Origin of the sequence: Corynebacterium sp. LK26 (genome assembly GCF_014335085.1) — a bacterium.
GTDB classification, from domain to species: Bacteria; Actinomycetota; Actinomycetes; order Mycobacteriales; family Mycobacteriaceae; genus Corynebacterium; species Corynebacterium jeikeium_D.
The window spans coordinates 172,861-230,531 of record NZ_PDHB01000011.1 but is presented as its reverse complement, the minus strand read 5'-3'; the positions used below and the strand labels follow the sequence as shown (position 1 = coordinate 230,531).

General features: G+C 59.7%; 49 protein-coding genes and 1 riboswitch (2 of these 50 only partly in view). Of the genes, 24 read left to right on the top strand and 25 right to left on the bottom strand.

Annotation, left to right across the window (positions count from 1 at the left end; genetic code table 11):
• Positions 1-2,008, bottom strand: the 5' portion of a protein-coding gene (gene metE / locus CRD13_RS07615) for a 5-methyltetrahydropteroyltriglutamate--homocysteine S-methyltransferase (protein WP_187401492.1). Its footprint begins 302 nt before the window's first position; the window shows 2,008 of its 2,310 coding nt (coding positions 1-2,008); its start codon is at positions 2,006-2,008; its stop codon lies beyond the left edge, outside the window.
• A 38-nt stretch (positions 2,009-2,046) separates the two neighbouring features.
• Positions 2,047-2,229, bottom strand: a riboswitch (cobalamin riboswitch).
• Positions 2,230-2,438: 209 nt separating this feature from the next.
• Between metE and CRD13_RS07610 the strand changes: the two genes are divergently transcribed.
• Positions 2,439-3,560, top strand: a complete 1,122-nt coding sequence (locus tag CRD13_RS07610; protein ID WP_187401491.1) for a Dyp-type peroxidase — start codon at positions 2,439-2,441, stop codon at positions 3,558-3,560.
• A gap of 285 nt (positions 3,561-3,845) precedes the next feature.
• On the opposite strand, the gene ppk2 is transcribed toward CRD13_RS07610, so the two are convergent.
• Positions 3,846-4,745: a polyphosphate kinase 2 gene (gene ppk2, locus CRD13_RS07605; RefSeq protein WP_005510168.1), complete on the bottom strand. Its 900-nt coding sequence runs from the start codon at positions 4,743-4,745 to the stop codon at positions 3,846-3,848.
• A gap of 154 nt (positions 4,746-4,899) precedes the next feature.
• Here ppk2 and CRD13_RS07600 point away from each other — a divergent pair, with 154 nt between their 5' ends.
• On the top strand, positions 4,900-5,376 hold the full coding sequence (locus tag CRD13_RS07600; RefSeq protein ID WP_049190643.1) for a DIP1984 family protein: 477 nt from the start codon (positions 4,900-4,902) through the stop codon (positions 5,374-5,376).
• A gap of 344 nt (positions 5,377-5,720) precedes the next feature.
• On the opposite strand, the gene groL is transcribed toward CRD13_RS07600, so the two are convergent.
• Positions 5,721-7,346, bottom strand: a complete 1,626-nt coding sequence (gene groL / locus CRD13_RS07595) for a chaperonin GroEL (RefSeq protein WP_038626677.1) — start codon at positions 7,344-7,346, stop codon at positions 5,721-5,723.
• A gap of 378 nt (positions 7,347-7,724) precedes the next feature.
• Here groL and CRD13_RS07590 point away from each other — a divergent pair, with 378 nt between their 5' ends.
• Together CRD13_RS07590 and CRD13_RS07585 are read left to right on the top strand one after the other, a co-directional pair.
• Positions 7,725-9,110, top strand: a complete 1,386-nt coding sequence (locus CRD13_RS07590) for a dipeptidase (RefSeq protein WP_187401490.1) — start codon at positions 7,725-7,727, stop codon at positions 9,108-9,110.
• Between the two features lie 239 nt (positions 9,111-9,349).
• Positions 9,350-9,904 (top strand): hypothetical protein, encoded by a 555-nt coding sequence (locus CRD13_RS07585; RefSeq protein ID WP_048731724.1) that lies wholly within the window; start codon positions 9,350-9,352, stop codon positions 9,902-9,904.
• An 84-nt stretch (positions 9,905-9,988) separates the two neighbouring features.
• On the opposite strand, the gene CRD13_RS07580 is transcribed toward CRD13_RS07585, so the two are convergent.
• Positions 9,989-11,755: a metal ABC transporter solute-binding protein, Zn/Mn family gene (locus CRD13_RS07580; protein WP_222865187.1), complete on the bottom strand. Its 1,767-nt coding sequence runs from the start codon at positions 11,753-11,755 to the stop codon at positions 9,989-9,991.
• Positions 11,752-12,561: a metal ABC transporter ATP-binding protein gene (locus CRD13_RS07575; protein ID WP_035006260.1), complete on the bottom strand. Its 810-nt coding sequence runs from the start codon at positions 12,559-12,561 to the stop codon at positions 11,752-11,754. The genes CRD13_RS07580 and CRD13_RS07575 overlap by 4 nt, the downstream gene beginning before the upstream one ends.
• A 285-nt stretch (positions 12,562-12,846) precedes the next feature.
• On the opposite strand from CRD13_RS07575, the gene CRD13_RS07570 reads away from it, so the two are divergent.
• From CRD13_RS07570 to CRD13_RS07545, 6 genes are read left to right on the top strand one after another with little or no spacing between them, the layout of a single operon-like run.
• A complete protein-coding gene (locus tag CRD13_RS07570; RefSeq protein WP_187401499.1) occupies positions 12,847-16,026 on the top strand; it encodes a Na+/H+ antiporter subunit A in 3,180 nt (1,059 codons plus the stop codon).
• Positions 16,023-16,538, top strand: a complete 516-nt coding sequence (locus CRD13_RS07565) for a Na(+)/H(+) antiporter subunit C (protein ID WP_126108204.1) — start codon at positions 16,023-16,025, stop codon at positions 16,536-16,538. Before CRD13_RS07570 ends, CRD13_RS07565 begins: the two co-directional genes overlap by 4 nt.
• Positions 16,528-18,234: a Na+/H+ antiporter subunit D gene (locus CRD13_RS07560; RefSeq protein ID WP_126108205.1), complete on the top strand. Its 1,707-nt coding sequence runs from the start codon at positions 16,528-16,530 to the stop codon at positions 18,232-18,234. Before CRD13_RS07565 ends, CRD13_RS07560 begins: the two co-directional genes overlap by 11 nt.
• Complete coding sequence (locus CRD13_RS07555; protein WP_069358943.1) at positions 18,231-18,836, top strand: Na+/H+ antiporter subunit E; 606 nt, start codon at positions 18,231-18,233, stop codon at positions 18,834-18,836. The genes CRD13_RS07560 and CRD13_RS07555 overlap by 4 nt, the downstream gene beginning before the upstream one ends.
• The gene (locus CRD13_RS07550) at positions 18,833-19,243 is read left to right on the top strand and encodes a monovalent cation/H+ antiporter complex subunit F (RefSeq protein WP_069358944.1); all 411 of its coding nucleotides are present in this window, start codon (positions 18,833-18,835) and stop codon (positions 19,241-19,243) included. Before CRD13_RS07555 ends, CRD13_RS07550 begins: the two co-directional genes overlap by 4 nt.
• Complete coding sequence (locus CRD13_RS07545; RefSeq protein ID WP_069358945.1) at positions 19,240-19,590, top strand: monovalent cation/H(+) antiporter subunit G; 351 nt, start codon at positions 19,240-19,242, stop codon at positions 19,588-19,590. Before CRD13_RS07550 ends, CRD13_RS07545 begins: the two co-directional genes overlap by 4 nt.
• 122 nt (positions 19,591-19,712) lie before the next feature.
• Here CRD13_RS07545 and CRD13_RS07540 read toward each other — a convergent pair whose 3' ends face one another.
• From CRD13_RS07540 to CRD13_RS07525, 4 genes are all read right to left on the bottom strand, one after another.
• A complete protein-coding gene (locus CRD13_RS07540; protein ID WP_069358946.1) occupies positions 19,713-20,936 on the bottom strand; it encodes a glutamate--cysteine ligase in 1,224 nt (407 codons plus the stop codon).
• A gap of 17 nt (positions 20,937-20,953) precedes the next feature.
• The gene (locus CRD13_RS07535; RefSeq protein WP_049169906.1) at positions 20,954-21,511 is read right to left on the bottom strand and encodes a hypothetical protein; all 558 of its coding nucleotides are present in this window, start codon (positions 21,509-21,511) and stop codon (positions 20,954-20,956) included.
• A 221-nt stretch (positions 21,512-21,732) separates the two neighbouring features.
• A complete protein-coding gene (locus CRD13_RS07530; RefSeq protein WP_222866685.1) occupies positions 21,733-22,656 on the bottom strand; it encodes a LytR C-terminal domain-containing protein in 924 nt (307 codons plus the stop codon).
• A gap of 42 nt (positions 22,657-22,698) precedes the next feature.
• A complete protein-coding gene (locus tag CRD13_RS07525) occupies positions 22,699-23,046 on the bottom strand; it encodes a DUF3263 domain-containing protein (protein ID WP_016421513.1) in 348 nt (115 codons plus the stop codon).
• Between the two features lie 201 nt (positions 23,047-23,247).
• Between CRD13_RS07525 and CRD13_RS07520 the strand changes: the two genes are divergently transcribed.
• Both CRD13_RS07520 and CRD13_RS07515 read left to right on the top strand, forming a co-directional pair.
• Positions 23,248-23,829, top strand: a complete 582-nt coding sequence (locus CRD13_RS07520) for a peptide deformylase (protein ID WP_016421514.1) — start codon at positions 23,248-23,250, stop codon at positions 23,827-23,829.
• Between the two features lie 3 nt (positions 23,830-23,832).
• Positions 23,833-24,951 (top strand): GNAT family N-acetyltransferase, encoded by a 1,119-nt coding sequence (locus tag CRD13_RS07515; RefSeq protein WP_187401489.1) that lies wholly within the window; start codon positions 23,833-23,835, stop codon positions 24,949-24,951.
• 49 nt (positions 24,952-25,000) lie between these two features.
• Here CRD13_RS07515 and CRD13_RS07510 read toward each other — a convergent pair whose 3' ends face one another.
• Positions 25,001-25,828 carry an RDD family protein gene (locus CRD13_RS07510; protein WP_222866684.1) on the bottom strand — a complete coding sequence of 276 codons (828 nt, stop codon included), beginning with the start codon at positions 25,826-25,828 and terminating at the stop codon, positions 25,001-25,003.
• Between the two features lie 121 nt (positions 25,829-25,949).
• Here CRD13_RS07510 and CRD13_RS07505 point away from each other — a divergent pair, with 121 nt between their 5' ends.
• The 3 genes from CRD13_RS07505 (at position 25,950) to CRD13_RS07495 (ending at position 27,914) form a co-directional block, all read left to right on the top strand.
• Entirely contained in the window at positions 25,950-26,747 is a 798-nt protein-coding gene (locus CRD13_RS07505) for an exodeoxyribonuclease III (RefSeq protein WP_038626705.1), read from the top strand.
• A gap of 243 nt (positions 26,748-26,990) precedes the next feature.
• On the top strand, positions 26,991-27,554 hold the full coding sequence (locus CRD13_RS07500; protein WP_016421518.1) for a MarR family winged helix-turn-helix transcriptional regulator: 564 nt from the start codon (positions 26,991-26,993) through the stop codon (positions 27,552-27,554).
• 42 nt (positions 27,555-27,596) lie between these two features.
• On the top strand, positions 27,597-27,914 hold the full coding sequence (locus CRD13_RS07495) for a hypothetical protein (protein WP_172620224.1): 318 nt from the start codon (positions 27,597-27,599) through the stop codon (positions 27,912-27,914).
• A 115-nt stretch (positions 27,915-28,029) separates the two neighbouring features.
• Here the strand turns inward: CRD13_RS07495 and CRD13_RS07490 are convergent, their stop codons facing one another.
• Complete coding sequence (locus CRD13_RS07490; RefSeq protein WP_076772345.1) at positions 28,030-28,533, bottom strand: NUDIX hydrolase; 504 nt, start codon at positions 28,531-28,533, stop codon at positions 28,030-28,032.
• A 135-nt stretch (positions 28,534-28,668) separates the two neighbouring features.
• Between CRD13_RS07490 and CRD13_RS07485 the strand changes: the two genes are divergently transcribed.
• The 4 genes from CRD13_RS07485 to CRD13_RS07470 all read left to right on the top strand — a co-directional run bounded on the left by CRD13_RS07485 (position 28,669) and on the right by CRD13_RS07470 (position 34,821).
• Complete coding sequence (locus CRD13_RS07485) at positions 28,669-30,327, top strand: hypothetical protein (RefSeq protein WP_187401487.1); 1,659 nt, start codon at positions 28,669-28,671, stop codon at positions 30,325-30,327.
• Entirely contained in the window at positions 30,324-31,403 is a 1,080-nt protein-coding gene (locus tag CRD13_RS07480; RefSeq protein WP_070438252.1) for a glutamate ABC transporter substrate-binding protein, read from the top strand. Before CRD13_RS07485 ends, CRD13_RS07480 begins: the two co-directional genes overlap by 4 nt.
• Positions 31,400-33,856: a serine/threonine protein kinase gene (locus CRD13_RS07475; RefSeq protein ID WP_187401486.1), complete on the top strand. Its 2,457-nt coding sequence runs from the start codon at positions 31,400-31,402 to the stop codon at positions 33,854-33,856. Before CRD13_RS07480 ends, CRD13_RS07475 begins: the two co-directional genes overlap by 4 nt.
• A gap of 113 nt (positions 33,857-33,969) precedes the next feature.
• The gene (locus tag CRD13_RS07470; RefSeq protein ID WP_016421524.1) at positions 33,970-34,821 is read left to right on the top strand and encodes a L,D-transpeptidase; all 852 of its coding nucleotides are present in this window, start codon (positions 33,970-33,972) and stop codon (positions 34,819-34,821) included.
• Between the two features lie 244 nt (positions 34,822-35,065).
• On the opposite strand, the gene CRD13_RS07465 is transcribed toward CRD13_RS07470, so the two are convergent.
• Both CRD13_RS07465 and pta read right to left on the bottom strand, forming a co-directional pair.
• A complete protein-coding gene (locus CRD13_RS07465) occupies positions 35,066-36,262 on the bottom strand; it encodes an acetate kinase (protein ID WP_069358955.1) in 1,197 nt (398 codons plus the stop codon).
• Between the two features lie 5 nt (positions 36,263-36,267).
• On the bottom strand, positions 36,268-37,593 hold the full coding sequence (gene pta / locus CRD13_RS07460; protein ID WP_272715183.1) for a phosphate acetyltransferase: 1,326 nt from the start codon (positions 37,591-37,593) through the stop codon (positions 36,268-36,270).
• 742 nt (positions 37,594-38,335) lie between these two features.
• Between pta and CRD13_RS07455 the strand changes: the two genes are divergently transcribed.
• Complete coding sequence (locus CRD13_RS07455) at positions 38,336-39,724, top strand: FAD-dependent oxidoreductase (protein ID WP_069358957.1); 1,389 nt, start codon at positions 38,336-38,338, stop codon at positions 39,722-39,724.
• 33 nt (positions 39,725-39,757) lie between these two features.
• Here CRD13_RS07455 and CRD13_RS07450 read toward each other — a convergent pair whose 3' ends face one another.
• The 6 genes from CRD13_RS07450 to CRD13_RS07425 form a co-directional block, all read right to left on the bottom strand.
• Positions 39,758-40,528 (bottom strand): sirohydrochlorin chelatase, encoded by a 771-nt coding sequence (locus tag CRD13_RS07450; RefSeq protein ID WP_069358958.1) that lies wholly within the window; start codon positions 40,526-40,528, stop codon positions 39,758-39,760.
• A 55-nt stretch (positions 40,529-40,583) separates the two neighbouring features.
• Positions 40,584-41,885 carry a sulfate adenylyltransferase subunit 1 gene (locus CRD13_RS07445; protein WP_049189478.1) on the bottom strand — a complete coding sequence of 434 codons (1,302 nt, stop codon included), beginning with the start codon at positions 41,883-41,885 and terminating at the stop codon, positions 40,584-40,586.
• Entirely contained in the window at positions 41,885-42,811 is a 927-nt protein-coding gene (cysD, locus tag CRD13_RS07440) for a sulfate adenylyltransferase subunit CysD (RefSeq protein ID WP_049189477.1), read from the bottom strand. Before cysD ends, CRD13_RS07445 begins: the two co-directional genes overlap by 1 nt.
• Before the next feature lie 116 nt (positions 42,812-42,927).
• Positions 42,928-43,692, bottom strand: a complete 765-nt coding sequence (locus CRD13_RS07435; RefSeq protein ID WP_070862788.1) for a phosphoadenylyl-sulfate reductase — start codon at positions 43,690-43,692, stop codon at positions 42,928-42,930.
• A 250-nt stretch (positions 43,693-43,942) separates the two neighbouring features.
• Positions 43,943-45,649, bottom strand: coding sequence for a nitrite/sulfite reductase (locus tag CRD13_RS07430; RefSeq protein WP_069358959.1), 1,707 nt, complete (start codon positions 45,647-45,649; stop codon positions 43,943-43,945).
• 143 nt (positions 45,650-45,792) lie between these two features.
• Positions 45,793-46,794 (bottom strand): sulfite exporter TauE/SafE family protein, encoded by a 1,002-nt coding sequence (locus CRD13_RS07425; protein ID WP_187401484.1) that lies wholly within the window; start codon positions 46,792-46,794, stop codon positions 45,793-45,795.
• A gap of 253 nt (positions 46,795-47,047) precedes the next feature.
• Between CRD13_RS07425 and CRD13_RS07420 the strand changes: the two genes are divergently transcribed.
• Together CRD13_RS07420 and CRD13_RS07415 are read left to right on the top strand one after the other, a co-directional pair.
• Positions 47,048-48,553: an FAD-dependent oxidoreductase gene (locus CRD13_RS07420; protein ID WP_069358961.1), complete on the top strand. Its 1,506-nt coding sequence runs from the start codon at positions 47,048-47,050 to the stop codon at positions 48,551-48,553.
• Positions 48,554-48,617: 64 nt separating this feature from the next.
• Positions 48,618-49,121, top strand: a complete 504-nt coding sequence (locus CRD13_RS07415; protein ID WP_048734520.1) for a phosphoribosyltransferase — start codon at positions 48,618-48,620, stop codon at positions 49,119-49,121.
• A gap of 93 nt (positions 49,122-49,214) precedes the next feature.
• Here the strand turns inward: CRD13_RS07415 and purT are convergent, their stop codons facing one another.
• The 6 genes from purT to CRD13_RS07385 form a co-directional block, all read right to left on the bottom strand.
• Positions 49,215-50,435 carry a formate-dependent phosphoribosylglycinamide formyltransferase gene (gene purT, locus CRD13_RS07410; protein WP_070439007.1) on the bottom strand — a complete coding sequence of 407 codons (1,221 nt, stop codon included), beginning with the start codon at positions 50,433-50,435 and terminating at the stop codon, positions 49,215-49,217.
• A gap of 116 nt (positions 50,436-50,551) precedes the next feature.
• Positions 50,552-51,583, bottom strand: a complete 1,032-nt coding sequence (locus CRD13_RS07405; RefSeq protein ID WP_070439045.1) for a nucleoside hydrolase — start codon at positions 51,581-51,583, stop codon at positions 50,552-50,554.
• A 96-nt stretch (positions 51,584-51,679) separates the two neighbouring features.
• Positions 51,680-52,936: a glycerophosphodiester phosphodiesterase family protein gene (locus CRD13_RS07400; RefSeq protein ID WP_187401483.1), complete on the bottom strand. Its 1,257-nt coding sequence runs from the start codon at positions 52,934-52,936 to the stop codon at positions 51,680-51,682.
• 193 nt (positions 52,937-53,129) lie between these two features.
• Positions 53,130-53,768 carry an LppP/LprE family lipoprotein gene (locus tag CRD13_RS07395; RefSeq protein ID WP_049193773.1) on the bottom strand — a complete coding sequence of 213 codons (639 nt, stop codon included), beginning with the start codon at positions 53,766-53,768 and terminating at the stop codon, positions 53,130-53,132.
• A 162-nt stretch (positions 53,769-53,930) separates the two neighbouring features.
• Positions 53,931-54,515 (bottom strand): LppP/LprE family lipoprotein, encoded by a 585-nt coding sequence (locus tag CRD13_RS07390; protein ID WP_069358963.1) that lies wholly within the window; start codon positions 54,513-54,515, stop codon positions 53,931-53,933.
• A gap of 272 nt (positions 54,516-54,787) precedes the next feature.
• Positions 54,788-56,077 (bottom strand): adenylosuccinate synthase, encoded by a 1,290-nt coding sequence (locus CRD13_RS07385; protein WP_016421542.1) that lies wholly within the window; start codon positions 56,075-56,077, stop codon positions 54,788-54,790.
• Between the two features lie 51 nt (positions 56,078-56,128).
• On the opposite strand from CRD13_RS07385, the gene CRD13_RS07380 reads away from it, so the two are divergent.
• Together CRD13_RS07380 and CRD13_RS07375 are read left to right on the top strand one after the other, a co-directional pair.
• Positions 56,129-57,073: a hypothetical protein gene (locus tag CRD13_RS07380; protein WP_224433541.1), complete on the top strand. Its 945-nt coding sequence runs from the start codon at positions 56,129-56,131 to the stop codon at positions 57,071-57,073.
• A 133-nt stretch (positions 57,074-57,206) separates the two neighbouring features.
• Positions 57,207-57,671, top strand: the 5' portion of a protein-coding gene (locus tag CRD13_RS07375) for a DUF1707 domain-containing protein (RefSeq protein ID WP_070549992.1). 228 nt of this gene lie beyond the right edge of the window; 465 of the gene's 693 nt are visible here — the first part of the coding sequence; its start codon is at positions 57,207-57,209; its stop codon lies beyond the right edge, outside the window.

Below are 57,671 nucleotides of genomic sequence, written 5' to 3'. Positions count from 1 at the left end.
GATCATCGACGGTGTCGATAAGCTCATTGAAGTCCGAGTAGCACATATGCGTGTGAATCTGAATGTCGTCAGCCACACCAGAGGTAGCCAGACGGAAGGAACCTACGGCCCACTTCAGGTAGGCGGGCTGGTCCGCTTCATTCAGGGGCAGCAACTCGCGAATGGCTGGCTCATCGACCTGCACGATTTGCGCTCCAGCGGCCACGAGATCTGCAATCTCATCGCGCAAAACCAGCGCAACGTTATCCGCAGTGTCACCGATGGGCTGGTCATCACGGACAAACGACCATGCCAACATGGTCACCGGCCCGGTGAGCATTCCCTTGACGGGAAGGTCAGTCATGTTTGCCGCTGCCTTGTACCACTGCACCGTCATTGGCTCTGGCCTGGTGATATCACCGTAGAGAATCGGCGGCCGCACGCAGCGGGAACCATAGCTTTGGACCCAGCCATTGGCGGTCGCGAGGTAGCCGTCCAGCTGCTCCGAGAAGTACTGCACCATGTCATTGCGCTCAGGTTCGCCGTGAACCAGCACATCGAGTCCCAATTCTTCCTGCTGCTCAATGGAGCATCGAATTTCAGCGAGCATTGCTGATTCGTAGTCGACTGGGGTGAGCTCTCCCGCGCGCAACTGCGCACGTGCACGACGAATGCTATTGGTCTGCGGGAAGGAACCGATTGTGGTGGTCGGCAGCGGAGGCAGGTTAAGGGCCTCAGCCTGAGCCGCCTGGCGAGCCGCAAACGGGGAACGGTTACGGTCGCTATCCTCGATTGCCGCCAAAGCTTCACGAACTTCAGGCTTAACAATCCGCTTCGACTCTGCCCTCGATGCCAGTGCTGCCCGGGACTCCCTCAACACCTTCAAATCCGCGGCATCGAGTTGGCGGTCATTCAACTTGGCATCAAGCGCCCTCGCCAAAAGGGTCACCTCGGCAATTTTCTCATCGCCGAAGGCCAGCCACTGCAGCACCTCGGCATCTTCTTCGCTCGGGTTTTCCGAGGTCAGGGAGTACGGGACATGTAGCAGCGAACAGCTAGTCGACACCGCGATGGGGCCTCGGGCTGCCAGCTTCTCCAGCGTCGCCAGAGCTGCATCCAAGTCGGTGCGCCACACATTACGCCCATCAACAATGCCCGCAACCAGCAGTTCCTTGCCGGTCCAATGCGGCAACTCAAAGCTACCTGCTACCAGGTCGCAACCAATGGCCTGCACGCCTGTGCCAGAAAGGGTTTCCAGCGCCTGATCACCATCACCAAAGTAGGTCTGCACCCACAACTTGGTATTCGCAGACTCCGCCACGCCGGCCAACTTCTCGTAGGCCTGGCGAGTCCTAGCAAGAGTCACTTCATCGAGGTCAGTGACCAATACTGGCTCATCGAGCTGAATCCACTCAAAGCCCTTATCCCCCAGTTGAGCGATGATTTCCGCGTACGCATCGGTCAACTTTTCCAAAAGGCCAAGTGGGTTCGAATCATCGTCGGTACGCGACAGGCTCAAGTAGGTCACAGGACCAATCAAATGAGGGCGCAGCATGGTGGTGGCGCCATTGTTCAAGCTGCAGGAATCGTCCAACCAGTCAGTGAGGTCAGAGGTAAATTCAGTATCGGCTGACAGCTCCGGAACAATGTAGTGGTAATTAGTGTCGAACCACTTGGTCATTGCGGATGCCGGTTGCGTCTTCGTACCGCGAGCGGCGGCGAAGTAGTGGTTGATCCATTCCGGTAGGTTGGAACCGTCCGTTTTCGGGACATTCTGGAAGCGGGCTGGAAGCACTCCGAGCAGCGCCGATGTATCCAGCATGGAGTCGTAGAACGAGCGCCCAATTGTCGGAACCGAGTCGATTCCTGCCTTCAGCGCTGCGCCAATGTAGCTATTGACAGTGTTGCGCGCCGTAGCGGCCAGCAGGCCGCCGGTCGCCGGGTCGCGCCAGTAGTTTTCCAGAGCTCTTTTGAGCTCACGATTACGCCCTATCCGCGGAATGCCCGCGAGGGTTGCGTGAATTGCCATGATCTCGTGATTTCCTCGTCAGTCGTGATCAGCATCGGATATGAAATTGCACAACCGGCAGGCATTCGGACTTGTCATCACTGCAAGATTGGTTATCAACGCGTCGGATAAACCAAAGCTCTGGCAGTGATGCTTACCGTTGCGGGACAGTTCCGGACTTGCACCGGGATTCCCCTGCATAACTCGAAGGTCTTATGCGCGCTAGGCTCAAAACACACCTTGCGCGGAAAACGTGCGATATGCAGCACTTTCCTTAATGAACACCTTCGAGGCGGCTGTGGATGTGAAGTATATCGCAATATACAAATATCTCATTCACTTAGCCCCCTCCCCGAGCCTTTGCTTTGATGCTCTCCTGCTGGGGCCAAAGTGATTAAGCTCGTAGTCATAAAAGCTATTTATCCCACCTCTTTTCAAGGAGTGACCTCGAGTGACACAGGCTTCCGAAATTACTCTGAGGGGCGCCAAGATTCCGTTCGATGGCCCGGTCCAGTCAGGCGTTGAACAGCCCGGTCAGGCACATCTTCGCCTTGTCGCATTCGATTTGAAGGACGGCATCGACGCAGCAGATTTGAAGGAACTGTTCTCCTCGCTTACCGACGTTGCCCGCCGCCTCACCCAAGGCCAGGACATCGAGGGGTATCTGGAACCGGAAATGGTTGCAGCCACTGCAAACCTGACTATCACAGCCGGTTTCGGTGAGCGCATCTTCGACGTCCTCGGCAAACCAGGGCGCAAGCCGGCTGGTCTGCACGATATCCCGTCATTCCAGCATGACATGCTCCGCCCTGAGTGGGGTCAGTCTGACTTCGCTCTGCAGTTGTGTGGTGATGACCTCGTCACCGTTTCGGCCGCGTCCCGTCTACTGGAAAAGAAGGCGGCTCCGTGGGCTCGCGTGAAGTGGTTCCAGAAGGGCTTTTCCTACGCCTGGGGTTCGCAGCCTCACGGCGCTACCCCACGCAACCCGCTGGGCCAGCTCGACGGCACCGTCAACCCGTCCACTCCGGAGGAATGGTCCGAACAGGTGTGGATTGACTCCAAGGACAAGGCGATTAACAACTCGTGCGTGATGGTTGTTCGCCGTATTGCGCTCGACTTGAACAATTGGGATGAGCTCAGCACCGACGATCGTTCCATCGTTATCGGTCGTGACTTCCACACCGGTGCTCCTCTTTCCGGCGGCAATGACGAGTTCGATGAAGAGGACATGGACGCCGTCGATGACCAGGGCGAGTACCTCATCCACCGCCAGTCTCACTTGGCGCTTTCCCGTGAGCAGGATGGTCAGCCTGACGACGCCCTGCGTCGCCGCGCCTATGCCTACGAAGACCAGCCCGGTGAGCCGGCCTTCCCGTTCGAAGGACCGAACGTTGGCCTGGTCTGGGTTGCATTCCAGAAGAACCCGGACAACCAATTCAGTGCAATCCAGGCCCGTTTGGATCGCGGCGATTTGCTCAATGAGTGGAACCGTCACATCGGCTCCGCTGTGTATTGGATCGCCCCTGGCACTACCCCTGATTCTTACTGGGGACAGGAGTTGATTGAGGGGTAGAGGCTGCAAGCTGGCGGCGAAAAACTGACTTGGCGGGCTAAGGCCTGACGGACTAAAATCTGACGGGCTGCAAATGTGAAACTGACCTAGTTTATGACACTTTCGGGCCAATTTTCTGGCCGTTTTTGACATAAACTCAGTCACTAACTTGCACTGGCCCGCCGTCGTCAGCCGTAAGGGCATCGCCCCGCCGCCGCCAGCCATAAGAAAACGCCCGCCGAGTGCCTGAGCACTCCTACGGGCGTTTCTTCTAGACAAGAACTTTGTCAGTCACGGACCACCGAGCTAGTCACCAATCTGGTCACGGCCACGCTTAACAATCTTCGGGTCCGGAGTACCAACCAGCTCGTGGTCCTTCTCCGTGTACTCAAACTTGCTCAGCACGTAACGCATCGCGTTGATGCGGGCACGCTTCTTGTCGTTGGACTTAATGGTAATCCACGGGGACTCATCGGTATCCGTATAGCGGAACTGCTCTTCCTTTGCGCGGGTGTAGTCACCCCAACGATCCAACGAAGCGAGGTCCATCGGAGAGAGCTTCCACTGACGTACCGGGTCAACCTGGCGAATTGCGAAGCGAGTGCGCTGCTCCTTCTGGGTCACAGAGAACCACAGCTTGGTCAGCGAAATACCGGAGCCCAGAATCATGTTCTCCAGCATCGGAACCTCACGCAGGAACTCTGCATGCTGAGACTCAGTACAGAAACCCATCACGCGCTCAACGCCCGAACGGTTGTACCAAGAACGGTCGAAGAAGACGATTTCGCCAGCGCACGGAAAATGCTCAATATAGCGCTGGAAGTACCACGAGGTGGACTCACGCGGCGACGGCTTTTCCAGAGCCACAGTTCGAGCACCACGCGGATTCAGGTGCTCGTTAAAGCGCTTAATGGTACCGCCCTTACCAGCGGCGTCACGGCCTTCGAAGAGGATGATGTGCTTCTGACCAGTTTCCTTGGTCCAGTTCTGCCACTTCAGAAGCTCAATCTGCAGCTTCCTCTTAATAGACTCGTATTCCTTGCGCGTCATGCGCTCCTCGTACGGGTAGCCATCGCGCCAGGTATCAACCCGCTCACCGTCTGGAGTGACCAGTACCGGATCGTCCTCATCAGAATCATCGACGACGTAACCTTCGGTCTTCGCCAAATCGACGATGTGGAATTCCTCTTCATTCTTGTCAGCCATACCCCTTATCCTACTGAATTTCTCTACCACACGTCCCCCATGCGGGTGCCCTTACCTGCAATTTCCCAGCAGTTAACGTTCCGTCTTACCGAAATTGAGGGGGTGGGACTGCACGCAGCGACCGTCGATAAGCACTGCGCGTACAATAAATGCCATGTTGTTATCCGAGGCTCTTGCCGCACGATCCGAAGTTTCCGACCGGCTGGCTGAGATTAATCGCCGTCTCGCGCTGGTGGCGCAGGTGCAGGAAGGCGATACGCCTGATGAAGATCCGCAAGCGCTTATTGCCGAAGCCGAGCGTCTGATGGCGCGCTTCGAATGGCTGGTGCGCTCGATTAACGCAACGAATTCCGCTACTGCCTTCGAGGACGGAACGCTTAGCGACGCACTTGCGAAGCGCGACCACCTGCTAACACGGCGGCGGTTCTACACCTCCGCAGCCGATCAGGGCTCGGGTCGGCGGGATCGATACTCAGCTTCGGAGATTCGCTATGTCGCCACTGTGGATATCCGGTCGCTGCGCCAGAAAGCCGACAAGGCGGCGAAGGAATACCGGGACTTGGATACCCGTATTCAGCAGGCGAACTGGTCAACCGAGCTTATCGAGGCCGCGAATAAGCCGGCCGAATAGCAAAGTGGCAGGGTTCGGTAGCGAAACCAGAAGAATTTCACATTTTGATAAGTCGGTAGTTGCATCCAGATTGTCGGCGAGCGCGACGGCCTGTCTCTGGCCTTAAAGGGACACCTAAAGATCTCACCTGTACTGAGGCAGCAGGATTAATAACAGACAGTCCTCGTCATTGCGTACATGGGTACAGATCATCGGTTATTTTTCACTACCAAGCGCTGAGGCGTCTGATGCAACGAGGGTGGGTTCGGGGACTTAAAACTTTCTCAAGTTACACAGCAAAAAGCGCCGCTGAGGATTTCCCTCAGCGGCGCTTTTTAGGCTAACTCAAGCAGTCGGGACCTCTTTTAGAAGCCCATGCCGCCCATCTCGTCGCCACCCGGCATTGCCGGCATAGCCGGTTCCGGCTTGTCAGCGACAACAGCCTCGGTGGTCAGGAACAGAGCCGCAATGGAAGCGGCATTCTGCAGTGCGGAGCGGGTAACCTTCACCGGGTCGTTGATGCCAGCTTCCATCAGGTCGATGTACTCGCCGGTAGCAGCGTTCAGGCCTTCACCCTGCGGCAGGGAAGCAACCTTCTCGGTAACGACGCCGGCCTCGAAACCAGCGTTCAGAGCAATCTGGCGCAGCGGAGCTGCGAGAGCCGCACGCACGATGCGGACACCGGTTGCCTCGTCGCCGGTCAGACCCAGCTCGTCGTCAAGCACGTGCGAGACCTGCAGCAGTGCGGAACCGCCACCTGCGACGATGCCCTCTTCCACAGCAGCCTTTGCGTTACGGACGGCATCCTCAATGCGGTGCTTGCGCTCCTTGAGCTCGACCTCAGTTGCGGCGCCAGCCTTGATAACTGCAACACCGCCGGCGAGCTTAGCCAGGCGCTCCTGCAGCTTCTCCTTGTCGTAGTCGGAGTCGGAGTTCTCGATCTCAGCGCGGATCTGGTTGACGCGGCCCTCGATAGCGGACTGCTCGCCAGCGCCCTCGACGATAGTGGTCTCGTCCTTGGTGACGACCACCTTGCGAGCGCGACCCAGCAGCGGCAGGTCAGCGGTCTCGAGCGACAGGCCGACCTCCTCGGAGATGACCTGGCCATCGGTCAGGATAGCCATGTCCTGCAGCATTGCCTTACGACGGTCGCCGAAGCCCGGAGCCTTGACAGCGACAGACTTGAAGGTACCGCGGATCTTGTTGACGACCAGGGTGGACAAAGCCTCGCCCTCGACGTCCTCAGCAATGATCAGCAGCGGCTTGCCGGACTGCATGACCTTCTCCAGCAGCGGCAGCAGGTCCTTGATGTTGGAAATCTTGCCGGAAACCAGGAGGATGTACGGATCCTCCAGAACGGCCTCCTGGCGCTCCATGTCAGTGGCGAAGTAACCGGAGATGTAGCCCTTGTCGAAGCGCATACCCTCGGTCAGCTCCAGGTCGAGACCAAAGGTGTTGGCCTCTTCCACGGTAATGACGCCTTCCTTGCCGACCTTGTCCATAGCGGTGGCAATCAGCTCACCGATAGCCGGGTCAGCAGCGGAGATACCAGCGGTAGCAGCAATCTGCTCCTTGGTCTCAATGTCCTTAGCGGACTCCAGGAGCTTCTCGGTAACAGCCGTGACAGCCTTCTCGATGCCGCGCTTGATGCCCATCGGGTTGGAGCCAGCAGCAACGTTGCGCAGACCCTCGGAAACCAGAGCCTGAGCCAGAACGGTAGCGGTAGTAGTACCGTCACCAGCGACATCGTCGGTCTTCTTGGCAACTTCCTTGACCAGCTCAGCGCCGATCTTCTCGTAAGGATCCTCAAGTTCGATTTCACGTGCAATGGAGACACCGTCGTTGGTGATCAGCGGTGCGCCCCACTTGCGCTCGAGGACTACGTTGCGACCCTTCGGGCCCAGCGTAACCTTGACAGCGTCTGCCAGGGTGTTCAGACCCGTTTCGAGACCGCGGCGGGCCTCCTCGTCAAATGCAATCATCTTAGCCATGAGGTTTGAAGAATCCTCCGTCTATTTATGTGGCACTTACATTGGAAGTTGACCCAGGCGCCCGCGACGGCATGTGATTCGAGGGAAGCGCCGCCCTCTCCATCACCGGAGTCAACACTGTACTTTTTAACGACTTTGCAACACTTGTTTCAGCCTGCGCTGCAGTATGTGCTGCAGTTTGCTGCAACTCGCATACAACGCACACATACACAAGGTGTGAAGTTGTTTTTATTAGCACTCAATTAGAGCAAGTGCTAATTCACTTTTTTAGCACTCAACCCCATCGAGTGCAAGGTTAAGCGCCGCAACTCCCAACGCCAATACCACTCCCGACGTCACTCCCAACGTCATCATGGTTGTGCGCCTACACTGTCGCACATGAGCATTATTAATAAGGAACTCACGGACGCCCTGCGAGACCACATCTCCAGCCAACGCGAGACCATCCGCACCCAGCTGACCGAGCTGGTGGCTTTCCCTTCCGTACACGGCACCGAAGAAACCAAACAGGCTTGCATTGACGCAGCTCAGGCGGTTACCAAGATGTACGCAGAGCTGGGCATCGAACTGAAGGCGCACCACACCGTCGACGGCTCGATTGCACTGTCGGGTTTCGTCCCCGCGTCGTCGGAAAGCGCGAAGACCGTACTGCTCTACTCCCATTACGACGTCCAGCCGGCGGGCGACGAGTCCGCTTGGACCGCAGATCCGTGGACACTCGACGAGCGCGACGGTCGCTGGTACGGCCGCGGTACTGCCGACTGCAAGGGCAACGTGGTCATGCACCTGGCTGCGCTGCGCGCGCTGCGCGACGACGCTCTTGCGGGCCACGTCGACATGCCAAACATCAAACTCATCGTGGAGGGCTCCGAGGAGCGCGGGTCGGCGGGCCTGAACAACCTCATCGCCACACAGCCAGAGCTTTTCGACGCCGACGTCATCCTCATTGCGGATGTCGGCAATGCCGAGGTTGGCCAGCCGACGCTCGTGACCACTCTGCGCGGCACCGCCGATGTGGAAGTACGCGTCGATGCGCTGGAGCAGCCGGTTCACTCGGGCATGTTCGGCGGCGCAGCCCCGGATGCGCTGGCGGCACTGATTCGCATGCTCGACAGCCTGCGCGATGAAAATGGCTTTACTTCTATTGATGGACTGGACTGCTCGCAGCGGTGGGAGGGCCTGGACTACTCGCCAGAGACTTTCCGCACTGACGCCGGCGTGCTCAATGGAGTGGGCCTGATTAGCAACGAGGACACTTCCGTCTCCGATCTGACCTGGGCGCGCCCGTCGGTGATTGTGACCGGCATCGACTGCCCACCGGCAACCAATGCTGTCAACGCGATTTCGTCGACCGCCATGGCGCACATTAACTTCCGCATCCCAGGCGGCGTTGATCCGGCTGAGGCGCAGGACGCGCTGGAAAATCACCTGCGCGCACATGCTCCGTGGGGCGTGAAGGTGACGGTCGAACGCGACGAGCTGGCTAACCCGTTCCGGGCCAACGTTGAGGGCAAGGTTGTGCAACTGGTCGCTGACAGCCTGTCGGCCGCCTATGGCAAGGAGACCGCAAGCATGGGCGAGGGCGCCTCAATTCCGCTGTGCGCCACCCTGCTGGACGCCGTACCAGGTGCTGACATCGCGCTTTACGGCGTGGAGGAGCCACAGGCTCGCATCCACTCGGCTGATGAATCGGTCGACCCGAACGAGATTCGCGACATCGCTATTGGCGAGGCGGTTTTCCTGGCCTCTGTCAACGGAATTTAACGGGGACAGCAAAGAATCCACCAAAGATATTGATTGAATGACTTGTGTCACATCTTTTACCTGTAGTAAGGTTCCACCCATGCAGCAGAACATTCTTATTCGAGTAGCGAAGGCTACGAACCCCGGTGGAGGCCGACAGGACTGACCCCTCCACACGGGGTCTCTGGCCGCAACTTCTCAAAGCACTTGGTTGGTCCGCCACTCACAGCAAAAGCAACTAAGCAAAGGACCAGAAAAGAATGTTTCCCACTCGCACCCAGAAGAACATGTCCACTTCGACGACGTTCACGGGCAAGCGCCCTTCGTTGGAGCACCAGGACGACGGCAATGTGCGAACTTATTCCGACGATCCATTTAGGGCTCGATTCGGACATCGCCTGCCTCGAGGCTTAAGGCAAGAAGCTCGTGGCATGAACTGGCAGAAGTTCAAGGACACCTACTCCCCCACGAGCGGCCCGGTTCAGATCAAGAATTTCGAGGCAACCCGCGGCACCCTGGGGCGCTGGAATTTCAACGCTGACTTAACACTGACCGACAAGGACGACCACACCCACACCTTCACCCAGGAGATTACCGCTATGGGGCCGGTGTCGGCTTGCACTAATCTGCTGGCTGATGCAGGTTACCGCGTGGAAATCGTGGAATTCCACCAGTTCGAAATCTTCGAAGCTACCGCTACCTTTGTCTATGCAGGTCACAACAATGACCATGTGTGGACCATGGGCTTCGGCCAGACTCCGGAGGCTTCCGTGCTCTCCGCTTTGGTCTGCGCTGCTAACCGCCTGCATGGGTAGGACGCGGATGCTGCTCGTTTAGTAAACGGGGGGGGGAATGCGACCGGGGAAGCCCAACGCATGTGGGCCTCGAGCATTCGCGTTTTAGCGCTTCAGCCCCGCGATCATGGTCTTCAAGTTGCTGCGCAGGAAATCCTCGTAGGTTCCCGCGACCGTGCCCGGCTTGCCGAGCTCATCGGAGTGCAGTGGCTCGTCGAAGATCGGAATCCCGGCCTCCTTCGAGACGGTCTTCATGGGGCGCGTATCCACGTTCGACTCCACGAACAGGTGCTTCGGGCGCTTGTCCTTCAGCTGGCGCACGAGGTGTCCGATCTGCGCGGGGGAGCCGTTTTCATCCGTGTCGATCTGCCAGATATACAGCTGCTCCATGCCGTAGGTGTCGACCATGTATTGGAAGGCATGTTCACTGGCCACGAGCACACGATCCTCCTTCGGCAGCGCACCGATCTGCTCGCGGTAGTCGGCGTCGATGCTCTCCAGCATGGCCTTGTACTCCGCCCCCTTCTCCTCGATGTGCTCGGCACGCTCGGGCAGGGCCTCGGCCAGCGCCGCGGTCACGTTCTCGGCCATCGCGATGCCGACGGTCGGGTCCAGGAAGGCGTGCGGGTTGATCTCCTGATTGCCCTTTTCGTCCTTGAGGTACTTCGGTTCCACGCCCTTGGTGGCCTCGACCATCTGGGAATCGTCCAGGCCCGCGGTGTTTTTCAGTTTCGCGAGCCAGCCGTGCTCACCGCCCTCGAGGTTCAGCCCGTTGTAGAACAGCAGGTCGGCGTCGCTCGTCGCATCCAGGTCCGCGGGCAGGGGGTCGTAGTCGTGCGGGTCCGTGCCGGTCGGCACGAGGTTATGGACGTCCACCGCCTCGCCGCCGATCTCCTCCACCAGGTCCGCCAGCAGCGTGAAGGTGGTGACGACGTTCAGCTGCTCACCGTCTGCCTTCTCCTCCGTCGAGAAGGTCACGGCCCCGAACACGAGGGCACCGCCCACCAGGAGGGCCAACAGCGCGGCCAGTGGCTTATTGCCCAGCGAGCGAGCAATCAGTCCCTTGCCTGGCGCGAAGAGGAAAGCCAGCAGGAACAGCGCGCTGGCGGTCAGCACGATCGTCACGCCGGAGGACACGTTGTAGCTATAGCTCAGGAACAGCCCCACTACGGAGCTGAGCGCCGAGATCGCCACTGAAAGCCCGATCATCACTCCCAGCCGGTTCGTCAGCAGGTACGCCGCCGACGCCGGAGTGATCAGCAGGGAGACCACCAGGATCACGCCCACCGTCTGCAGGGAAATGACCGTCACCAGCGTGAGCACCACCATCAGCCCGTAGTGGATTGCCCGCACGGGCACGCCAGCCGACTGCGCCATGACGGGGTCGAAGGTGCTGAGCTTGAGCTCCTTGTAAAAGACCAGCGTGAGAATCAGCACGGCAGCGGCAATACCGATCGAGAGGTTGCGGTCGGCGTCCTGAACGGTCAGGACGTTGCCGAAGAGGATCTCCGTCAGATCCGTCGCCGTCTGCGCTTTCGCCATGAGCAGCACGCCGATCGCGAAGAAGGTGGAAAAGACGATGCCGATCGCCGAATCGTTCTTCACAGTGGAGCGTTCGCTGATCAGCCCGATCGCCAGTGTGGCGAGTAGACCCGCGACCACCGCCCCGAGGAAGAGGTTCGTGCCGAGCAGGTAGGAGGCCGCGACCCCCGGTAGTACGGCGTGCGAGATGGCGTCGCCGATCAGGGCCATGCCGCGCAGCACGATGAAGCTGCCGACGATGCCGCAGGCCACGCCCACGATCACCGAGGTGATCAGCGCTTTTTGCAGGTAGCCGTGGCTGAGTAGTGAGTCGAGGAACTCCGCGATCATGCTGTCTCCTCCTGGAGGGCTGCCTGCCGTGGCGTGGGGTGGGCTGGTGCTGACGGCTCGCGGATGACGAGCGCGCCGAAGGCCTTCTGCAGCACGTCGGGGACGAAGACCTCCTCGGTGGGACCCGCCGCGACGAGCTCGCCGTTGAGGACGATGAGGTCGTTGTAGTAGCCGCGCACCGTGTTCATGTCGTGGTGCACGACGACGACGTGCTTGCCCGCGTCCGCCATCTGCCGCAGCAGGGTCACGATCGTCTTCTCGCTGGGGACGTCGATGCCGACGAAGGGCTCGTCCAGGAAGATGTACTCCGCGTCCTGGACGATGGCGCGGGCAAAGAGGACGCGCTGGAACTGTCCGCCCGAGAGTTCGCTGATGTGGCGGTGGCGAAAGTCCCACATGTCGACGTCCTTGAGAGCCTGGGTGGCTGCTTCGCGTTCGGCCTTGCCGGGGCGGTGGAAAAGACCCAGGCGCGGGTAAGTGCCCATCAGGACGGTGTCGAAGACGCTGGTGGGGAAGTTGCGGTCGAGGTCAGAGCGCTGCTCGATATAAGCGATTGCGCGGCGCTGCTCGGCGGGGGCCTTGCCGTCGAGGGTGACGGGGTAGCCGGCAGGGGCGCCGGTGGGGCCTGTGCCGTGGACGTTGTGTTTGTCCAGGATCTGGAGCATCGCCTTCATGAGGGTGGATTTGCCTGAGCCGTTGGGGCCGATGATGCCGTGCATGCCGGGGGAGTCGAGGGTGAAGCTGATGTTCCGAATCGCGGTGTTCGCGCCGTAGCTCACGCTCAAGTTCTGGACGCTAATACTCATGGCAGCCAAGAATAGTGGTCAGTTCAATGAATCACCAAGTTCAATGTATTGACCTTTGGGGTGGGGTGGTGTTGGGGGGGGGCAGTAATGGCACTGATTTGGGGCTTGAGCAGTCAGCCGCTCAAGCCCCAAAAAATGCCCAACTTCCGCCCCCCACAACTCACCCCCAAATTTTCACTTTCCCAGAAACAATTGACCGTTTTCACACACTCGGTTAACACCGCTTCAAATGCTTAAGTCCCTAAAACGGGGTTGCATGAACTGGCGTGTTCCAATCATTATGGAATAGTGACTTCTCTCCTGTGCATCCTGTTCGTTACGGCAGCGCTTGCACCATGGACGATTAAGTGGCTCGGAACCCGCGGGTTCCTCGTACTCAGCCTCCCGCTGGCAGGCGGTGCCATCTACACCGGCACCCATCTCGTTCGCTTAGCTCTAGACAATGGCAACGGGGAAACTTCCGCACTCACGCAACCCGCCGTCACGCATTTTTCGTGGATGCCCATTATCCACTTGGATGTAAACCTGCGATTAGGTCCTATTGAATCGCTCTTCGGCACGCTGGTTTTGACCATCGGCTTTCTCGTACTGGTGTACTGCTCCGGTTACTTCATCAACCCGCCACTCGGCAAACGTCGCCGCGTAGGTTCCTTCGCAGCCCAAATGATCGCCTTCGCTGCGGCGATGTACGGCCTGGTCATCAGCGACAGCATCATGCTGATGTTCGTCTTCTGGGAAATTACCTCGGTTCTGTCCTTCCTCCTGGTGGGCTACTACGCCGAGCGCGCCTCCTCCCGTCGCGCAGCAGGCCAGGCGCTCCTGGTCACGACGCTGGGTGGCCTCATCATGCTGGTCGGTATCGTTCTGATGGGAGTGACCACCGGTTTCTGGAACTTCTCCGAACTCACCGCGCCTGGCGCTCTGACAGCGGCACAGCTGGACTCCACGGCAGTATCCACGGCCGCAATCCTGCTGGTCGTTGGTGCGCTGTCGAAGTCCGCTATCGCGCCCTTCCACTTCTGGCTACCCGGTGCAATGGCCGCCCCTACCCCGGTTTCTTCCTTCCTGCATTCGGCAGCGATGGTCAAAGCCGGTGTGTTCCTGGTTGCCCGGCTCGCGCCGACCTTCAATGACACCAACGCGTGGCAGCCAATCATCATCCCGCTCGGCCTCTTGACCATGATCATGGCCGGCTGGATGGCCCTGCGCCAGAAGGATCTCAAGCTGATTATGGCGTATGGCACTGTCAGCCAGTTGGGATTCATCATCACAGTCGCGTCGATAGGCACGCGTGCGACGATGCTGGCAGCCCTGGCACTGACGCTCGGCCATGCCATGTTCAAGGCCGCGCTGTTTATGGTCGCGGGCACAATTGACAGGCTGACTGGTACGCGCGATATCCGTGAGCTCTCTGGGCTCGGTAGAAAGTCGCCGCAGTTGCTGGTGATTTCGATTCTCGCCGCTGCATCGATGATGGGTGTGCCGCCGTTCTTCGGCTTCGTCGCCAAGGAAGCTGCGCTGGAGGCCACGCTCAATGCTGATCCGCTGCATGGGATGCCGTCGGTGTTTACCACCATTGGCCTCGTCGTGGGTTCGATTCTGACCGTAGCGTACTCGCTGTACCTGCTGCGCGCCGCGTTTGCGACCAAGTCCAGCACCCACGCCAGCGGCGGTGGCACTTCCCCTGCCGTGGCAGAGATGGATTCCCCGACGTGGGATCAGATTGGCCCGGCTTGGCTGTTGGCGCTGGCAGGTTTGGTTTTCGGCCTGGTTCCCCGCGTCCTCGACTCGATTATCTCGCCCTACCTCACCAATGCCTACCCGAATGCGGAAGCAGAATCGCACCTGGCTCTCTGGCACGGTTTCACCCTTCCTCTGGCGCTGACAGCCACAATTCTGATCACAGGTGGCATCATGCACTGGCAGCGCAAACTGGTGCGTCAGCTACAGTTTGAACAGCCGGCTCTCGGTAGTGCCGATGCGCTTTACGACGGCATCCTGGACTTGGCCCGCCGTCTTTCTCTCCGTGCCACTGCTGCGACCCAGCGTGGTTCCCTTCCGTTGAATGAGGCGGTCATTTTGCTGACCCTCATCGTGCTGTCCATCGGTGCCTTGTTGCTCGGTGAGCGTGATGAGCTCCGGATGGAACTGTGGGACTCTGCACCGCAGGGCGCGGTCGCGTTGATTATGATCATCGCGGCTTTGGCCGCCACCCAACAGAAAAACAGGCTCTCCGGTGTCATCCTGGTAGGTGTGACCGGCTACGGCTTGGCCATTATCTTCGCCATGTACGGTGCACCTGATTTGGCTCTGACGCAGCTGCTGGTTGAGACGGTCTCAATGATTGTTTTCGTGTTGGTGCTGCGCACGCTCTCGCCGCGGGCACCGGCATCAAATCCGAGGTGGATACGACACCGTGCATGGCTGGCCATCGCAGTCGGTGTCACTGTCCCAGTGTTGGCCGCCTACGCTATGGGCTCCCGTCGTACTGAGCCAATCTCCGGCGACATTCCGCCGCTGGCTCACGACATTGGGCACGGCCAGAATGCGGTCAACGTACTTCTTGTCGATATCCGCGCCTGGGATACCTTCGGTGAAATCACCGTGCTGGTGATGGTGGCGCTGGGGATTACCTCGCTGGTATTCCGCACGCACACGATGCACATGCGCTCAAAGATTAAGCCACAGCGGAATCGTGCTCGCCGCAACACCCGCTGGTTGAACACCATCGATGAGTCCGGTGAAGCCGAGCGGTTGCGCTACCCAATCATGGTTCTGGTGGCATCGCGCGCGCTCTTCCCCGCCATGATGGTGGTTTCCATCTACCTCTTCTTCGCCGGCCACAACGATGTCGGTGGTGGCTTCGCAGGTGGCCTCGTGGCTGCGCTGGCACTGACCATGCGTTATCTCATCGGTGGGCATCGTGAACTGGCAGCAACTCTGCCAATTCCTACCGAGGTACTTCTCGGCGGCGGTCTGCTGGTGTCGGCTCTTAGCGCCGTATGGCCACTGTTCGTGGGTTGGGCTCCGCTGACTTCCTGGTACGGCTCGCGGGAAATTCCGCTGCTCGGCGACGTCACCGTTGTCTCCCCTATGCTCTTTGACCTGGGTGTGTACATGATTGTCGTTGGCACGATTGTCTACATCCTGCGCAGTTTGGGCGGCGGCATCGATGCTCAGATAAACCTTCGCGCTGAGCGTGATCGTTCACGTCGTGTGAATCGAGCCGCACTCGGCCAGTCCCGCCAGCTGCGTAGCAAGTTGGCGGCGGCTAAGCCCGCAGGTGTTAAGTCCGCAGGCGCCAAGACTGCAAGTGCGAAGCCAACCGGTGCCAAGCCTGCAAGTGCCAAGACTGCAGGCGCCAAAACAGCGGCAGATGCACGGACTGCGACCAACACCACCGAGTCAGAGGCATCACAACCGACCACCCCAGCTAGGACCGAAGGAAAGGACACTCACCAGTGATTCTCAATTTTGTTCTGCTGGCTACTGTCGGCACGCTGATCGCCGCCGGGGTGTACCTGTTCCTCGATCGTTCGTTGACCAGGATGCTCATGGGACTGTTGCTGATGGGCAACGGTATCAACCTGCTCATCCTGCTTGGCTCTGGTTCGCCGGGGCGCCCACCGATTTGGGATAGGGAATCGCTAGTCAGCGATGCTCAGGCGGACTCGCTGCCCCAGGCCTTTATCCTCACCGCGATTGTTATCTCTATGGGCATGACCGCCTTCCTGTTGGCTCTGCTCTATCGCCAGCACCGCTACCACATCGGCGATCACGTGCAGGATGACCACGAGGACCGCAACCTGGCACTGCGTCGCGCCAGCGACCCGTCGGCTGCTCCGGATCACGACAAGTCCGACGACCCCACCACCGGTCGTCCCACGGAGGCCGGAGATAACTTCGGTCCGGTCAGTTTCGAAAAGCCCGTGACCCCACCATCAAACACCCCAGGAGGTGACGACGATGATGACTGAGCAACTAATTCTGGCACTCATTCCGCTGCCTATCATCGTCCCCGCCGCCACCGCCGCAATTGCTCTGCTGCTGGCACGTTTTCCCAAAGCACAGCAGGCGATCGCGCTGTTTTCACTCGGCAGCCTGCTGGGAGTCGCCAGCGCCTTGGTGTACCTGATTTATGCCCACGGCATCCACACGGTCCAGGTTGGCGGCTGGGACGCACCAATCGGCATCACACTCGTGGCCGACAACCTCGCAGTGTTGATGATTACTGTCTCGCAGCTCGTCCTCTTCGCCGTGATGTGGTTCGGCATCGGCCAGGGCATTAGCGATGGCGATGAAGACGAGCCCATCTCCGTCTTCGTTCCGACGTACATGCTGCTCAACATGGGTGTCTCAATGGCCTTCCTGGCTGGCGACCTGTTCAACATGTATGTCGGTTTCGAGGTTCTGCTCGTAGCCTCCTACGTGCTGCTCACCTTGGGGGCATCGTCGTCACGCATTCGCGCAGGCGTGTCGTATGTGATGGTCAACATGCTGTCCTCGATGGTGTTCCTGCTGGCGATTGGCCTGGTTTATCAGGCGGTCGGCACGGTGAACTTCGCGCACATTTCCCTGCGCATGGAAGCCATCCCCGACGGCACCCGCACCGCAATCTTCGCAGTGCTGCTCGTCGCCTTCGCAGTGAAAGCGGCGGTGTTCCCGCTGTCGGCATGGCTGCCGGACTCCTACCCCACCGCACCGTCGATGGTCACCGCGGTCTTCGCGGGTCTGCTGACGAAGGTGGGTGTCTACGCAATCATCCGCACGCGCAGTGTCGTTTTCCCCGACGGCAGGCTTGACGACGTCCTGATGTGGGCCGGCCTGGCGACAATGCTCATGGGCATTCTCGGTGCCATGGCCCAAAATGACATCAAACGTCTCTTGTCATTTACGCTGGTGTCCCATATCGGTTACATGATCTTCGGTATTGCCGTCGGCAATACGCTGGGCCTCGGCGGCGCCATCTTCTACATCGTCCACCACATTCTGGTGCAGACGGCGCTGTTCCTGGTGGTCGGGCTTATCGAACGCCAGGCGGGCTCGTCCTCCCTGCGCAGTCTGGGCGGTCTGGCCAAGTCGTCGCCGCTGCTGGCGCTGCTATACCTGGTCCCCGCGCTCAACCTCGGTGGTATCCCGCCGTTCTCGGGCTTCCTGGGCAAGGTCATGCTGATTGAGGCCGGTGCGCACAACGGATCCGCCACCGCGTGGATCCTGGTTGCGGGATCTATCATCACCAGCCTGCTGACTCTCTACACCATGATTCTCGTCTGGTCGAAGGCATTCTGGCGCGACCGTTCCGATGCCCCCGAGGGCGACACCGTGCTGGCACACCCAGCCACACTTCGGGAAAAAACTCAGATGGTTGCTATCTCAGAGCGTGACGACGTCGGCAGGATGCCACTCGGCATGGTGATGCCGACGGCCCTGCTGGTGATTGCCTCCGTGGGCGTCACTGTTTTGGCCGGTCCACTGTCCAATGTGGCGACCTCAGCGGCAAGCAATGTCGCGAATGTCGATGAGTACCGCGCGGCAGTTCTCGGTATCGACTCGGCCGATGACAAGGGACTGGAGCAGCTGAAGAACCCAGGCCGCACCAAGAGCCCGTGGGAGTCGGACCCGGTGACCGAACATGCCACCAGCACGTTGGAAGGAGCAGGTGAAAGCTCATGAGTAAAGCTCGCGCCAGGGTGGCCGCAAAACGACCACCGCGTATTTCAATCCTGTTGTTCCTGTTCACGCTGATTATTTGGGTCATGCTGTGGGGCGAAGTGACATTTGCCAATGTGCTTTCGGGAATCCTGGTAGCCACGTTGCTCAACCTCGCCATGCCTATCCCGCCAAACAGCGCGCTGGACATCAACTTCGGTGGCATGGTGCGACTGTTCGGTTCCTGGACAATCGACTTTGTGAAGGCCTCAATCAGTGTCTCCTGGCTGGCCATCCGACGAGCTGATCCACCACCGACGGCCATCATCAAGGTCCCTATGCGCACCAATGACGATATTTCGCTCACGACTGCAATGGCACTGATTAACTTGCAGCCGGGCGGAATCATCGTGGACATCGACAAGCGGGAAAAGACGCTGACCATGCACATTCTCGACGCGTCGTCGACGAGCAAGGTAGCCGAGCAAATCAACCAGCTGACTCGAATCGAGCGTCGGGTTATTCGGGCGTTTGAAAACCGCGATGTCAACGAGCAACCGACCAAGTCGGTGCCAAGTGACAACCAGGTGAGCAGTGACAAGAGCAGCGAAAGGAGTAGCCGATGAACCCGGAAGTTTTTAACACTCTGCTCGGAGTGGCTGCCGCAGGCTATTTCATTGCGGTGATGATTACCCTCGGGCACATGATTGCCGGTCCAAACTCGCTGGACCGCCTGGTGGCGCTGGAGTCGACGACTGCAATGCTGCAGGGCATGCTCGCTGCGTTCATGGCCTGGAGCTTGGACACTTCGGTGGTCTACCCAATGCTCATCATTGCGCTGCTCGGTTTCCTGTCTTCGCTGGCGGTCGCCAAGTTCCGTGTTCCGGATGACGGAAAGCAGCCCGCAAAGAGCTCCCGGAAGGGTGCGACGAAAGCAACCGGAAAGGTCGCCACAAAGAAAACCGCACAGAAAGCGGCGCCTAAGGCAACACCGACAACGGCTCCGAAAACAGCGAAGGGAGAATCCAAATGATTCTCGTGGCAGACATTATCGCCATCACACTGATTCTCACCGGAATGCTACTGTGCGTTGCAGCGTCCGTGGGATTGATACGCTTCCGCGACACCATCAGTCGGATGCACGCATCCTCCAAGCCACAAACACTGGGGCTAATTTTGACGCTGTCGGGCTCGCTTGTACACGTCGCCACGCACGCGTCAGCTCACACAACTACTAGCAGTGACTTGGCTCTGTTGACCCTGATTATCCTGTTTGCTCTGGGTACATCGCCGATTGTTAGTAACCGCGTTGGCCACGAGGCGTTCAAGGAGAGGCTCGTCGACGAGGACAGCGTGGCCCGCGATGACAGCCGGGAATAACGAGAGGACAATGGCCTTAAGTCACTGACTGGGTTTATGACAAAGTGACTAGGTTTATGCACCTCAAAAGTGCTATAAGCCTAGTCACTATTTTTGTCTAGGCACACACCGCTTAACGACGGCTAGTCGCTCACCTGCTCGTGGAAATCTGCAGGCGCTATCGGATGCCCGGCGCGCAGTTCCTGCACTGCAAGATCCACAGCGGCCCGCCACGGGGTGTGGCCAATGCGCTCTTCGTTCGCTCGTACGTCGTCCTCGGTAGCCATGGAAGGCAGCGCCCCGGCTGCATCCGCCACAGTGCGCTGACGCTCGTATGCCGCGCCCATTTCCACGATGTTGTTGACGAATTCCAGTTCGGCTCGGCAGCCCAGTTCGTCGGCAAGCGGGGCGAGCTGAACCACAAGCTCACGGAGTTCATCGCGAACCCACCGCTCGTCGGTATCGCGATTGACGATGACCAACGCGTCCATCCCGTAGCGAGCGGCGCGCCACTTGTTTTCGGCGATGTGCCAGGACTGCAGTGACGGTAGTTCCTCGCCAGCCTCCCACATGCGGTCGTAGTAAACCGTCAGGCAGTGCGTCAATGCCACGATAGCGGCGAGTTCCTGCAGGTTAGAGGTAGCGTCAGCGACACGAATCTCAATGGTGCCGTACTTTGATGCCGGGCGAATGTCCAAGTGCATCGAGCCGGTGTGATTGATGACGCCGGAGCGGGACTGGTCGTGCATGTAGGACTCCCACTCGGGCCACGTGTAAATCGCCGGCGGCTGACCCGCGGTGGGAAGCTGCTGGTAGAGCAGGCTTCGGTTGGAAGCGTAACCCATGTCCTCGCCGTTCCAGGCCGGTGAGGAGGCAGACAGCGCCAACATGTGCGGCAGCTTCGTTGCCAGAGCCTGAATAATCGGCCAAACGCGTTCGGAGTCTTTAATGCCTACGTGGACGTGGACTCCCCAGATAATCATCTGGTTCCCCCACCACTGAGTGCGGTTGATAATTTCGGAGTAGTGCCCCTTGGCACTGACCTGCTGAGCAGTACCGCGGGCGAACGGATGCGAGCCCGATGACCACACATCCACCCCAACGCGGTCAGCGGCATCGAGAACCATGTCCAGCTGGCTTTGGAGCTCCGCTACGGCATCGGGCACGTTCATGTGCACACCGGTGACGAGCTCTACAGTGTTGGCGAGGAACTCTCGCTGGAGCCCATGTCCGGGATGCTCCGCATCGATGATGTCGAGCACCTCGGCGGCAGCGGGGGCGGTGTCGCGCGTTCGTCGGTCAACGAACGCCACTTCCCATTCCACTCCCAGAGATGGCTGCGCCGATCCGGAAAATTGCTCAGTCATACCGCTATTTTTTCACACTAGGAGTCGTTTTCCTCAGTTGGCTCCGTCCAGGTGACGGTTTTTGCGCACGAGGCAAGGTCACCGTTGGAATCGACAAGCGCAACTGTGGTGAAACTGTCTTCATCCACCTTGGACGGAACGTTCCAGACATCTGCATTCCGTTTGTCATCGACGTGCACTTCGCCGATGACACCCAACCCTTCGGTTGCGGGGCTGCCGATGCCACTGCAGCCAGATGCACCACGCGCCTGCACTGTGTACTTGCCCTTATCCAAGGTAGTGAACTGACCTTTTTCGTCGGAAAGGCCCATCCATCCCTTGGCGCTCATGACCTGTACAGTTGCCAGCATTTTCATTGATCCGTCGTCGTTTGTTCGGATGAAGTTATAGGCGCTGACTCGCTCGGTCAGCTTCGGTGCAGCCGGATCTACGCTCACTGGCGCAGTGCTTGTCGACGCGCCTGCGTTCCCGTCCTTGTCGCTGCTGGATTCAACCCCCGAGCAGGACACCAACAGTGTTGCAGCACAACCCAACGCGGTGGCGACAGCAACACGACGACGCTTTACGGCGAACATAAAAACCTCACAGACCTCACTGGCTACTAGCAGAATACTAGTACCCCTTTTTCAGCCGTGATCTGTTTGAGACTGCAAAATATGCAAAAGCCCCGCGTAGGCCATGAAATGTGTGGCTTACGCGGGACTTGGAAAGCTATGGGGCTTCGCACCACGGCGGCAGGTTTTGACGCTTAGGCCGCAAACCTTAGTGAGAGACCAAAGCCTGGTGGGCCGGGAGTCTAGTGAGCCGGGTCAGTGGCGACCACGACGATTCCCGCCGGAGCGTCCCGGAGGCGGTCATCGCGAGGTGCGGCTTCCCAACCGTTGTCATGCGCGATCTGCTCAGCGGCGGCCTTTTCCTCTTCGTTCCTCGGGTCGAAGTAGACGGTGGTCTTCTCCCACACACCCATCTTCTCTTCAGGAGCATTGCCGGTCTCGCCGGCGCCCCAGCCCTGCTCGCCCATCTGCTTGGACAGGTCATCGGCGAGGCCCACGACCTCAGAGTTATTCAGGACACTGACCTTGACAGTCTTGCGGTCAATCTGTGGCGCTTCGTTGGCCTCATCCTGTGCCGGCGGATTCTCCGCGGGAGGAACCGGTTTGCCTGGCTCATTTGCCGGTGGCGGCGGCGGAACCTCGCCGTCACCATCTCCAGCAGCACCATCCTTTGCCGGATCACTGCCGTTGGCCGAGTCAGCAGGCGCACCAGAGTCAACCGGAGCGGATGCCGAGGTGTCATTCTGGCCGGTGTTCTCGGCATCGTCGCCACGTGTGCTGAGTGCATAGGCACCGTAGGCGACCAGGCACACGCCGATAGCGAGCAGCACGATAGCGAGAACGCGCATGTAGCGGCCATCACCGGCACCGTCGCCGATGTCGCCGTCATCAACACCATCAGCAGCTGCGGAATTGCTAGCAGTCCCAGCGCTGGCACCGGTAGAGGCGGCGGTGGCACCAGCAGCAGCTGCACCAGCGGCGGGAGCCGCAGATCTTGGCGCTGTGTGTTGAGCATCCGACGGCTCGGAGTACGCATGGGCGCCGCCAGCGGCGGGAGCCTCCGCGTAATCGCTGTACTCATCGAAGTCGTCGAAGTCGTCATCGAGTCGATGACGGCCCGGACGCGGCGAATTCTGAGGGTTTAGTTGGTCAGACACATCCCACATCCTATATGTTCTGCCGCCGAACCGTGAAGTGAAACTTGAACCTTATGCGTCTTGGTTGTCCCGCACGGCGCGCAGCCGATGAACCAACACGGGTTCGGCCGCTTCGGCTGCCGGAGAATCGAGAAGTCGCGAAAGTACCTGGTGGTAACGGATTGTGTTGTTGCCGAAGTCCTCGGCAAAGCGACGCCGAATTGCCTCCTGCCGCGCACCGGCCATACGCGGCCCACGGCGGGCAACTTTCAGCCATTCCTTCTCAAAATCCAGCATTTTCTGCGCCAAAATGGGCTCAATGCCGCCGGTATCGCCCGCGAGTCCGGGATGCTCGGATGAGTCAGGCCGCAACTCAGTCTCAGGTTCGTGGCTGCCGCCTATGGGCTTCTTGCTCACCATTTTTCTGCACCCCGCTTTCCTTCTCAGTCGCCCTGATTTTCTATTCTGCACGACACTGCTTATGCAGATACTTAGTGAAGATACATAGTAAGGCTCAGCCACCCAGCCCTACATACCACTTCCGACATCGCCCAACGTCTCCAAGACCCCTGACATCACCAGGCGATTTAGAAAAGATGGACGCCGAGTAGAATCAGCGACATGACTATCCGTCCCATTGTGATTGCCGGAGACCCCGTTCTCCACACTCCTACCCAGCCGGTGACCGAGGACATCTCCGAGCTGCGTGAGCTCATCGAGGACATGTACGAAACCATGGACCGCGCCCACGGTGTGGGGCTGGCTGCCAACCAGGTGGGCGTCGGCAAGCGTCTGTTCGTCTACAACTGCCCCGATGATGACGACGTCTGGCACCGCGGCTGCGTCATCAATCCGGTGCTGACCACCAGTGAAATCCCGAAGACCATGCCTAACGACGACGGTTCCGATGACGAAGGCTGCCTCTCTGTGCCCGGCCTGTCCTTCCCCACCAACCGTGCGGAGAAGGCTGTTGTCACCGGCCTGGATGAAAACGGCGAAGAGGTCCGCATCGAGGCCACCGGTTTCTTCGCCCGCTGCATGCAGCACGAGGTCGGCCACCTGGATGGGTTCCTCTACACCGATTGCCTCACCGGTCGTTGGAAGCGCATGGCCAAGAAGGAAATCAAGCGCGCCGGTTGGACCGAGGGCGGCCTGACCTGGATGCCGGGCGTGGATCCGGATCCGTTCGGCCACGAGGATTAGATCGTGGCGGATAGGCAATTGGAGTCGTCGGCAAGCGAAAATGCAGCACAGAAGCTACCGATTTCCCGCTGGGGCGTCGGTGAAGTGGCGGTGGGACGTCGTGTCATTGTGCGGCACGCGCTGACCGATGAAGAAGCATTGGCCAGCGGCAAGAAGACTACGGACGTCATTGGGCATGTGCTCAGCATGGATCCGTTCGTCGTGCGTCCGCAGGTTCGTGCTGGCGTGCGTGCCGACGAATCCGTGGCAGCGGTGGACTTTAGCGATAAGCACATTTTGATTGTGAAGGCCCTGCCGGATCATCCGGTGCGCAATTCGGATATTCGCGCCGTGGAAACTGCGACAGCGAAGGCCTTCCCGGGTATCGCGCATGTGGTGGAGTCGGGCTGGCTGCTGCGAGCCGGCGATGGCATTACGGAGCGTTCCAACTCCGCGCTGCCGCTCGAACCCGGAGCCAGCACTCAGCCGGTGCCGTTGGAGAAGATTAAGTCGTTTTACGATTCCCACGATTTGCCGGTGCGGATTGCGATTCCGGATAGAATCGCCAAACCTGCACAGGCGCTGGTCGCGGGGCCGGAGTGGACGGTCGGGCCGGACATTGTGGTTATGACGCGCTCACTCGATGGGGATTTGCCGCCTGCTGAATCGGCAACTGAACCGAACAGCGCCGAGTTGGCAGACGTGCAGGTGGACATCGCTGATCAGCCTGACGACGACTGGCTGGAGCTCTACCACTTCCGCGGCACTACACTGCCCGAGCATGCGCTGCAGTTCCTGCGCAATGAAATTGACGGCCGCATGTGTTTCGGGCGGCTCCAAGTCCCTGATGACAGTGCACCTGAGGGCATGCGCACAGTAGCTATTACGCGCGGCACACTGACCGAATCGGAGGACGGCCGCGTGTGGCTCGGATTCTCCGCCGTGGAAGTCGCAGCCGATATGCGCCGCCGAGGACTTGGCACCCTACTGGGAATTCAGATGATGCACTGGGGTGCGCAGCACGGGGCAGATTCGGCATATCTGCAGGTATTGGGCTCGAATGAGGCTGGCATCGCGCTGTACCGGACGCTCGGTTTTACCGAGCACCACCGGCACCGCTACGCGGAGTTGACAGGGGCTTAGGTCTCGGGGCGCACGTTTCGCCCCTTCCCCGCTCACCCTGATGATCGCGCTACTTCCCGCGCTTAACCCGTTTAGTCCGCTTCAGCTGGCTGCCCTGCTGCTCTTTGCTGCCCATGCGATTGTCCATGTGGCGCTGTCCGCGCTGCAGCTCGCGCGTCTCCGGCTTTTCCACCACTCGAGTGCGAACCGAGAGTTCATGACGACCTCTCCCCAGCGGATCGCGTGAGGCAGCCATCGCAATCCAGCCAGCCAGGCCCGCAGAGACAAACCAACCGGCGACCGGAATCATCGACGGCAGAATCCAGGCATTGCGCACAAAACCATCGCGGGCTGAAACTGGCATCCCGTGTGCACCTTCAATTTTCATGCCCATGGCGTGCTTACCCGGAGAACCGTCGAAGATGGAGTCTCCCGCCACGCGGTAGAGGTAAAAACCACCGGGACCGAGGAAGAGGCTGATCAGCATCACCATTACGCCGCTGTCGGATGTCCCCGCGATGCTAGCGAGAACTGCAATAGAGGCAATCAACGCAGTGTAGATGACAGAATCCACCAGCAGCGCGCCACCACGACGCACCACAGGGGCATTGGCCAGATTGGGATCGAAGCCCAGGTGTACTGCCATTTGAGCGGTCAGCGGTGCAACTTTGGGGTTAGTGCTGAGCTCACCGAAGGAAGACACCCCGTAGCTAGCGGGGTACCCGCTCTCGTAGCCGACCGGAATGTTTGCTACCGGATATGGCACTTCCTGATACGGCATTGCCGCATCGTACGCCGCATATGCGTCGTGCTCCCGATAAGCATTCCTGCCACTACTACTCAGGTAATCCGCCGGACTGTACTCGCCGCCGTAACGGCGATCGTCCCAGTTAGCCAACCTCGAAACTCCCTTTCCTACCGGGCTTCCGCCCACCTAGTCCGCTTTTGTCCGCCTATTTTGTCACTGCTTTGTTCAACGCATGAGGCCGCCGTTTCGTTCCCCTTTTACAATCGTTGATATGCGAATCTGTGTCTGGAACGTCAATTCGGCTCGAACTCGCCTCGACCGAATGGTGGAAATGCTGCGCCGGAATGACATTGATGTCCTGGCCGTCCAGGAAACCAAGTGCAAGGACGACCAATTCCCCACCGCTGCTTTTGAAGAGCTGGGATACCAAGTCGCCCACCACGGCCTGAATCAGTGGAATGGCGTTGCCATCATCTCCCGCGTCGGCCTTGAGGACATCCAGGCAGAGTTCCCCGGTCAGCCGGGTTTCAACAAGGACCCCGACGCAACTCCCGCATTGGAGGCCCGCCATATCGCCGCTACCTGCGGTGGCGTGCGCGTCCATAGCCTCTACATCCCGAACGGCCGCGACATCACCGACCCGCACTTCGAGTACAAGCTCGAATTTCTGGAGCGGCTCCGTCAGCACATCATCGCCACGCTTGACGACGACCCGGAGGCCACCTTCATGATGGGCGGCGACTTCAACATTGCCCCGACCGACGGCGATGTCTGGTCAATGGCAGCCTTCGCAGGGAAAACACACGTCACACCGCCTGAACGCGCAGCTTTCTATGCGCTGGAGCAGGCGGGCATGAAGGAAGTAACTCGCCAATTCACCCCAAACCAGTGGACCTACTGGGATTACAAGGCTGGCCGCTTTTTCAAGGATGAGGGCATGCGCATCGACTTCCAGCTCGCCTCCCCCGACCTCGCGGCAAAGGCGTCCGCCGGATTCATCGACATCGAAGAGCGTCAGGGCAAAGGCGCATCCGACCATGCTCCGGTGATTGTGGATTACGAAGTGTAGATAAACGCGGCGGAAAACCGCGTAGGCCTAGTTCCTACTAGGGGGTGTCGCTGGGGCCGTCGTAAAGCGGAGTCCTTGCTGCCAGCCCCTAAAATCAGGGGCAGAAATGTGCGATAAAGCACCCGCACAACACTTATGAGTCTAACTTTTTGTTCAATCTACAAATTTTCACCACAGAAAGTTATTTCGACGATATAAGGTGTTTATTCAGAACATCAATTCATTACGTCGGGAAGGAAGATCATGACTTCTGCACGCTCCCCTCAGCGCACCACCACCCCGGAGCCAGCGAGCGGCTTCCCCACCGCGGATGACTCAACTGAGTCCGATGAATCCCTGCGCGAAAGCGTGCAGAAGATTTCCATCGGCCTGTATGACTTCCTTGCGTCGACTCGCCGCCTCGGTGAGCGCCCGAATGCCAGGATGGACATTTCCCAGTCGGAAATGGAAGTACTGCACTTTATTTCGACCCACCCGGGCTGCGGCGTATCCGACATTGCACGCCTGCGTTTCCTGCGCCCGTCCAACGTTTCGGCAACAGTCCGCCGTCTACTCGACAACGGGCTAATTGAACGCGAGAACAATGCAAAGGATCGCCGTGCGCAGAACCTCTATGTCTCCAGCGATGGCGAGACCCTGCTGGAGCAGCTTATCGACCACTGGGGTGCGCTGGTGTACGAAATTGTGCGGACGATGTCGCAAAAGGACGTGCGTGCGCTAATTAAGGCACTGCCTTCGCTGCTGAAGCTGGCGGAACACTCGGAAAGCTATGTTGAGGAGCACCAGCGCCGCCAGGAGCCGTTCTAAAAGCGCGCCGCTAAACCCTTCTTACTAGGTACGATGATGCTCATGGCTATTACTTTGAAGAAGGCAAAAGACGTAAAGACCGCTCCATTGGTGGCCACCGGCCTCATCGGCGGCTGGCTCACCGCTCGCGAAACAGGCATTCGCCCGCTCGGTGGCGTCATCTTGGGCGCCGCCGGCGCATATGCAGCACGCACCTGGAACGCAAAGACCGGCGCCCTGGGAGCCACTGGTCTGGTGGCCGCCTACCTCGGCGCTTTCGGCCTCTCACACCCGCTGGCTAAGAAGATTGGCGCATGGCCGTCCGTCCTGACCGTCACCGCGCTGGCTGCTGGCGCAGCAGCAGTTGCCGACTCCAAGTAAGCAACAAGTAGACAAGCCACTCTCCCGACTTAAAAGTCGCGCCGGGGAGCGGCTTTGGTGCGCCAATCTCAGCGTGCAGCCTCAATGGGCGGTGTAAACCTCAGGCCTTAGCCACCTAGTCAAGGCCCTCCAGCAATTTCTCGAGGTGCGCGCGCACCCGGGGCCACGATTCCACGAAAGGCGGCAGCAGATCGAGGCTGTCGACGTCGCCAAGCGGAATCCAGCGCAGCTCCAGGGACTCTTCGTTCGGATGCGTCTCCAGCTCTTCGGCAGCTAGTGCGTAAACCGTGTGGTACTTCCAGCCGCCGGCAAGCTCGGGGCGGTCCGGATCGGCCGGGAAGGGGCCGGTGGTGACCTGCGTGTCGAGGATGCGAAGCTGATGCTCCAGCAGCCCAGTTTCCTCAGCCGTTTCACGCAGCGCGGTCGCCTCAGGAGTCTCATGAGAATCACAAGCCCCACCAGGAACACCCCACGTTAGGGGGAACGATGTCCAGTCAGCTCGATACTGCATAAGCACAGTGCGCTGAGGGCTCACAATCAGCAGCCCTGCAGCTCCGAAGCGTCCCCAGCAGCGCGTACCGTTGGGGCCGGCCGCCCAACCATTTCCATCCTGAAGCATGTCTCCACCCTACGCCAGATACCCTTGTGTTTTCCGTCACAAGCCCGAGCGACTAAGATTTGCAAGGAACTAACGTTGCTCTGAGCGGAGAGATTGTCGCAGGCGACTTCGGTCACGTCGGAAGGACACGTGCACATGGGTGAAACCACTTCAAGTGCGCCTCATTCCCGCGCCCACGACAAAAGCCGAAACCCATTCCACCGCAAGAATCGCGCTCCACGCCGAACTCGTTTCAGCGGTCGCACCACTCCCGGTGGCGAAAGCTTAGACATACACACTGCGGCTCAGGCGGCAAAGGAATCGAAAGATACTCCCGCCGCCACCCCGGCTCCCGAGAGCGCGGCACCATCAACTGCTCTGGACACTACAGAGTCCTCGGCTAATGCCCCAGCAACGGCCGCAACCCCAACAGCCCTGGCAGACTCTCCGCGCGATACAGACTTGCGCGTGGATGCCCTGGAGATTGGCCCGCGCAACCGGAGATTGACACGTTTTCTCGGTGAGCGCCTCTACGACAAGCTCGGCCCGTCGGCCACGTATGTGCGCCGGTCAGCGTCATTTTTGATAACGTCGCCGGGCCGATTGACCATAGTCGCCCTCATCCTCATCGTCGCAATCCTGGCCGCCGGCCTATCCATGTGGCAAACAACCTCGCAACGCCAGCAGCAGCTCACCCGCATTTCGCAGCTGAGCGAGCCGATGGCCAATGCCTCGCAGAATCTCTATGCCTCGCTGACGATTGCTGATGCGTCGGCCAACACCGCTTTTTCCCGCGGCACACTCAACAGCAGCCAGGACTTGGTCAGCAATTTCGACGATGTCATCGCACAAGCATCCATGTCCGCTACCCGCGCAGCTACGGGCATTGAAAACGTCGATGATCCAGAGATGAAGGATGTCGCGACTGTACAGCGACTGTTGCCGGTCTACACCGGCATGGTCGAGACAGCTCGCGCGAATGCGCGCCAGGGCAACCCCGTCAGTGTCGCGTACCTCGCCTCTGCCTCAAACTTGATGCAGGTCCAGATTCTGCCAGCTGCAAAATCGCTCTACGAACGCACCAGTACCACCACTAATGAGGAGCAGCGCGAACTATCGAAACCACCTCTTTTCCCGATGTCAGGCCTGGCAGCGGCAATTTTGATGCTGCTAATCACACAGTGGTGGCTGACTCGCCGCACCGGTCGACTATTCAACGTCGGCCTGTTTGGTGCAACCATGCTGATGGCCATCGCACTTGTCGGTGTGGGAATCGCCACCACTCAGCCGTGGCAGTCTAACTCCCTCTTCGGAGAGCAGCGCCCGGACGTTCATGCCCTAACCCAAGTACGCATTGATGCCCAGCAGCTACGCGCCAGCGAAACCCTCGGCTTAGTGCGCCGTCAGCCCGCGGATGCGGAGTCCTTCTCGCAGTCGGTGCGCACCCTGGTCGGCGAGCTGGAAAGAGTGGACGCCAACGCGCCGGACGACGATGTCAGAGCCGCCATCCACGGTATCTACAGCTGGGAGTCCGGCCACAACCTGATGATGGAGCACTTGAGTTCAGGAGACTACGCCGGTGCGGTTCGCATCGCGACCGATGTGGATAATGCCAGCTCGTCGGCGACTGCGTTCAACCAGGTCGATGAGTCGCTACAGAATTCCATCGCCGAGTCCCGCCTGACCGCCCGTGAGAACCTCGACCAATCCCGTCGCGCTATCGCGGCACTGTCCCTCGTCACGGTTACGCTGACCGTCATCGCGGCAGTTCTGGTTGTTTTCGGCTTCCGACACCGGCTTCTGGAGTACCTATGATCGTTTCGTTCTCCCCGTCGCTCCACAGTCTCGCCGGTTGGCGGCGCAGGGCCGTCCTTGGTGCACTCGCCATCGCCGGGCTCACCGTCAGTGCCTGCGCGACCGATTCGCTTGCCGACGATCCCTACTCGCGCACAATCCTGGAGGCCACCGGTGACTTCCCCCTGCCACCGGGCGCGTTCTACGACAAAGCCTCCTCGAGGAAGCCTGCGGCAGAAGCCAACGCCCCAGATCTGTCCACGCTCGCCCCCGATGACCAAACACCGGAAGAGCGAATCCCGGAGATTTACCAGCGCGGCCGCATCATCGTTGGTGTTGACCAATCATTGAACCTGCTCAGCTTCCGCGACTTCAGCACCGGAGAGCTCTCGGGGTTTGAAGTATCCCTGGCACAAGAGATTGCCCGGGACATCTTTGACAATCCCGATGCTGTCGAGTTTCGGTTCGTCGACAGCAACGAACGCACTGCCGCACTCGAAGACGGCACTGTCGATGTCGTTTTGCGCACTATGACGGTCACCGATGCCCGGCGCGAAAGGGTGCTGTTCTCCACACCGTATTTGACAGCACGAGCTGGAGTTCTAGTCTCTTCGCCGGGTGGCGATGCTTCCCCCGAGGACGTCGAGGACGGTCGCATCTGCGTTTCCCGGGGATCCACTACCGAGGATTTGATTCGACGGCTCTCGCCGAACAATACGCTGCTGTTGGTCGGTAACTGGTCGGACTGCCTCATTTCACTTCAAAACAGCCAGGCAGAGATCGTCGTTGCCGATGACACCATCCTCGCTGGTATCAACGACCAAGATCCGGCTACCGCCATTGTCCAGCGGGGCTTGAACGAGGAAAGCTACGCGGCCGGTGTATCCAAGGGGAACCCAGGCCTAGTTCGCCAAATCAACGCGACCCTGGAGCGTATGGCCAGCGATGGCACCTGGCAGTCCCTCTACGACACTTGGTTCGGCCCCTTCCTGCCAAGCGGTACACAGCCATCGCCACAGTACGGCGACGATGAAGACATACTTGGAATCTCCCCCACACCGGAAGCTGCTCCAGAAGGCGAGGTGGATAACCGATGAGCGACGAAAACCAGTTCTCCGAACAAGCCCAGCATCCCCAGTACACGCCGGAGCCCCAAGAGGATGCTCACGCAGAGGCAGAGGCAGCTGCCACTCAGGCCGTCGCCTTCGACCCATTCGCCGATGAAGACGACGAACAAGAGCCCGGCACTGCCGCTGTCGCCTTCGACCCTTTTGCGGACGATGATGACGATGACGAAGAGTTCGATATCGCCGAATTGTTGGGGCGCGGGAGCTCGTCGTCAAGCGCGACGCCCCAACCCAGCGCCCAGACTCCAGATCCGTCGATGGCCTCGCACCGGAAAGCGTTGGAGGACTTCCGCCGCAGGCGATCGAATGCACACCGCGGACGCACTGTCGCCGACGGCATGGTGCACTTGCCGTACATCACAACGCAGGATCCGCGCGATGCAGTAATGAGTGATGAGAAGATTCGAGCGACGAATAAGCCGGCGCCGAGCCTGAAAGCCGGCGATATCGTGGCGGATCAGTACGAGATCGTGGGCCCGATTGCCCACGGCGGTCTCGGCTGGATTTATCTGGCGATTGACCACAATGTCTCGGATCGTTGGGTCGTGCTCAAGGGCATGATGGCAGCGAAAAACGAGAAGGATTTCGCCGTAGTCCAGGCGGAACGCGAGTTCCTCGCGGAAATCTCGCATCCGGGAATTGTGAAGATCATCAACTTCATCGATGAGACGGACGCCAACAGCGCCACCGGCTTCATTGTGATGGAGTACGTCGGCGGCCCGTCATTACGCAAGCAGCGACGGAGCTACCCAGACGGCGTCATGCCCTGTGACCTGGCGATTGGCTACATCCTGGAACTGCTCCCCGCGCTGGATTACCTGCACTCGCGCGGCGTTGTCTACAACGATTTGAAGCCGGACAACGTGCTGCTCAGCGAAGACCACGTCACGCTTATCGACGTTGGCGCGGTCACCGGCATCGGCGCCTACGGCCATATCTACGGCACGCCCGGTTTCCAGGCGCCGGAGATTGCCACGACGGGACCGACGATTGCCAGCGATATCTACACAGTCGGCCGCACGCTGGCCTCGCTGATTCTGAAGTTGCCGGCGACCAACGGCGTCTACGACCCGGGGCTACCCTCACCTGTCGAAGAGCCTCTATTCCGCCGTTTTTACTCGCTCTACCGCTTCCTACTACGCGCTTGCCACGAGAACCCGGAGGCTCGCTTCGGTTCTGCCGAAGAGATGAGTGTGCAGCTCATCGGCGTATTGCGCGAGATTCTGGCGGTGCGCGACGGCGTGCAATTCCCGCAGGCGGTGTCGAATTTCTCGCCGCAGCGTTCCACGTACGGCACCAAGCACCTGGTGTTCCGCACCGATCAGCTTGTCGACGGCATCACCCGCGGCGTGGAAATCACTCCGCAAGAAGTGACCTTCGCGCTGCCTGTACCACTGATTAACCCGACAGATCCGGGTGCGCGCATCTTGAGTGCCTCGTCGTTTACGGAGCCCAACGAACTTATCGAGGCACTGACCAATGCTCTGTCCGAACCCGAGTATGGTTCTTCGGTGGAAATTCCACTGGGCATCGTGCGTGCGAAACTGGACCTCGGATTAATTGATGAGGCCCGCGACAGCCTCTGCGATGTCTCTGAACGTTTGCAGCGCGATTGGCGTTATCACTGGTACGAGGGCGTGACTTATTTGCTTCTCGACCAATTCAACGATGCCCTCGCCTCCTTCCACCACGTGCTGACGATGCTGCCCGGCGAGCCCGCCCCGAAGTTGGCGCTGGCAGCGACTCTCGAGTTGATTCAACAGCGCTTGGGCATCGCCAACGCATCTCTCCTCGAGCCCGCTGTTGCCCGCGCCGCCGCGAACTTGAGCAGCGCGCTGGATAATGTCGCTGCCGATACGCCCGAAATCTTCTCCCCCGCCTGGGCCAGCGAGTCCCTGTCGCCTCAGACGATTCGTTTCAACACCCTGCGTCTCTACGCCGTCGTGTGGGCGGCCAACCCGACGACGGTATCCTCCGCCTTCGGGCTAGCTCGTCAGCTGGCCTCTGAGCGCCAACACGAAATGGCTATCTCCCAGCTTGACCGCGTTCCCGGTAACTCCCGCCACCATCGCATGGCACGTTTGACGACGATTCTGATGCTCACCTCCGGGATGCCCTCCGAGTTGACCGAATCGAGAATTCGCCGTGCTGCGCGTCGCCTGGTGGAGCTACCAACAAATGAACCGCGCATGCCGCAGCTGCGCATCGCCGTGATGGCGTCCGCGCTGAACTGGTTGCGCAGCTCGAACCTCGACCATGCAGCTAGCTCCAATGGTCTTTTCGATGCGCCCTTTACCGTGGCCGGCCTGCGTGAAGGATTGGAAAAAGACTTACGGATGCTGGCACGCTCTTCGCAGTTTCCGCGACACCGCTACAACTTGGTGGATATCGCAAATCTCATTCGGCCACGGACTTGGCGTTAGCTCTCTAACAGCTCCTTACCGAACCTGGTTAAACATGCTGTTGTGGGCCTGAGCGCCACCCCAGAATTGGTGAATAAAGAGAGAATTGCCTTTCGTGGTTTAAGATATCCTCTATGTTTGCCTCTTCGAAATCCTCTCTCCGCAGCGCTAAGCGCGTCATTATCAGCGCTGCAGCCCTCACCACCGCCTTTGGTATTGGGGCCGGCACTGCCGTTGCCCTGCCGGTTTCTCCAGACCTGCAGTCGCTTAGCCAGAGTGTTCGGGACCTCAAGCTGCCGGAGATCTCGACTCTGAATTCGGGCGACCTTGCCCCTGAGCTCTCTGAGGTACTGGATTCCTCTTCGGTGAAGCTGCCGGATTCGGTCGTCGCTCTGATTAATGAAAACTTCAAGTTCGCTGAAAACAACAAGCAGGTGGCGGACAAGGTCAAAACTCAGCTGCTGAACGCCATCGACAGCCTGCCGTTGCCAGCCGCACAGAAGGCCGAAGCCACCCGCGTTGTCAACGAGATTTTCGGTTTGCTGGGGGGCCAGGACGAGCCGTCGCAGCCTGAGCCGGCGCCTGCCCCTGCTCCACAGCCTGAGCAGAAGCCACGCCCTGAACCACGCCCAGAGCCAAACAACCCGTGCCCGCCGAGCGCCCGCGCATGCGTTGACCTGGCTAACCAGAAGACCTGGCTGCAGGAAAATGGCAACATCACCTACGGTCCGGTGCCAATGTCCTCCGGTATGCCGGGTTACGAAACCACCCGCGGCCACCTGAGCGTTACCCGCAAGGTCCGCGATGAGTGGTCCCGTCCTTACAACGGTCCGATGCCGTTCTCGGTGTACTTCACCAACGACGGCGAAGCTTTCCACGAGGGCTCTGTTAATCAGATGTCCCACGGCTGCATCCACCTGAACCACGATGATGCTGTGAAGTACTTCGATACCCTGCAGGTCGGCGACGGCGTCTACATCTGGTAGTTAGCTGCGCTGATGCGTTGAAACGATGACCGGGTGACTGAGCCTGTTGAGGCATAGGCGCAGTCGCCCCGGCGGTGAAAAATGAGCTCGCCCCACTAGGTTCTTCCAGTTTGGAAGACAGTGGGAGCGAGCTCATTTTTGTTGGGTCACAGCTGCGGATTCAACAGATGGGGCATCTAGCAGCCGTCGATTACGGAGGGTTACAGGGGGTCCTGCCTACTCGCCAGGGCCCCTGCCCCAAAACCTACTCCACGAAGCTCATTGCGTAGCGAGCAATGGCCAGTTCCTCGTTGGTCGGTACCACGAAGACCTTGACCTTCGAGTCCTCCGCCGAAATCAGACGCGGGCCGTCATTCGGCTGGGAGTTGAGCTCGTCATCAATCTTGATACCGAAGTTCTCAAGCTCAGCCATCGAATCACGGCGAATACCGACATGGTTCTCACCGACACCGGCGGTGAAGGTGATGGCATCGAGGCGGCCGAGAATCAGCATGTAAGAGCCAATGTAGCGGCGCAGCTGGTGGACATACATCTGGTACGCAGCCCAAGCATCCGGGTCGTGGTCATCCATGCGCTCCTGCAGGACTCGGAAGTCATTGACACCAGAGACACCCTTCAGACCGGACTGGCGGTTACACAGATTGTCGATCTCGTCGATGCTCATGCCGTTGCGGTAGAGGTGGAAGATGACGCCCGGGTCAATGTCACCGGTACGGGTACCCATCATCAGACCAGCCAGCGGGGTCAGCCCCATCGAGGTATCCACCGCCTGGCCACCTCGGATAGCCGCACACGACGCACCATTACCCAGGTGCAGCGTAATCTGGTTGATTTCCTCTGCCGGCTTATTCAGAAGGTCCGGCACCTGCTTGGAAACAAACTCATGCGAGGTGCCGTGGAAGCCGTAACGACGGATATCAAACTTCGATGCGACCTCTGCGTTGAGCGGGTACAGAGCAGCAGCTGGCGGCATGGTGTGGAAGAAACCAGTGTCGAAGACGGCGACGTGAGGCACGTCCGGAAGCAGCTTGCGAGACTCTTCGATGCCTACGATATTGGCCGGGTTGTGCAGCGGCGCCAGCGGAATAAGGTCGCGGATCATGCCGACGATTTCGTCGGTAATCAGCTCCGGTCCAGAGAACAGGCGACCACCGTGAACGACGCGGTGACCGACGGCCGCAATATCCACCGACTCCGGACCAACACCGTGCTCATCCATCAGCTCGAACGCGCGGTCAAGACCACTGGCGTGGTCAGCGATCGGCTCAGTGATTTCAATCTTCTGTCCGGAGAACTTCAGATTAATAATGCCGTCTTCTTCACCAATGCGCTCCACCAGACCTGAGACATACGGCGGCTGCGTTGAGTCCTTCTCCGGATCTACCAGCTGAAACTTGATAGAGGAGGAACCGGAGTTCAAAACAAGTACGTGACGGGACATAATAATTAGTTTCCTCCAGCCTGAATAGCGGTAATTGCAACCGTGTTGATGATGTCCGGCACCGTGGCGCCACGGGAAAGGTCGTTGACCGGCTTGTTCAAGCCCTGCAGAATCGGGCCGATTGCCAATGCACCACCACAGCGCTGGGCAATCTTGTAACCGATGTTACCGGCGTCCAGATCCGGGAACACGAAAACAGTTGCCTTACCCGCAACGGAGGAATCCGGCATCTTCTTCGCAGCCACAGACGGGTCAATAGCAGCATCGAACTGCAGCGGACCATCGACAGCGAGCTCCGGAGCCAGCTCCTTGGCCTTGGCCAGACCCGCCTTCACACGGTCCACATCCTCACCTGTGCCGGATGCTCCAGTGGAGTAGCTCAGCATGGCGACGCGGGCATCGATGCCGAAGGAAGCTGCAGTCTCGGCGGATACTACCGCGATTTCACCCAGCTGTTCCGGAGCAGGCTTCGGCAGCACCGCACAGTCCGCAAAACCCCACAGCGAGTTGTCCATAACCATGAGGAACAGTGACGACACCGTGGAAGCCGACGGCTTGGTCTTAATGATTTGCAAGGACGGACGAATGGTGTGCGCAGTTGTGTGGGCTGCACCGGACACCATGCCGTCGACAAGCCCGTTGTGAATCATCATCGTCGCGAAGTAGGAGATGTCCTGCATCGTCTCACGGGCCTGCTCCAGCGTGACCCCCTTGGCCTTGCGCATCTCTGCGAACTGCTCCGCGAACTGCTCAACATATTCGGAGGTCTGCGGGTTCCAGAGATGGGCGGCGTCGATGTCAAAACCCAGTTCGGCGGCGCGTGCCTTCATCGCATCCGGGTCGCCGAGGATAGTGAGCTCACAGATGTCCTCGCGCAGGAGGTAATCAGCGGCCTCAAGAATGCGGTCATCGTCCCCCTCTGGCAGCACAATGTGACGCTTATCAGCCTTGGCGCGCTGCAATAGCCACCACTGGAAACGCTGTGGAGTCATCACTGCGGTGACCTCGCGGCTTACGACCTTGCGCAGCCCCTCAGCATCGTCAACGGCAACAACGGGAACGTCGAGCTCGAGAGTCTTAGCAGCCTTAGCTGCCTCCTCCCCTGTAAGGACAACTGCGAGTACCTCGCTGTGACGCTGAGCTGCACTGCTGAGAGCCAAACGAACGCGAGCCTTTGCGGCCTCTGTGTGGCAGCCCTCGCCACCAGCGACAACGATGACACCGGCGCCGGCGACGGTGGCAATGCGGAAGTCAAAATCGAGGTTGCCGGAGCCGGTCAGAACAGCCGCCCCCTCGTTGGCAGCGCGATCAGCTTCAACAGCACTGACGATGGTGTCAAGCGCGGATTCCGGATCCACAACAACCTGATCCACGGTGGCGCCGTGCGCCCCACCGACAGTGTGGAGGCAACGTGCCCCACCCAGTGCCTCAGACAATGCCGTAATGACATCTTGCAGATTGTCTGCGCGGTCCACTGAAGTAATCAGGACTGCGGAGTTGTTGGTGGACGCTTGGGCGTTCTTATCGCTCACCGACGTTCCTTTCTCGCACTGCGCTTAATCGTTGACTTATTTAAACGTTGACTTGGCTCGAGCCGTTGGACTGCCGGAGGCTCAAGATCATGCTGAGCTTCTAATCCTGCTGAATCTAATCCCGCTGAGTCCCAAATCATTATTTTCATCTTATTGTGAGTCACCTTACATCTCACGGCGGACTCAAACCTCTTTGGTTACCCCTGGTAGCCACACTTTTCCCCACAGATTCCAACAATTTTCCCGCATAATCGCGGCTTTTATGCGGTTTTTCTAGTGAACTAGCCCAGATTCCCACATCGAACGTGACTAAGGTCACATTTAGTTTTGTATGCCTCCAAAAGCATCTCACCGATGATGTGATGCTCGCCTCTCGATTTTTCGTAAGTTATCGCTACGATTGGGGGCGCTACCATTGGGAATGTCGAATAAACCGATAGCTCACCAATAACTCCTTTCCCCCACGAGGTCACCGCTGGCAGCTACTTACGCCGCGGCCTCGTGGCCGTCGTAAAGCATTAGAGAAAGAAGGACACACTTCATGAATCGCCCGCTCCGCGTTGCCGTAATTGGCTCTGGCCCGGCCGGTGTTTATGCTTCCGATGCACTGATGAAATCCAGTACTGACGTGGAAGTCGATCTGTTTGAAAAGATGCCGGCTCCATTCGGTCTAATCCGCTACGGTGTCGCCCCTGACCACCCACGCATCAAGGGCATCATCATGGCCTTGCACCGCGTGATGGAAAAGCCGGAGCTGCGCCTATTTTCCAACGTTGAGTTCGGCAAGGACATCACACTCGACGAATTAAAGGAGCATTACGACGCCGTCATCTTCGCCACCGGTGCCGTCGGCGACCGCGCACTGCCAACGCCGGGAGCGGACCTGCCGGAGCACTTCGGCGCAGGCGAATTCGTGGGCTTCTACGACGGCAATCCACTCTTTGAGCGCACCTGGGATCTCTCGGCGGAGTCCGTGGCCGTCGTCGGTGTCGGCAACGTCGCGCTGGATGTCTCTCGAATCCTGGCGAAGACCGGTGAGGAACTGCACGTCACAGAGATTCCGGACAATGTCTACGAGGTTCTGAAGACAAATAAGGCCAAGGAAGTCCACGTCTTCGGCCGCCGCGGCCCGGCACAGGCAAAGTTCACTCCGCTGGAGCTCAAGGAACTCGACTACTCACCGAACGTCGAGGTCGTTGTCGATCCGCGCGATATTGATTACGACTCCGCATCCGAGATTATGCGTCGCAACTCCAAGATCACCGACCAGGTCTGCACCATCCTGGAGAACTACGCCATCCGTGAGCCGAAGAACGCACCGCACAAGCTCTACATTCACTTCTTCGAGTCGCCAGTGGAAATCCTCAGCGAGGAGGGTACCGACGGCCAGCAGCATGTGACAGGCTTGCGCACTCAGCGCATGGAATACGACGGTGCTGGCGGGCTGCGGCCGACCGGAGAGACCACCGACTGGAAGGTCGGCGCTGTCTACTCCGCCGTGGGCTACCGCTCTGATGCGCTGCCGGGTATCCCGTTCGACAACGTGAAGAATGTCATTTCCAACGTCGGTGGTCGAGTCATCGAATCCGACAACACCGAGGATGAAGCAGCCGAGGCCATCACTGGCCTCTACACCACCGGTTGGGTTCGCCGCGGACCGGTCGGCCTGATTGGTAATACCAAGGGCGATGCCAACGAGGCCGTGGCCAATCTGCTGGCCGATGCCGCAGAGGGCAAGAAATTCAACCCGTCGAAGCCGGAGTTGTCCGCTATCAACGAGCTGCTGGAGTCCAAAGGCATCGACTACCTGGACTGGGAGGGCTGGCACAAGCTCGATGCTGCGGAACGCGCCGCTGGCGAGGCCGAGGGCCGCGAACGCAAGAAGTATGTCGAGTGGGATGAGATGGTCACCCACTCCAAGGGCGAGTAACGGCGAGTAACTAGGACGGATAAAAAGCGTCGGCTACGCCACTACCTTCACGTCCGTGTACGCGGCGCGCGAGTCCCAGCGGCAGCACACAATCGGCGCCAACAGCTCGGCCAATGGCTCACCAAAAGCCACCTGACCAGCACCGTCGGCAGCGCCCGCCTCGATGACTCGATCCCACAATAGGCCCGGCGCGGTAAACAGCGGCACCACTACGAGTCCGCGACCGCGCTTGGCCGCACGCTCCTGTGCCGCGGCCACAGCATCGGCTCCCTTGATTTTCTCAGGCCCGACCACGAATGCCGCACTCACATGTCCCGGCAGCATCCCGCCAAGATTTTCCGCAAACTGGTGCACCGCCGCATTGGCATCCTCATCAGAGGAGCCGACCCCCATCACCAGCGCATCGACCGGCCAGGAAAAAGATGCATTCTCCGCCGCTTCGATGATTCGCTTTACGACGGCGCGCTTCGTGCCGTCGCCAAGCCCGAGACCTTCAGCCACTGTGATGTCAACACCATGCCGATCGCAGAGTCGAACCTGCTCGGGAACGTCGACTCGCGAGTGGAACGCATCGGTGAACAGCAGCGGTACAGCCAGTGCCTGAGTCTCGCCGGCAGCGGCGAGCTCGGCACATACGGTATCCAGCGAGGGCTCGTCGAGGTCCAGCCAGGCGAGGCGAATCTGAGAGGGCGCATCCAGGCGGGTGAGCGGCATCTTCTCGCGCACGAGCGCGACCACGTCTTCGAGCACCGGTTTGGTCTCTGAGTGCCGAGAACCGTGCGCAAGCAGAATCAGTGCGGTCATCGATGGTCTCCTCAGGCTCGCTAGCTGTGCTTTCTGGTTTCTCTACCTGGCGGCTCTACTGGGCAGCGCCACGCACGAGGCCTGCGGTGAGGGTGTCACCGGTGCCCGGCTCGATGAGCAGGAATGCACCGACACGGCCACCGACGCGGTAGGCATCGACCGGCAGCGGCTGTGCGACCTCGACGGTGATCTCCGCGACGTCGTTGACTGCAAGCTGATCAGCCACACCGGTGGGCTCACCGGTTTCGATATCGATGAGCGCATCGACGGAAGCGATACGACCACGCACCAGTGCGGCACCATAGCGCACCTCTACGACGCGACCGACTGCCAACGGCTTGTCTGCAAGGTGGACGGCCACGGCGGAGAAACGGCGCACGTCTTCCGGGCGCGTGCCACTGATGAGGTCGCCACGGGCGAGGTCGAACTCGGCATCCAGGCTGATGGCCACCGACTGGCCGGCCACGGCCTCAGTGACATCCTCAGCTGCCACGGTGATCTTCGTGACCGTAGCCTGACGGTTGGCGTCTACGGAGACAACATCGCCCACACGCACGCTACCTGCGGCGATACGGCCGGCGTAACCACGGTATTCAGTGGCGTGATCGCGAATGACATAGTCGATGGGCAGGCGCAGGTCAGCCTCGGCATCGGTTTCCAGGTCGGCACCGATGTTGAGGTTTTCCAGCAGCTCCAGCACGGTCGGCCCCTCGTACCACGGAGTGTGCTCAGAAGAATCGACAATGTTGTCGCCGACCAGAGCCGACACTGGAACAACGAAGGTGTTCTGCAGACCCAGGCGCTCTGCTAGTGCTGCCACATCCGACTCAATGGCGCGGAAGGCCTCTTCGCTGTAGTCCAGTAGGTCAATCTTGTTGACTGCGAAAATCACGTGGCGAACGCCCAGCAGACCGGCCACCGTTGCGTGACGCTTGGTCTGCGTCACGACGCCGTTGCGCGCGTCGATAAGCAAAACGACGGCCTCGGCGGTGGACATACCGGTGACGGTGTTTCGGGTGTACTGCTCGTGACCTGGGCAGTCGGCGAGGATGAAGGAGCGGACGTCGGTGGCGAAGTAGCGGTAGGCGACATCGATGGTGATGCCCTGCTCACGCTCGGCCCGCAGACCGTCGACCAGCAGCGACAGGTCCGGGTTTTCCTGACCGCGCGCCTGTGAGGAGGCGACGACGGCCTCGTACTGGTCAGCGAGGATATTCTTCGTGTCGTGCAGCAGGCGACCGACGAAGGTGGACTTACCGTCGTCGACGGAGCCAGCGGTGCACAGGCGAAGAGTGCGACGAGCGCGAGTGGCGCGGTCAGCGGAAATCAGGGTAGCTGGGGAATTTGGCTGGCTCATCAGAAGTAACCTTCCTTCTTACGGTCTTCCATGGAGGATTCGGACAACTTGTCATCTGCGCGGGTAGCGCCGCGCTCGGTGAGCTTGGATGTGCGAAGTTCCTCCATGACCTCCGCAATAGTGGTGGCAGTCGATTCGACAGCGCCGGTGCAGCTCATGTCACCGACAGTGCGGTAGCGGACAGTGCGAACCTCGAGGGTCTCGCCGTCGCGGGGGCCACCCCACTCGCCCGGTGCCAACCACATGCCGCCGCGGTTGAACACCTCACGCTCGTGGGCGAAGTAGATGGGAGGCAGTTCGATGTCACGGGCTTCGATATAGGCCCAGACGTCGGCCTCGGTCCAGTTCGAGATCGGGAAAACGCGAACGTTCTCTCCGGCGGCGTGGCGACCGTTGTAGAGGCCCCACAGCTCAGGGCGCTGACGGCGTGGATCCCAACCGCCGAAGGAGTCGCGGACGGAGAACACGCGCTCCTTTGCGCGGGCCTTCTCCTCATCGCGGCGGGCGCCACCGAGAACGGCATCGTAACCGCGGTTGGCAATGGTCTCCACCAGCGGCACGGTCTGCAAGGGGTTGCGGGTGCCGTCGGCACGCTCGGTGAGCACGCCGCTGTCGATCCAGTCTTGGACCTTGGCTACGTGCAGCTTGATGCCCGGCTGAGCGGCAATCTTGTCGCGGAATTCAATAACTTCGGGGAAGTTGTGGCCGGTGTCGACGTGGAGCAGCTCCAGCGGGATACCCGCCGGTGCGAAGGCGCGCTTGGCCAGCTCGAGCACGACGACGGAATCCTTTCCGCCGGAGAAAAGTAGTGCCGGACGCTCGAACTGACCGGCGGTCTGGCGAATAATGTCGATGGCCTCGGCTTCCAGCTCGGCAAGCCGCGGGTCGAGGCGGTTTTGTACGGAAACGGTGGTTGAGCTAGTCATGGGGGTTCTTTCTGTTGGGGCTGTGTTGGCTGTTGTAACTGCGCTGTTTTAGCTGATATCGGTTATCGGCGGGCGGCTAGTGGCTGTCAGTATCGTCTAGCCGCCAGCCACTCAAACTAGAGGTGCAATCCGCACTCTGTCTTCTCGCTGCCCGCCCAGCGGCCCGAGCGCGGATCCGCACCCTCTGCCACTCGCACGGTGCATGTCGCGCAGCCAATCGACGGGAACCCCTGTTGTGTCAGCGGATGCACAATGAGGTCGTTGTCCTCGATGTACTGGGCAACGTCCTCATCCGTCCAGGTGGCCAGCGGGTTGAGCTTGATGCGACCGGTCTTATCGATTTCCAGTACCGGCGTGTGTGCGCGGGTCGGCGCGTCGACGCGCTTCAGACCTGTGACCCAGCCCTCGTAGGGGCGCTTCACAGCTGACAGCGGCTCGACCTTCCGCAGTGCGCAGCATCGCGTCGGGTCGGTCTTGTACAGATCTACGCCCTCTTCGGCATCCTGCTCGGCGCGGGTGCGCTTCGGCTCAATCGACAGCAGTCGGTTGTCGTAGCGCTGTGCGACCTGTTCTGCCACGTCGAGGGTCTCCGGGAAGTGGTAACCCGTATCCAGGAAAACCAGGTCGGCTTCCGGCGCGTGCCGAGCAGCCAGCTCCGCCAATACCGTGTCCTGCATCGACAGGGTCACAGCCAGTGGCGTGTGCAGGTGCTCCGCACCCCATTCCAGTACTTCCCCGGCAGTGGCAGTCTCCAGCTTGGAGCCCCACTCCAGTGCAAGCTCAATCAGACGGCGAGCAGTTTCCGGGTTGTCCAGCACATCCTCACGCGCGAGCGCCTCCTGAGTCTTAATGACTTCAGCGGTTTTCAGTCCCGTGCTCATGACGCCACCTTTCTATCGATATGTCCGTGCAGTTTCACTGTGAATACCCGGCAGCATTCGCGGCATTGCCAGGCGTAATCGGTTTCCAGGTCGGGCCACAGATCATCACCGCCGCAGTAAGGGCAATGCATCACCGCACCCCGGTTCGGATTGGGGTGTGCGCTTCGGCCACCGATTCCCAGTCGCGCTGGCGTCTCGTCTTTTTCGCTTGACGACGGCCCCTGCGACCGAACCCCATTGGGAGATTCACTCACTTCAGGTCCTCCTCATCAGCGCGGACAATCCACTCGCGGAACTGTTCACCCTCGTGGCGCTGTTCCTTGAAGTGATTGACGACGCGCTCGATGTAGTCACCCAGTTCTGCCGAGGTGACCTTGTGTCCGCGAACCTTGCGGCCGAAGTTGGCATCGAGCCCCAGCGAACCACCGAGGTGAACCTGGAAACCCTCGACACGGTTGCCCTCGTCGTCGGTGACAATCTGCCCCTTGAGTCCGATGTCGGCAATCTGCGTGCGGGCGCAGGCATTCGGGCAGCCATTGAGCGCAATGGTGATTGGGACGTCGAGGTCACCGAGGCGTTCCTCCAAGTCGCCCACCAAATCAATTGCGCGCTGGCGCGTGGTGACAAGTGCGAGCTTGCAGAACTCTAGGCCGGTGCAGGCCAGGATGCCCCGTCGGAAAGCTGAGGGCTTGGCAGACAGGCCAATTTCGTCGAGTTCTGCGAGCAGGGAGTCGACCTGGTCGTCGGTGACGTCGAGGAGAATGAGCTCCTTCATCACGGTGGTGCGGACGCGGGAAACACCGTGGCGCTCGGCGATGTCGGCGAGTTTGACCAGGTCAGAGCCCGGAACACGGCCAACAGCGGGCTTAACACCGACGTAGTTGAGACCGTCGGCCTGCTTGTGCACGCCGATGTGGTCACGGTCGCCCTCGAAAGGTTCGGGTGCGGGGCCGTCGATAAGCTTGCGGTTGAGGTAGTCGTCTTCGAGTACCTGGCGGAACTTCTCCGCGCCCCATTCGGCAACGAGGAACTTCAGACGCGCACGATTGCGCAGGCGACGGTAGCCGTAGTCCCGGAAGATGCGGCACACGCCCGCCCATACCTCGGGAACCTCGTCCTCTGGGATCCAGGCGCCGAGACGCTGGGCGAGCATCGGGTTGGTGGAGAGACCACCACCGACCCAAACGTCGAAACCGGGGCCGTGCTCTGGATGATTGACACCGACGAAGGCAACGTCCTGGACCTCGTGGGTGACATCGAGACGCGGGGAACCGGAAACTGCCGACTTAAACTTACGCGGTAGGTTGGAGAACTCGTCGCCGGAGAGGTACTCCTCCTTGATGCGGCGGATGGCGTTGGTGCCGTCGACAATTTCATCGGCCGCAACACCGGCAACCGGGCTGCCTAGAATAACGCGGGGAACGTCGCCGCAGCCAAAGTTGGTGTCGAGACCAACTCGCTCAAGGCGCTCCCAGATCTCCGGCATATCTTCGACGCGAATCCAGTGCAGCTGGACGTTCTGGCGGTCGGAGAAGTCCGCAGTGTCGCGGGCGAAGTCGCGGGAAATCTCGCCGATGGTGCGAATGCCCTCGGTGGTGGTCTGGCCACCGTCGAGGCGGACGCGGAGCATAAAGTACTTGTCCTGCAGCTCGGCGTTGGTCTTCACGCCGGTGTGCTCACCGCTAAGCCCCTGCTTGCGCTGGGTGTAGAGGCCAATCCACTTAAAGCGAGGCGCTAGGTCCTCCGCGGGGATGGAGTCAAACCCCTGCTTGGAGTAGATGTCGATAACACGCTGCTTAACGGCGATGCCAGCATCTTCTTTCTTAATGCGCTCGTCGTCGTTAAGTGGCTCGCGGCCGTCGATAAGCCACTGCCCCTGTGGCTTCGGTGCGCGCTTCTTACGTCGGGTAGCCGCTGCGGAAGCTGGACGCTCGGCGGTTTTCGTAGGAGAGCTCATGGGGAATCTACCGAATCACTTTCGTTTTGTTCTCGTTGACCGAATTAGTTTCTAATCTTTATAGACCGTTTGGTCTACGTTGCATTGCAGGCAACATTAGACCGACCAGTCTGGCTAGTGCAAGCCGGGACACGCTCGGATACCTAGCGGACCCCCGCTTCGCCCACGCGGACACCTTCAGAAGCATCCTCGGCCCCGACATCAACCGAAGCGGGTGATGGAGATCCAGAACTAGACACATCAGCCGAGGGAGACTGAGAAGTCGGCTCAAGTTGGATCCGCTGACGCAGCCCCGGAAGAGTGTCGTGCGAACGCGCCCACAGCACCAGCGCGACGACAACAAAAGCCCACACGAGCAGAACCGTTGCCAGCACGCCACCAGAAACCAGCGACAAAAACAGAGTGCGAATATTCAGCCCCACCAACACGCCGCCGATCGCAATCCCAAGCAGCCGCGGATTAATGCGCCCCACCAGGTACGCAGCCAAGGGTGCCGCAATCACACCACCGCACAACAAACCAATTACCGGTGCGGCATGCTGGGTAAATTCCTCCCGCAGCTTGGGCAAAAAGCCCAGTACAGCCGCCGAGGCAACGAGAAATTCCGCCGCAGAGACAGTACCGATAATCTTGCGCGGCTGGTCAGCCTCAGCGCCGAGCAAAGTTGAGGTGGTAACAGGCCCCCAACCACCACCTCCCGTGGAATCAAGCAGGCCACCAAAGAGCCCCAGCGGAGCGAGCTTCTTCGCCCCCCAGGCCTTCTTCTTGCGCTTAACACTGGCCAAAAAGGCGAAGCGGATAATCACCCACAGACCGAGGAAAAGCAAGATTGTCGAGGTCACAGGCGTCGCAGCATCACCGTCGAGATTCGCCAAAAAGGTCGCACCAATAAAGGCACCGATAGCACCCGGCACGCCAAGACTCAGCGCGCGTCGCCAGTCGACATTGCCGAATCGCCAGTGTGAAATACCGGAGGCCAGTGTCGTACCCACCTCTGCTACGTGAACCACCGCCGACGCAGTGGCAGCACTACTACCAGCGACAATAAACAGCGAAGTAGCGGTGACACCGAAAGCCATCCCCAGAGTGCCGTCGACTAATTGCGCGCCAAGGCCGATTAGCACGAAGACTATGAGTTTTTCCATGACAAGCCCTTCCCCGCTTACCCAACCAGAGCCTGCCGTTGCCACGATGCCCGCACGCCGAGCCCCTTTCAGAGCTCATTCAGCAGAAGCGATGCGCAGCAAAACCCTCTCAAGCCAAAGCAGTGATTCTTGCGGTGTTTTGTGTTTGCTTTTTGTAGACCAGTTTGTCTATATTCTGTTTCAGCAAGCATAGACCGATTGGTCTACGATAAGCAATCGCGACAAAGAAAACGTAGAAAAAGGATTCCACCCAATGACCAACGACCAGACTGCAGCCCAGAACACGGCCGCTTCCTCACTGCCCGATCTCGCCAACTCCACCACGCCGCTGCGTGTAGCCGTGGTTGGCTCGGGTCCGGCCGGTATCTACGCCTCCGACGCGCTGATGAAGTCCGGCCGCGATGTCGCCATCGACCTCTACGAGCGCCTTCCAGTGCCGTTCGGCCTCATCCGCTACGGTGTTGCGCCAGACCACCCGCGCATCAAGGGCATCATTAAGTCCCTCCACCGAGTGCTGGACAAGCCGCAGGTTCGACTACTGGGCAACGTGGACGTCGGCAAGCAGGTCAGCGTTGATGAACTGCGCCAGTTCTACGACGCCATCATCTTCGCCACTGGCGCGACCGGCGACCGTGATCTGAACATCCCGGGCTCGGACCTGCCGGAGCACTACGGCGCCGGTGAGTTCGTAGGTTTCTACGACTCCCACCCGGAGTTTGCTCGCGAATGGGACCTCTCTGCTGAGTCGGTCGCTGTGATCGGCGTCGGTAACGTGGGCCTCGACGTCGCCCGTATTCTCGCCAAGACTGCCGATGAGCTGCACGTCACCGAAATCGCCGACAACGTCTACGACGGCCTGGCAAAGAATGCCGCCCGCGAAGTCCATGTCTTTGGCCGTCGCGGTCCGGCTCAGGCAAAGTTCACTCCACTGGAGCTGAAGGAACTGGACCACTCTGACACCATTGAGGTTGTCGTGAATCCGGAGGACATCCAGTACGATGCCGCCTCCGAAACGTCCCGTCGCGAGTCCAAGATCACCGATCAGGTCTGTACGATTCTGGAAAACTACGCCATCCGCGAGCCAAAGGGCGCCCCGCACAAGCTCTTCATCCACTTCTTCGAGTCCCCGGTCGAAATCATCGGCGAGACCGGTGAAGATGGGGTACAGCACGTCAGCGCTATCCGCACCGAACGCACCGAACTCGACGGCGAGGGTGGCGTCCGCGGCACCGGCAAGTTCACCGAATGGCCGGTCGGTGCGGTCTACCGCGCAGTCGGCTACCGCTCCGACGCAGTCACCGGCGTACCGTTCGACACCGGCACGCACACCATCCCAGATGCCGGCGGCCGCGTGCTTGACGACATCGACGGCAACCACATCCAGGGCCTGTACACCACCGGCTGGATTCGCCGTGGCCCGGTCGGCCTAATCGGTAACACCAAGGGCGATGCCAACGAAGCTGTCGGCAACCTCATCGCCGACTGGGAGGCAGGTCGCCTGGCCGCACCTGCAAAGCCCACGCATAACGACGTCGACGAGTTCCTGGCCGACAAGGGCCTCCAGGTCACCACCTGGGAGGGCTGGCACGCACTCGACGCCGCCGAGCGTGCCGCGGGCGAAGCCGAAGGCCGCGAGCGCAAGAAGCTGGTCGAGTGGGCTGACATGGTTACGGCCTCCACGGTCGTCGCAAAGCAGCCAGATGCCGATGACGTGGCCGAAGCTGTGCACGAAGCTGTTGTGGAGACCGTCGCGAGCTAGCGCATCGGGTCTAACCGGACAGTTGATTATGCACGTCAGTCGATTTTCGGATTAGAGTTAATACATGGCTTATCATGCAGACTCATCCAACCTGGACGTCAAGGAAGTTCTGACCTGGGAAGGCTTCGGCGTCGCCTCCCGTGAACTGGCACAGCAGATTGTCGACTCGGACTTCGACCCGGAGATTATTATCGCCGTGGCCCGCGGTGGCCTGCTGCCAGCAGGCGCACTCAGCTACACCATGGGCGTCAAGCTCTCTGACGCCATCAACGTCGAGTTCTACACCGACGTGGCGGAGACCCTGCCGGATCCGGTTCTGCTGGAGCCGCTGCTGGACATCGAATCGATTTCCAACCGCCGCCTGCTGGTCGTCGACGATGTGGCTGACTCCGGTCGCACGCTGCATCTGGTGCTCGACCTACTCAAGAAGCACGGCGCTGAAGTCCGTTCCGCTGTGCTCTACGGCAAGTCCCGCTCGGAGATTGCACCGGACTACGTCTGGAAGCACACCGATGACTGGATCGTCTTCCCCTGGTCGGCCGAGCCACCGGTACAGAAGTCCAAGTAGATCAAGTAGCTTACGCACCACAGCGGGCACAAAAAAGTGCGCTGCAGCGTTCCTTTCCCAAGCAACACCAGCAGCGCACACTAGGTCGTCGAACTACCCCAGTTCGACGACCTTAATCTTTGATGCCGCCTCCGATGCACGCTCACGAGCAGCGTCGACAGAATCTGCGGTCGAAACAGCAACACCCATGCGGCGACGCGGACCGGCAAACGGCTTACCAAAGATACGAATGTCTGTCTCCGGAATAGCCATGGCCTCAGCTAGGCCGGTGTAGCCCGGCTGCTCGATGTCAGCACCGCCGTAGACTACAGCGGAAGCTCCCGGGGACACCAGCGTGACGTCGATAGGCAGCCCCAGCACTGCGCGCGCGTGCAGCTCGAACTCGGAGAAACGCTGCGTACCCATGGTGACCATGCCGGTGTCATGCGGGCGCGGGCTGACCTCGGAGAACCACACTTCATCGCCGCGGACAAACAGCTCGACGCCGAAGATACCGCGACCGCCCAGCGCGTTGGTGATGCGCGCGGCGACAGAGCGCGCATTGTCCAGGGCGTTTTCGCTCATGGCTGCCGGCTGCCAGGACTCAACGTAGTCACCATCCTGCTGACGGTGGCCGATGGGCTCACAGAACCACGTTGCCCCCTCGCCAGTCTCCGGATCAACGGAGCGCACGGTCAGCAGCGTGATCTCATAGTCGAAATCAACGAAGCCCTCCACGATGACGCGACCGGACTCAACGCGACCGCCACTCATGGCGTAATCCCACGCGGCCTGGACATCCTCCGGCGAACGCAGCGTGGACTGTCCCTTGCCCGAGGAACTCATGACCGGCTTGACCACGCATGGGAAGCCAATCTCATCAACAGCTGCGGTGAACTCATCAAAGCTGGAGGCGAAGTGATAGCGGGAAGTCGGCAGTCCCACCTCTTCCGCAGCCAGGCGGCGAATACCTTCTCGGTTCATGGTCAGCTGAGTCGCCCGTGCGGTCGGAATAACGGTGACGTCCAGCGTCTCATCTTCCTCGACCTCTGCCAGCACCTCGGTTGCCAGAGCCTCAATCTCAGGGACGATGAAGTGTGGCTTGACCTGGAGAATTAGGTCCCGCAGTGCGCTAGGGTCCGACATATTCAACACGTAGGCGTGGTGAGCTACCTGGTGTGCCGGTGCATGCTCGTAGCGATCGGCAGCGTGCACCTCAACGCCAAGACGCTGGAAAGCAATGGTCACCTCCTTGCCGAGCTCGCCAGAGCCGAGCAGCAGAACTCGCGTTGCTCCCGGCTGGTACGGGGTTCCGGTGGCTTCAGGGGTGAACATCGAGATAAATTCGCTTTCGTCTACGGCACATACGCTGCGCAACCAGCAGCTGTTAAATTGATTGCCTCCAGCATACGACAGCGAGCTGATTCACCGCGGCGGGCACGGGCGGGAACCTAGCGCGGGAACACCCGCTGGAACTCAGCCAGCGCCACCTCACGGTCAGCGGCCAGGACAACATTCGCCACCGCTCCGGCTGAATCCTCCACCACCTGGCCGCGGCGTGCTGGCTCAGCTGCAAAGGTTCGCTTATCGACGCCCACGAGACGCATCTTCTCCACTTCCCCTGTCACCGCACCGACGGCCACCATCGCAGCGAAGAGGTCATGAACCTGCGCCTTGTAACCGACTCCAACTCCCTGGTGGAACTCAAAGTAGAACTTCAGCGAGCGGCGCAGAACACGCAGCAGCTCCGAGTTCATACCGGCATCTCGCCAGGATTCAATCTCAGTATCACTAATGGTGATGGTCTCGGTGACATTGAGCGGAACCAGCGTCGGCACCGGCGCGCCTGCGGCGGTGGCGATGCTGCGCACGGCATCCTCCGGGCGCTCGACGGCCACAGCACCTGCGGTGCCGAACACCTCGGTGACCGCGGTGGGGTCGACCCAGAAGTTCCATTCCGCAAACTCGGTGACGTTACCGTGGTAGTCCACAGCACCGCCCATAATGGTCACGCCGTCGAGCTCCCGCATGAGTTCTGGGTATTTCTTCAAAGCGGCCACGTAGGTGGTCATAGGGCCAGTGACCAGCAGGTGCACCTTCTCCCCCGTCGACCGTGCCTGCTCGATGACTCGTCGCCACAGCGCCAGCGGATCCGCCGCTCCTGAGCGCCCCGGTTCGTAGATGACGGCCGGTGGTGCCAGGTTGTAGCCCAGCCCGTACGGGCCATGAGTCTCAGGCGTGGTGGTCAGTTCACGGTCAGCGGGCCCCTCGAAACCGCTGACAACCGGAACCTCCGGACAACCGCAGAGATTCAACATGTACTTGGTGTTGCGAGCGGACCATGCCGCAGTGGTGTTACCACCTGCGCAGGTCACACCCACCAGCTCGATCTCGCCTGCGGTATGCAACCCCGCGAGGTAGACGAGAGCAAGACTGTCATCGATACCCGTGTCAACGTCGGCAAGCACTTTCAAACGCGTCATAAGGTCAAGTGTGACACGAAACATGCTCGGCCCGCAGAGCTAAACATGGGCAAAACAGGGATACAGACGAGTTTCCGCTGGTGCTGGCCGGGTTTACTAGTTCGTCGACATCGCTGCATCACCCACCGGAGCGGACTCCGGCAGCGGCATTTTCAGCTCGGCCAAGACCTCGCGCAGTCGCGTCGGGTAGTCGGTGATGATGCCGTCGACACCAGCGGCAATCTGCTCGCGCATGGTCTCCTTTTCGTTCACCGTCCATGGCACCACCTTCATGCCGGCCTCATGCGCACGGGAGATTAGCTCCGGCGTGGCGACCGGGTGGTAGTCAGCATCCGACGGTGTCTTGCCGTAAGGAATGCTGTGCGTCGGCGAGAGCACCTGCACGCCGAGCTGCTTGGCGGCCTCGATGATGTCGCCATTGACCTCGTCGTAATTGACATCGCCAATCCAAGGAGAATCCTTCTTCCAGGTGGTTTCGTCCCACAGCATGACCAGCGGAATCTCCGGGTTCCGTTCCGCGACCAGCGGCAACGAGCGCCAATCGAAGGATTGAATCATCACACGATCAGCCACACCCGCGCGGTCAATCTCGTCGAGAATCACATCGACGAACTCCTGCGGTTCTGCCGAGTCAGCGCGCTTTTCGCCCTCGATCTTGGTCTCAATGTTGAAGTGGATGTCCTGGTTATCCTTAGTCAGCTCGAACAGCTTCGGCAGGGTCATCATCCTATTGCCCTTGATTGGCTCCGCATCCGGGAAGTCCTCGAGCTTCTTGTCACAGACCAGGGTTTGTACCTGCTCATAGGTGAGATCATGTACGAGCTTGCCGACGTACGGGTACTGCGGGTCCCCCTCCGTCACTGGCTCGGTGTCCGAGCACTTGTCGTCTTGGATTTCCGGATCGTGCCAGACCATAGGCACGCCATCCTTCGTCAGGACGATGTCCAGCTCCAACGTCGTAACGCCCAGCTCCAACGAGTTGATCATCGCCTGCTTGGACTCCTCCGTCCACTCACCGCGACCACCACGGTGCGACTGCAGATCAAAACCCTCCGGCAGCTTAGCCATCGCAGCCGGCCGCACATTCGCGGCCGCATTCAGCTCAGCAACCTGCTGCTTTTCAAAGGTCTTCTCTTCGCTCGACGTAGTGCTGACCGCGCTTGCACTGCTTGACGACGATGCCGCGTCGTTGTCTGCATCATTGCTGCAGGCTGCAATAGGAGAAATAGCAAACGCGCCCATAGCGATGGCCGCGATTGCGCGGCGCGTGCCGTGGACGCGTGAATTCTGAGGCTGCTCGCTCTGCTTGGTCCGTTCGTCAAACATGGAGTCAGATGAGTTGCGAGAAGACATGGCCGGTGATTTTTCCTCTTTGGGCGTAGTATTAGCGACTTCATAGCGACGGCATAGTACCGACAACACAGTGTCGACAAACTACCGTCGGAGGTTTACGGAACACAGAAATCTGGGTGAAAACTGTGTGGTGCGCCACTACTTTAAAACGGCCTGACAGCACTCGCATCTGGAGCGAGTGCTGGGTGAGCGTTTAATTTCCCTCTGCTTTTGGAATCTCGCCGTCTTGAGCGACCTCTGACCCATCCCAGGAGTACGTAACGGGAGCGTTGTACTGGTCTTTAAAGGCGAAGGCACCGCCGTCTTCGATCATTTTATTGACATCGAAGAAATTGACGGTCACAGTTTTGCCATCGCCTTCGACCGAGTTGATTGTCTGCGGACCACCGGCGGTACCCACGTACTCGCCCTTATGAAACAGCAGCACTGCACCAGCGGTAGTTGAATGCGTAATTTCATTCTGTACTGCTGAGGCAAAGGTCAACTCGCTGGTGGTATCCCAGTTCGTATCGTCCGTGACTGTCCAACCGCTGCCATTGCCACCTTCCATTGAGTTCAGGTCGGCAACCGCTTCTTCGAAAGCCTCTTCCTGGGTTGGCGCAGAAGAACCCCCATCGGAGTCGTTGTCATCGACATCCGGATTGGGGGTATCTGCACTTTCACTGTCATCCTCGACAGTGGTGGTCGTAGTGATGGTCGTCGTTTCTTGATCTACCTGAGAAGCAGAGGTCGGTGCTGCGGTCTCATCAGTGGAGCAACCGGACAAAGCCACTACACCTGCGACCGCCGCGCTAACCAGCATCGACCCGCGACGAACTGAATGACCACTCATGGCTGGAACCTCTTCTGTTCTCTCAAGTTTTCTCAAGCACTGCGCTACGACGGAGCATTACTTTCTCATGTCCGACTCTGAATTGAGTTTACTTGGGAAAACTCAAGAGACCCCGGGAGTGTCCAAGAATTTTCGAAAGCTCTCGAAAATTCTCGGGAGTCCTTAGGAAGCGGGTGTCGCGCCGCCGGGAATCTTGCCCTCGTGGACGACGTGATCTCCGTTCCAGAAGAAGTGAACATTAGAGGTGAACTTGGCCGCATCAGCGTTCGGCGCACCTGCGGCCTCCTGGGCCTCCCAGTCGTGGTAGATGACCGAGATGTTCTTACCATCAGGGGTCGGCGTCACCTTGTTGATGTGCTGAGGCCGGTCAGAGTCCGTACCAATGAACTCACCCTTGTGGAACATCAACAGCACAGTGGAGGACTGAGCGTTGCCCTGCTTGGCCTGATCTGCGAGAGCAAAGCTCAAATCGCTACACGGGCTGAAGTTGGAGGTGCCAGTGTACTTCCACCCATCATGGTTGTTCGGACGCTCCCTGTTGACCTTATCCAGGGCCTCCTGGATTTCAGGTGCTGCCGGGTTCGGGGTACAGCTATCTGCCTTCGCCGGAGCCGGTGCCGGCACTGGGGCCGGTTCCGCCTGAGCCGCGGGAGCTGCAACGGCTCCACCTACTGCGGAGAAAACCATCGCGCCGGAAAGTACGGCGGAACTTGCCAATCGTTGTACTCGGTGTCCTGTGTTTTGCATGAAAACCACACGCCTTCTGTCGTTTGGACTTCTGTCGTTGGACCACGCGGTGAGGCCTACGATACAAAAATGACTCTGGGATGCCAGTGTCAACTGACAATTCCCAGAGCCTTCTCGTGGTTAGCAAATGTTCTTTTTTACAGCAGCCAGCAGTTTCGACACCGAAGATTTTTTATCTAACAGTTCGATAAAGCCGGGTCGAAAGCCGGACTATTTTCCGGCTAGTTCGCCACTGCCCCCCAGGCTAAGTACCCAGCGCTAGTTGCCCAGCGCTAGTTGTCCAGCACATCGTGGACAACGATGGTCTGGTCACGACCCGGGCCAACACCGATGTAGGAAATGCGAGCGCCGGAGAGCTCCTCCAGGCGGTTCAGGTAATCCTTGGCCTTGTCCGGCAGCTCATCGAAGGTGCGGCAGCCAGTGATGTCTTCGTCCCATGCAGGCATGGTCTCGTAAATCGGGACAGCGTGGTGGAACTCCGACTGGGTGAGTGGCATTTCGTCGTGACGCACGCCATCAACGTCGTAAGCGACACAAATCGGAATCTCGCCGATACCAGTCAGGACATCCAGCTTGGTGATGAACAGATCCGTGAAACCGTTGACGCGCGCGGCGTAGCGAGCCAGCACCGAGTCGTACCAACCACAGCGGCGCTTACGGCCGGTGTTGACTCCGACCTCACCGCCGGTGGTCTGCAGGTACTCGCCCCACTTGTCGAACAGCTCCGTCGGGAACGGGCCAGCACCGACGCGGGTGGTGTAGGCCTTCATGATGCCCAGCACCGAAGTGATCTTCGTCGGGCCGATGCCGGTGCCCACGCAGGCACCACCAGCGGTTGGGTTCGAGGAGGTCACGAACGGGTAGGTGCCGTGGTCGACGTCGAGCATGGTGGCCTGGCCGCCCTCCATGAGGACGTGCTTGCCGGCATCCAAAGCCTGATTGAGCTCAAACTCCGAGTCGATAATCATCGGGCGCAGACGATCGGCGAAGCCCATGAAGTAATCAAAGACTTCATCCGGGTCGATAGCGCGGCGGTTGTACAGCTTGACCAGAATCTGGTTCTTCTGAGCCAGCGAAGACTCAATCTTCTGGCGCAGAATCGACTCATCCAGAATGTCCTGGACACGCAAGCCCGTACGGCCGACCTTGTCGGCATACGTCGGGCCGATACCGCGGCCAGTGGTGCCGATAGCGCGCTTACCCAGGAAGCGCTCGGTCACGCGGTCCAGCGTCTGGTGGTACGGAGCAACCATGTGGGCATTGCCGGAAACGCGCAGGCGGGAGGCCTTTGCACCGCGAGCTTCGAGGCCATCAATCTCGTCGAAAAGCGCCTCGAGGTTGACCACACAGCCGTTACCGATAATCGGCACAGCGTTTTCCGACAGTACACCCGCCGGAAGCAGCTTCAGCTCGTACTTCTCACCGCCAACGACAACGGTGTGGCCGGCGTTATTGCCACCGTTGGGCTTGACGACGTAGTCGACGCGGCCACCGAGAATATCGGTTGCTTTGCCCTTGCCCTCGTCGCCCCACTGGGCACCGACGATAATGATTGCGGCCATAGTCCTACTTCAACTCCTGGGATTGCAGACGACGCATTAGAGTGTAGTCCTATGCGTATTGTTGTGCTGCAGTGTGGCCCCGATGTACCCGCGTTTTCCCAATTGCTCCGCCAATCATGGTCTACATCAGCACCGTCCACACCATCAGCACCAGCTACTCCGGCACCACCCGCCTATGCGCTTCACGACGTCGCGATGATCCCCACCCGCAAGGAGCTGGCTTTCATCGACGACCTGGCCAAGGACGTACTGCCTGTCGATACAGCTCCGACGCCGGAGGAAATCTCCAAGCAGAAGAAAGTCGACCACTTAGGCGCTCCGCAACCCGCTCCGCAAAAGCCGAGCGAGCCGTTACGAATTGTGGTCGTTGGCACCGACGCGGCACTGGCTACCGTGGCAACCTACCTGATGCGCAAGAACCTCCTGTGGATTGAAGTGGCACATGTCCCCACCGCGCCCTCGACCGCGGCCAAAAACTGGGGCATCGAAGGAGGAGAAGGGCTCGATGCGGCGGCCGCGCTCACACGCCCGACGACGCCAGTGCCGCTGATTCGCGACGACACCGGCCACGCAATTGTTGGTTACGCCCTACTGACAGAGCCGGGAATTACCGGAGTGTCCTCGGCAAACGGGTTTACTGGCGAGGTCTATGTCGACGAGCATCAGATGTTCTCCGGCACATCCACCGGCCTGCAGATTCGCCCTACCCCCGATGCCCCGGGCATCGTTGCGGCCGAAGTTCCGGCGCCGGATGCGGAAAACGGTAACGAGGGTGAGAGCGGCAAAGGCCTGCTGAGCCGACTCGGATTGGGGCGCGGTGGCCGTCGTAAAGCGAAAGAAGCCCCGGCCCGCGAGCTACACCGTCCGATGACGGGTCGGGCAGTTCAAGTTGGTGGCCTGGGCTTCCGATATGTGCGCGATGGCGTGGAGTCACGAAAGCCGAGAGAGAAGACAACTCTGTACCGACACCTTCGCGACTTGCAGATTGTGCACTAACTGCGGCGGGCAATAGCCACGGTCTGCCTGTGCGAAAGTGGCGTGCATGAAAGTGACCTGCGCGAAAGTTCGAGTACAGATAACATTTGGGTGTTAAAGCCACTGCCCGCCACTGCCTCGATAGGACAGCATCATGACTGACAACACCCCACGGCTACGCGCTGGCGACCAAGCCCGCCACACTGCGCTGGAACGCTTGGAATGGGCATTCCGCGATGGCCAGATTGACTTTGCGGAATTGCAGGAGCGCACCGAGAAAGCCCAAAAGGCGACGTACATCGATGAGTTGCCCGCATTGACACAGGACTTGTCGCTGCCCGCGAACCTGGCCGAGCCGACTCCACATGCGCACCCAAACCCTAACCTGCGCCCGAACCTACACAGCGTCCCGGACGAGCACCATTCGGTGGCACCGAATGCAGCCAACAATCATCAACCAGCTCGGATTGATAGCTCCGCCGCGGCAACTGGTTCGAAGCTCTCCATCGGCATCTTCGGCGGCACCGACAAGAGAGGCCCATGGACGTGCGCTCCCACGCACACCACGGTGGCGGCCTTCGGCGGGACTGGCTTGGATTTCCGCGAGGCCATCCTGACC

What these genes read in the sequence shown, in the direction of transcription:
- ppk2 (WP_005510168.1), bottom strand. Translation starts at nt 4,745, where the DNA reads ATGGCTGACAAGAATGAAGAGGAATTCCACATCGTCGATTTGGCGAAG.
- CRD13_RS07600 (WP_049190643.1), top strand. Translation starts at nt 4,900, where the DNA reads ATGTTGTTATCCGAGGCTCTTGCCGCACGATCCGAAGTTTCCGACCGG.
- groL (WP_038626677.1), bottom strand. Translation starts at nt 7,346, where the DNA reads ATGGCTAAGATGATTGCATTTGACGAGGAGGCCCGCCGCGGTCTCGAA.
- CRD13_RS07590 (WP_187401490.1), top strand. Translation starts at nt 7,725, where the DNA reads ATGAGCATTATTAATAAGGAACTCACGGACGCCCTGCGAGACCACATC.
- CRD13_RS07585 (WP_048731724.1), top strand. Translation starts at nt 9,350, where the DNA reads ATGTTTCCCACTCGCACCCAGAAGAACATGTCCACTTCGACGACGTTC.
- CRD13_RS07580 (WP_222865187.1), bottom strand. Translation starts at nt 11,755, where the DNA reads ATGATCGCGGAGTTCCTCGACTCACTACTCAGCCACGGCTACCTGCAA.
- CRD13_RS07575 (WP_035006260.1), bottom strand. Translation starts at nt 12,561, where the DNA reads ATGAGTATTAGCGTCCAGAACTTGAGCGTGAGCTACGGCGCGAACACC.
- CRD13_RS07560 (WP_126108205.1), top strand. Translation starts at nt 16,528, where the DNA reads ATGATGACTGAGCAACTAATTCTGGCACTCATTCCGCTGCCTATCATC.
- CRD13_RS07555 (WP_069358943.1), top strand. Translation starts at nt 18,231, where the DNA reads ATGAGTAAAGCTCGCGCCAGGGTGGCCGCAAAACGACCACCGCGTATT.
- CRD13_RS07550 (WP_069358944.1), top strand. Translation starts at nt 18,833, where the DNA reads ATGAACCCGGAAGTTTTTAACACTCTGCTCGGAGTGGCTGCCGCAGGC.
- CRD13_RS07545 (WP_069358945.1), top strand. Translation starts at nt 19,240, where the DNA reads ATGATTCTCGTGGCAGACATTATCGCCATCACACTGATTCTCACCGGA.
- CRD13_RS07540 (WP_069358946.1), bottom strand. Translation starts at nt 20,936, where the DNA reads ATGACTGAGCAATTTTCCGGATCGGCGCAGCCATCTCTGGGAGTGGAA.
- CRD13_RS07535 (WP_049169906.1), bottom strand. Translation starts at nt 21,511, where the DNA reads ATGTTCGCCGTAAAGCGTCGTCGTGTTGCTGTCGCCACCGCGTTGGGT.
- CRD13_RS07530 (WP_222866685.1), bottom strand. Translation starts at nt 22,656, where the DNA reads ATGTGGGATGTGTCTGACCAACTAAACCCTCAGAATTCGCCGCGTCCG.
- CRD13_RS07525 (WP_016421513.1), bottom strand. Translation starts at nt 23,046, where the DNA reads ATGGTGAGCAAGAAGCCCATAGGCGGCAGCCACGAACCTGAGACTGAG.
- CRD13_RS07520 (WP_016421514.1), top strand. Translation starts at nt 23,248, where the DNA reads ATGACTATCCGTCCCATTGTGATTGCCGGAGACCCCGTTCTCCACACT.
- CRD13_RS07505 (WP_038626705.1), top strand. Translation starts at nt 25,950, where the DNA reads ATGCGAATCTGTGTCTGGAACGTCAATTCGGCTCGAACTCGCCTCGAC.
- CRD13_RS07500 (WP_016421518.1), top strand. Translation starts at nt 26,991, where the DNA reads ATGACTTCTGCACGCTCCCCTCAGCGCACCACCACCCCGGAGCCAGCG.
- CRD13_RS07495 (WP_172620224.1), top strand. Translation starts at nt 27,597, where the DNA reads ATGGCTATTACTTTGAAGAAGGCAAAAGACGTAAAGACCGCTCCATTG.
- CRD13_RS07490 (WP_076772345.1), bottom strand. Translation starts at nt 28,533, where the DNA reads ATGCTTCAGGATGGAAATGGTTGGGCGGCCGGCCCCAACGGTACGCGC.
- CRD13_RS07485 (WP_187401487.1), top strand. Translation starts at nt 28,669, where the DNA reads ATGGGTGAAACCACTTCAAGTGCGCCTCATTCCCGCGCCCACGACAAA.
- CRD13_RS07480 (WP_070438252.1), top strand. Translation starts at nt 30,324, where the DNA reads ATGATCGTTTCGTTCTCCCCGTCGCTCCACAGTCTCGCCGGTTGGCGG.
- CRD13_RS07475 (WP_187401486.1), top strand. Translation starts at nt 31,400, where the DNA reads ATGAGCGACGAAAACCAGTTCTCCGAACAAGCCCAGCATCCCCAGTAC.
- CRD13_RS07470 (WP_016421524.1), top strand. Translation starts at nt 33,970, where the DNA reads ATGTTTGCCTCTTCGAAATCCTCTCTCCGCAGCGCTAAGCGCGTCATT.
- CRD13_RS07465 (WP_069358955.1), bottom strand. Translation starts at nt 36,262, where the DNA reads ATGTCCCGTCACGTACTTGTTTTGAACTCCGGTTCCTCCTCTATCAAG.
- CRD13_RS07455 (WP_069358957.1), top strand. Translation starts at nt 38,336, where the DNA reads ATGAATCGCCCGCTCCGCGTTGCCGTAATTGGCTCTGGCCCGGCCGGT.
- CRD13_RS07450 (WP_069358958.1), bottom strand. Translation starts at nt 40,528, where the DNA reads ATGACCGCACTGATTCTGCTTGCGCACGGTTCTCGGCACTCAGAGACC.
- CRD13_RS07445 (WP_049189478.1), bottom strand. Translation starts at nt 41,885, where the DNA reads ATGAGCCAGCCAAATTCCCCAGCTACCCTGATTTCCGCTGACCGCGCC.
- cysD (WP_049189477.1), bottom strand. Translation starts at nt 42,811, where the DNA reads ATGACTAGCTCAACCACCGTTTCCGTACAAAACCGCCTCGACCCGCGG.
- CRD13_RS07435 (WP_070862788.1), bottom strand. Translation starts at nt 43,692, where the DNA reads ATGAGCACGGGACTGAAAACCGCTGAAGTCATTAAGACTCAGGAGGCG.
- CRD13_RS07430 (WP_069358959.1), bottom strand. Translation starts at nt 45,649, where the DNA reads ATGAGCTCTCCTACGAAAACCGCCGAGCGTCCAGCTTCCGCAGCGGCT.
- CRD13_RS07425 (WP_187401484.1), bottom strand. Translation starts at nt 46,794, where the DNA reads ATGGAAAAACTCATAGTCTTCGTGCTAATCGGCCTTGGCGCGCAATTA.
- CRD13_RS07420 (WP_069358961.1), top strand. Translation starts at nt 47,048, where the DNA reads ATGACCAACGACCAGACTGCAGCCCAGAACACGGCCGCTTCCTCACTG.
- CRD13_RS07415 (WP_048734520.1), top strand. Translation starts at nt 48,618, where the DNA reads ATGGCTTATCATGCAGACTCATCCAACCTGGACGTCAAGGAAGTTCTG.
- purT (WP_070439007.1), bottom strand. Translation starts at nt 50,435, where the DNA reads ATGTTCACCCCTGAAGCCACCGGAACCCCGTACCAGCCGGGAGCAACG.
- CRD13_RS07405 (WP_070439045.1), bottom strand. Translation starts at nt 51,583, where the DNA reads ATGACGCGTTTGAAAGTGCTTGCCGACGTTGACACGGGTATCGATGAC.
- CRD13_RS07400 (WP_187401483.1), bottom strand. Translation starts at nt 52,936, where the DNA reads ATGTCTTCTCGCAACTCATCTGACTCCATGTTTGACGAACGGACCAAG.
- CRD13_RS07395 (WP_049193773.1), bottom strand. Translation starts at nt 53,768, where the DNA reads ATGAGTGGTCATTCAGTTCGTCGCGGGTCGATGCTGGTTAGCGCGGCG.
- CRD13_RS07390 (WP_069358963.1), bottom strand. Translation starts at nt 54,515, where the DNA reads ATGCAAAACACAGGACACCGAGTACAACGATTGGCAAGTTCCGCCGTA.
- CRD13_RS07385 (WP_016421542.1), bottom strand. Translation starts at nt 56,077, where the DNA reads ATGGCCGCAATCATTATCGTCGGTGCCCAGTGGGGCGACGAGGGCAAG.
- CRD13_RS07380 (WP_224433541.1), top strand. Translation starts at nt 56,129, where the DNA reads ATGCGTATTGTTGTGCTGCAGTGTGGCCCCGATGTACCCGCGTTTTCC.